At 42.2% G+C, this 57,671-nt stretch carries 51 protein-coding genes and 3 pseudogenes (2 of these 54 cut by a window edge); 30 read left to right on the forward strand and 24 right to left on the reverse strand.

The features are described 5' to 3' along the window. Positions 1-362 carry the 5' end (the start) of a hypothetical protein gene (locus F6K57_RS01760; RefSeq protein WP_293064273.1) on the reverse strand. The gene continues 1,036 nt to the left of window position 1, outside the view, so the window shows 362 of its 1,398 coding nt (coding positions 1-362); it begins with the start codon at positions 360-362; its stop codon lies beyond the left edge, outside the window. A gap of 588 nt (positions 363-950) precedes the next feature. Between F6K57_RS01760 and F6K57_RS01765 the strand changes: the two genes are divergently transcribed. The 11 genes from F6K57_RS01765 to F6K57_RS01810 all read left to right on the forward strand — a co-directional run bounded on the left by F6K57_RS01765 (position 951) and on the right by F6K57_RS01810 (position 17,540). Further along, positions 951-2,261: an ATP-grasp domain-containing protein gene (locus tag F6K57_RS01765; protein WP_293024611.1), complete on the forward strand. Its 1,311-nt coding sequence runs from the start codon at positions 951-953 to the stop codon at positions 2,259-2,261. A 127-nt stretch (positions 2,262-2,388) separates the two neighbouring features. Further along, on the forward strand, positions 2,389-2,727 hold the full coding sequence (locus tag F6K57_RS41820; RefSeq protein ID WP_364300791.1) for a hypothetical protein: 339 nt from the start codon (positions 2,389-2,391) through the stop codon (positions 2,725-2,727). Continuing rightward, entirely contained in the window at positions 2,728-3,312 is a 585-nt protein-coding gene (locus F6K57_RS41825; protein WP_364300794.1) for a hypothetical protein, read from the forward strand. A 1,079-nt stretch (positions 3,313-4,391) separates the two neighbouring features. Continuing rightward, a complete protein-coding gene (locus F6K57_RS01775; RefSeq protein WP_293024613.1) occupies positions 4,392-8,654 on the forward strand; it encodes a PAS domain S-box protein in 4,263 nt (1,420 codons plus the stop codon). Between the two features lie 248 nt (positions 8,655-8,902). Further along, a complete protein-coding gene (locus tag F6K57_RS01780) occupies positions 8,903-10,453 on the forward strand; it encodes an adenylate/guanylate cyclase domain-containing protein (protein ID WP_293024615.1) in 1,551 nt (516 codons plus the stop codon). A 176-nt stretch (positions 10,454-10,629) separates the two neighbouring features. Continuing rightward, positions 10,630-11,127, forward strand: coding sequence for an HNH endonuclease (locus tag F6K57_RS01785; RefSeq protein ID WP_293024617.1), 498 nt, complete (start codon positions 10,630-10,632; stop codon positions 11,125-11,127). Positions 11,128-11,251: 124 nt separating this feature from the next. Further along, positions 11,252-12,499, forward strand: a complete 1,248-nt coding sequence (locus tag F6K57_RS01790) for a bifunctional oligoribonuclease/PAP phosphatase NrnA (RefSeq protein ID WP_293037342.1) — start codon at positions 11,252-11,254, stop codon at positions 12,497-12,499. A gap of 219 nt (positions 12,500-12,718) precedes the next feature. Further along, positions 12,719-13,216: a phosphohistidine phosphatase SixA gene (gene sixA / locus F6K57_RS01795; protein ID WP_293037345.1), complete on the forward strand. Its 498-nt coding sequence runs from the start codon at positions 12,719-12,721 to the stop codon at positions 13,214-13,216. A gap of 173 nt (positions 13,217-13,389) precedes the next feature. Next, positions 13,390-14,526, forward strand: coding sequence for a citrate synthase (locus tag F6K57_RS01800; RefSeq protein WP_293064490.1), 1,137 nt, complete (start codon positions 13,390-13,392; stop codon positions 14,524-14,526). 270 nt (positions 14,527-14,796) lie between these two features. Continuing rightward, the gene (locus tag F6K57_RS01805) at positions 14,797-15,882 is read left to right on the forward strand and encodes a family 10 glycosylhydrolase (RefSeq protein WP_293064279.1); all 1,086 of its coding nucleotides are present in this window, start codon (positions 14,797-14,799) and stop codon (positions 15,880-15,882) included. A gap of 284 nt (positions 15,883-16,166) precedes the next feature. Beyond that, the gene (locus F6K57_RS01810) at positions 16,167-17,540 is read left to right on the forward strand and encodes an MATE family efflux transporter (RefSeq protein WP_293064282.1); all 1,374 of its coding nucleotides are present in this window, start codon (positions 16,167-16,169) and stop codon (positions 17,538-17,540) included. Between the two features lie 1,127 nt (positions 17,541-18,667). On the opposite strand, the gene F6K57_RS01815 is transcribed toward F6K57_RS01810, so the two are convergent. Continuing rightward, positions 18,668-19,780 carry an AraC family transcriptional regulator gene (locus F6K57_RS01815; protein WP_364300802.1) on the reverse strand — a complete coding sequence of 371 codons (1,113 nt, stop codon included), beginning with the start codon at positions 19,778-19,780 and terminating at the stop codon, positions 18,668-18,670. Between F6K57_RS01815 and F6K57_RS01820 the strand changes: the two genes are divergently transcribed. Beyond that, a complete protein-coding gene (locus F6K57_RS01820; RefSeq protein WP_293064285.1) occupies positions 19,779-20,720 on the forward strand; it encodes an alpha/beta hydrolase in 942 nt (313 codons plus the stop codon). The two genes, F6K57_RS01815 and F6K57_RS01820, sit on opposite strands and share 2 nt — an antisense overlap. A 952-nt stretch (positions 20,721-21,672) precedes the next feature. On the opposite strand, the gene F6K57_RS01825 is transcribed toward F6K57_RS01820, so the two are convergent. Together F6K57_RS01825 and F6K57_RS01830 are read right to left on the reverse strand one after the other, a co-directional pair. Then, entirely contained in the window at positions 21,673-22,335 is a 663-nt protein-coding gene (locus F6K57_RS01825) for a PEP-CTERM sorting domain-containing protein (RefSeq protein ID WP_293064287.1), read from the reverse strand. Between the two features lie 88 nt (positions 22,336-22,423). Then, complete coding sequence (locus tag F6K57_RS01830; protein ID WP_293064289.1) at positions 22,424-22,879, reverse strand: NUDIX hydrolase; 456 nt, start codon at positions 22,877-22,879, stop codon at positions 22,424-22,426. 364 nt (positions 22,880-23,243) lie between these two features. Between F6K57_RS01830 and F6K57_RS01835 the strand changes: the two genes are divergently transcribed. Next, positions 23,244-24,704 (forward strand): sodium/glutamate symporter, encoded by a 1,461-nt coding sequence (locus F6K57_RS01835; protein WP_293064291.1) that lies wholly within the window; start codon positions 23,244-23,246, stop codon positions 24,702-24,704. Positions 24,705-24,740: 36 nt separating this feature from the next. Here F6K57_RS01835 and F6K57_RS01840 read toward each other — a convergent pair whose 3' ends face one another. Beyond that, the gene (locus tag F6K57_RS01840) at positions 24,741-24,932 is read right to left on the reverse strand and encodes a hypothetical protein (protein ID WP_293064294.1); all 192 of its coding nucleotides are present in this window, start codon (positions 24,930-24,932) and stop codon (positions 24,741-24,743) included. A gap of 127 nt (positions 24,933-25,059) precedes the next feature. Between F6K57_RS01840 and F6K57_RS01845 the strand changes: the two genes are divergently transcribed. Then, complete coding sequence (locus F6K57_RS01845) at positions 25,060-25,512, forward strand: GIY-YIG nuclease family protein (RefSeq protein WP_293037388.1); 453 nt, start codon at positions 25,060-25,062, stop codon at positions 25,510-25,512. A gap of 4 nt (positions 25,513-25,516) precedes the next feature. Next, a complete protein-coding gene (locus F6K57_RS01850) occupies positions 25,517-25,723 on the forward strand; it encodes a hypothetical protein (protein ID WP_071106566.1) in 207 nt (68 codons plus the stop codon). A gap of 13 nt (positions 25,724-25,736) precedes the next feature. Here the strand turns inward: F6K57_RS01850 and F6K57_RS41830 are convergent, their stop codons facing one another. Then, positions 25,737-25,997, reverse strand: a complete 261-nt coding sequence (locus F6K57_RS41830; protein ID WP_364300811.1) for an AMP-binding protein — start codon at positions 25,995-25,997, stop codon at positions 25,737-25,739. 34 nt (positions 25,998-26,031) lie between these two features. Between F6K57_RS41830 and F6K57_RS01855 the strand changes: the two genes are divergently transcribed. After that, the gene (locus F6K57_RS01855) at positions 26,032-26,325 is read left to right on the forward strand and encodes a Uma2 family endonuclease (RefSeq protein ID WP_075903592.1); all 294 of its coding nucleotides are present in this window, start codon (positions 26,032-26,034) and stop codon (positions 26,323-26,325) included. A 321-nt stretch (positions 26,326-26,646) separates the two neighbouring features. Here the strand turns inward: F6K57_RS01855 and F6K57_RS01860 are convergent, their stop codons facing one another. Then, positions 26,647-27,462 carry a 2OG-Fe(II) oxygenase family protein gene (locus F6K57_RS01860; RefSeq protein WP_293064298.1) on the reverse strand — a complete coding sequence of 272 codons (816 nt, stop codon included), beginning with the start codon at positions 27,460-27,462 and terminating at the stop codon, positions 26,647-26,649. 125 nt (positions 27,463-27,587) lie between these two features. Between F6K57_RS01860 and F6K57_RS01865 the strand changes: the two genes are divergently transcribed. Beyond that, positions 27,588-27,809 (forward strand): hypothetical protein, encoded by a 222-nt coding sequence (locus F6K57_RS01865; protein ID WP_293019026.1) that lies wholly within the window; start codon positions 27,588-27,590, stop codon positions 27,807-27,809. A gap of 169 nt (positions 27,810-27,978) precedes the next feature. On the opposite strand, the pseudogene F6K57_RS01870 reads toward F6K57_RS01865, so the two are convergent. From F6K57_RS01870 to tnpA, 3 genes and pseudogenes are all read right to left on the reverse strand, one after another. Continuing rightward, a pseudogene (locus F6K57_RS01870) lies at positions 27,979-28,086 on the reverse strand (IS1 family transposase); the annotation flags it as partial. A gap of 118 nt (positions 28,087-28,204) precedes the next feature. Continuing rightward, positions 28,205-28,468 carry a hypothetical protein gene (locus tag F6K57_RS01875; RefSeq protein ID WP_293064301.1) on the reverse strand — a complete coding sequence of 88 codons (264 nt, stop codon included), beginning with the start codon at positions 28,466-28,468 and terminating at the stop codon, positions 28,205-28,207. Positions 28,469-28,630: 162 nt separating this feature from the next. Continuing rightward, positions 28,631-29,039 (reverse strand): annotated as a pseudogene (tnpA, locus tag F6K57_RS01880) (IS200/IS605 family transposase). 58 nt (positions 29,040-29,097) lie between these two features. Between tnpA and F6K57_RS01885 the strand changes: the two are divergent. Further along, the gene (locus tag F6K57_RS01885; RefSeq protein WP_293064304.1) at positions 29,098-30,429 is read left to right on the forward strand and encodes a transposase; all 1,332 of its coding nucleotides are present in this window, start codon (positions 29,098-29,100) and stop codon (positions 30,427-30,429) included. Positions 30,430-30,589: 160 nt separating this feature from the next. On the opposite strand, the gene F6K57_RS01890 is transcribed toward F6K57_RS01885, so the two are convergent. Continuing rightward, the gene (locus tag F6K57_RS01890; protein ID WP_293019029.1) at positions 30,590-30,736 is read right to left on the reverse strand and encodes a hypothetical protein; all 147 of its coding nucleotides are present in this window, start codon (positions 30,734-30,736) and stop codon (positions 30,590-30,592) included. A 35-nt stretch (positions 30,737-30,771) separates the two neighbouring features. Then, entirely contained in the window at positions 30,772-31,317 is a 546-nt protein-coding gene (locus tag F6K57_RS01895) for a hypothetical protein (protein WP_293037397.1), read from the reverse strand. A 212-nt stretch (positions 31,318-31,529) separates the two neighbouring features. On the opposite strand from F6K57_RS01895, the gene F6K57_RS01900 reads away from it, so the two are divergent. Continuing rightward, a complete protein-coding gene (locus tag F6K57_RS01900) occupies positions 31,530-31,901 on the forward strand; it encodes a zinc ribbon domain-containing protein (protein WP_293019031.1) in 372 nt (123 codons plus the stop codon). A 69-nt stretch (positions 31,902-31,970) separates the two neighbouring features. Here the strand turns inward: F6K57_RS01900 and nblS are convergent, their stop codons facing one another. Then, positions 31,971-33,980 (reverse strand): two-component system sensor histidine kinase NblS, encoded by a 2,010-nt coding sequence (gene nblS, locus F6K57_RS01905; protein WP_293064496.1) that lies wholly within the window; start codon positions 33,978-33,980, stop codon positions 31,971-31,973. Positions 33,981-34,586: 606 nt separating this feature from the next. Beyond that, positions 34,587-34,733 carry a hypothetical protein gene (locus tag F6K57_RS01910; protein WP_293064505.1) on the reverse strand — a complete coding sequence of 49 codons (147 nt, stop codon included), beginning with the start codon at positions 34,731-34,733 and terminating at the stop codon, positions 34,587-34,589. Between F6K57_RS01910 and F6K57_RS01915 the strand changes: the two are divergent. The 4 genes and pseudogenes from F6K57_RS01915 to F6K57_RS01930 all read left to right on the forward strand — a co-directional run. Continuing rightward, positions 34,685-35,092: pseudogene (locus tag F6K57_RS01915) on the forward strand (transposase); the annotation flags it as partial. The gene F6K57_RS01910 and the pseudogene F6K57_RS01915 sit on opposite strands and share 49 nt — an antisense overlap. 166 nt (positions 35,093-35,258) lie before the next feature. After that, positions 35,259-35,768, forward strand: a complete 510-nt coding sequence (locus F6K57_RS01920) for a methyltransferase domain-containing protein (protein ID WP_293019032.1) — start codon at positions 35,259-35,261, stop codon at positions 35,766-35,768. A 20-nt stretch (positions 35,769-35,788) separates the two neighbouring features. Then, the gene (gene gntT, locus F6K57_RS01925) at positions 35,789-37,147 is read left to right on the forward strand and encodes a guanitoxin biosynthesis MATE family efflux transporter GntT (RefSeq protein WP_293019033.1); all 1,359 of its coding nucleotides are present in this window, start codon (positions 35,789-35,791) and stop codon (positions 37,145-37,147) included. Then, the gene (locus tag F6K57_RS01930; RefSeq protein WP_293064309.1) at positions 37,119-38,948 is read left to right on the forward strand and encodes an ABC transporter substrate-binding protein; all 1,830 of its coding nucleotides are present in this window, start codon (positions 37,119-37,121) and stop codon (positions 38,946-38,948) included. Before gntT ends, F6K57_RS01930 begins: the two co-directional genes overlap by 29 nt. Positions 38,949-38,981: 33 nt before the next feature. Here the strand turns inward: F6K57_RS01930 and F6K57_RS01935 are convergent, their stop codons facing one another. Continuing rightward, positions 38,982-39,737 (reverse strand): sulfotransferase domain-containing protein, encoded by a 756-nt coding sequence (locus tag F6K57_RS01935; protein ID WP_293064312.1) that lies wholly within the window; start codon positions 39,735-39,737, stop codon positions 38,982-38,984. A 32-nt stretch (positions 39,738-39,769) separates the two neighbouring features. Here F6K57_RS01935 and F6K57_RS01940 point away from each other — a divergent pair, with 32 nt between their 5' ends. The 3 genes from F6K57_RS01940 to F6K57_RS01950 all read left to right on the forward strand — a co-directional run bounded on the left by F6K57_RS01940 (position 39,770) and on the right by F6K57_RS01950 (position 43,131). Then, positions 39,770-39,964 (forward strand): hypothetical protein, encoded by a 195-nt coding sequence (locus F6K57_RS01940; protein ID WP_293064315.1) that lies wholly within the window; start codon positions 39,770-39,772, stop codon positions 39,962-39,964. Between the two features lie 1,172 nt (positions 39,965-41,136). Further along, positions 41,137-42,348 (forward strand): VCBS repeat-containing protein, encoded by a 1,212-nt coding sequence (locus F6K57_RS01945; RefSeq protein ID WP_293064318.1) that lies wholly within the window; start codon positions 41,137-41,139, stop codon positions 42,346-42,348. A 93-nt stretch (positions 42,349-42,441) separates the two neighbouring features. Continuing rightward, complete coding sequence (locus F6K57_RS01950) at positions 42,442-43,131, forward strand: class I SAM-dependent methyltransferase (protein ID WP_293064321.1); 690 nt, start codon at positions 42,442-42,444, stop codon at positions 43,129-43,131. 273 nt (positions 43,132-43,404) lie between these two features. Here the strand turns inward: F6K57_RS01950 and F6K57_RS01955 are convergent, their stop codons facing one another. The 5 genes from F6K57_RS01955 to F6K57_RS01975 form a co-directional block, all read right to left on the reverse strand. Further along, on the reverse strand, positions 43,405-44,205 hold the full coding sequence (locus F6K57_RS01955; RefSeq protein ID WP_293019041.1) for a phytanoyl-CoA dioxygenase family protein: 801 nt from the start codon (positions 44,203-44,205) through the stop codon (positions 43,405-43,407). Next, the gene (locus F6K57_RS01960) at positions 44,202-45,401 is read right to left on the reverse strand and encodes a macrolide family glycosyltransferase (RefSeq protein WP_293019043.1); all 1,200 of its coding nucleotides are present in this window, start codon (positions 45,399-45,401) and stop codon (positions 44,202-44,204) included. Before F6K57_RS01960 ends, F6K57_RS01955 begins: the two co-directional genes overlap by 4 nt. A gap of 79 nt (positions 45,402-45,480) precedes the next feature. After that, positions 45,481-46,404 (reverse strand): hypothetical protein, encoded by a 924-nt coding sequence (locus tag F6K57_RS01965; RefSeq protein ID WP_293019045.1) that lies wholly within the window; start codon positions 46,402-46,404, stop codon positions 45,481-45,483. 32 nt (positions 46,405-46,436) lie between these two features. Beyond that, positions 46,437-47,357, reverse strand: coding sequence for a hypothetical protein (locus F6K57_RS01970; RefSeq protein WP_293064325.1), 921 nt, complete (start codon positions 47,355-47,357; stop codon positions 46,437-46,439). Positions 47,358-48,282: 925 nt separating this feature from the next. Then, complete coding sequence (locus F6K57_RS01975) at positions 48,283-48,726, reverse strand: MFS transporter (protein WP_364300894.1); 444 nt, start codon at positions 48,724-48,726, stop codon at positions 48,283-48,285. A 14-nt stretch (positions 48,727-48,740) separates the two neighbouring features. Here F6K57_RS01975 and F6K57_RS01980 point away from each other — a divergent pair, with 14 nt between their 5' ends. The 3 genes from F6K57_RS01980 to F6K57_RS01990 all read left to right on the forward strand — a co-directional run bounded on the left by F6K57_RS01980 (position 48,741) and on the right by F6K57_RS01990 (position 51,836). Beyond that, positions 48,741-49,034, forward strand: a complete 294-nt coding sequence (locus F6K57_RS01980; protein WP_293064328.1) for a hypothetical protein — start codon at positions 48,741-48,743, stop codon at positions 49,032-49,034. Positions 49,035-49,312: 278 nt separating this feature from the next. Then, complete coding sequence (locus F6K57_RS01985; RefSeq protein WP_293064331.1) at positions 49,313-50,677, forward strand: NAD(P)/FAD-dependent oxidoreductase; 1,365 nt, start codon at positions 49,313-49,315, stop codon at positions 50,675-50,677. Positions 50,678-50,708: 31 nt separating this feature from the next. Further along, positions 50,709-51,836 (forward strand): NAD(P)/FAD-dependent oxidoreductase, encoded by a 1,128-nt coding sequence (locus tag F6K57_RS01990; RefSeq protein WP_293064333.1) that lies wholly within the window; start codon positions 50,709-50,711, stop codon positions 51,834-51,836. 91 nt (positions 51,837-51,927) lie between these two features. Here F6K57_RS01990 and F6K57_RS01995 read toward each other — a convergent pair whose 3' ends face one another. The 4 genes from F6K57_RS01995 to F6K57_RS02010 are packed head-to-tail and all read right to left on the reverse strand — an operon-like array spanning position 51,928 to position 57,179. Further along, positions 51,928-52,908, reverse strand: coding sequence for a class I SAM-dependent methyltransferase (locus F6K57_RS01995; RefSeq protein ID WP_293064336.1), 981 nt, complete (start codon positions 52,906-52,908; stop codon positions 51,928-51,930). A gap of 57 nt (positions 52,909-52,965) precedes the next feature. Beyond that, complete coding sequence (locus F6K57_RS02000; RefSeq protein WP_293064340.1) at positions 52,966-54,102, reverse strand: ABC transporter permease; 1,137 nt, start codon at positions 54,100-54,102, stop codon at positions 52,966-52,968. A gap of 16 nt (positions 54,103-54,118) precedes the next feature. Continuing rightward, positions 54,119-55,210 (reverse strand): ABC transporter permease, encoded by a 1,092-nt coding sequence (locus F6K57_RS02005; protein WP_293017519.1) that lies wholly within the window; start codon positions 55,208-55,210, stop codon positions 54,119-54,121. Positions 55,211-55,214: 4 nt separating this feature from the next. Continuing rightward, positions 55,215-57,179 carry an ATP-binding cassette domain-containing protein gene (locus F6K57_RS02010; protein WP_293017520.1) on the reverse strand — a complete coding sequence of 655 codons (1,965 nt, stop codon included), beginning with the start codon at positions 57,177-57,179 and terminating at the stop codon, positions 55,215-55,217. A gap of 263 nt (positions 57,180-57,442) precedes the next feature. Between F6K57_RS02010 and F6K57_RS02015 the strand changes: the two genes are divergently transcribed. Beyond that, a protein-coding gene (locus tag F6K57_RS02015) for a hypothetical protein (RefSeq protein WP_293017521.1) crosses the window boundary here: on the forward strand, positions 57,443-57,671 show its 5' portion. The gene runs 74 nt beyond the window's last position; 229 of the gene's 303 nt are visible here — the first part of the coding sequence; the start codon lies at positions 57,443-57,445; its stop codon lies off the right edge, out of view.

Consider the following 57,671-nt stretch of genomic DNA (forward strand, 5'->3'; position numbering starts at 1 on the left):
TGCTTCATTGACCAAAACGGAATTGCTTTGAGTGCTTCAATCGCTGTCTTTAATTGCTTCTGAGCTTCGAGAATCTCCTTTCCCGATTTGGGTTTTTTCAGGGTGTCTGCTGACTTTTTACTCAATAGCTGAGCTTCATTCAGTGAACTACAAGACCCAAATACGCAGGGACGGGTAAAAACATAAAAGCCGCCGGTTAAAAATACTAAACCCAATCCCATGCCCACCACCACCAACAAAAGAAACGTACTTTTAGAATTTCCTTCATGGGGTTGTAGTGTTTCAGGGAATGGCTCATCGGTTTGAGCCTCGGGATCAGAAATTGGTTCGTCCCAAGGATGGGCTGCAACGTCAGAATCCATTGATTGATCGTTGCTTTGGTTAGACTCAGGGGTTAACTGGTTAGAATCCATTGCCTGTAGCAGGAGGAAAGCCAGGGATACCAAAAAAGGTACTTAATCTTAACCCAAAATATCCTCCTATGCTGCCAGTGGTTAGGCAGGAATTGGTGAGATATTAAGGCAACAGTGAGGAATTATAGGGGTTAGGGGGAAATTATGAAGAATCAAAGAAGCAAGCAGTGACATCCTCCGACACCGTCATCTTTGATTGGGTCTAGACTTCCAACCTTACGATTAGACATGCCAAGATCCGCACTTATCTAGAACCATCAACAAACAGCTACCGTGATCTGGCTGCGGCGGTGATCTGGAGTTATCAACTCCTAACTCCTATCATGGATTAATAACTCAGTGATGGCGTTTAAAGCGATCGACACCTGCTTCCCTTCTACCTATTCTACCTAGGGGCTACTGGGGGAATAATTTTCCTGTTTTTAATAACCAATTTCAGGCCGCTTCAGCTGGCAGACACTTTCACGGAAGTGTTTCTACAGCATGGACCAAGTGGCAAAAGATTTGAAATGTCGTGCTTAGGATTGTTCGCGAATCATGCATCTACTAGAATACCAGGCTAAAGAATTATTCCGTGAGATTGGCATTCCGGTTTTGCCTGCTCAACGCATTGACCATCCTACCGACATCAAGGGATTACAGATTCCCTATCCGGTGGTGCTCAAATCTCAAGTATCTACTTATGGAGACAACCCAGCTCGTCGCATCCGGTGTGTAGAGAATACCATCGATGCGATCGCAGCAGCTAGGGCAATTTTCAAACTCCCGATTCTGGGTAAGCATCCTCAAGTGCTGCTAGCAGAATCCCGTTACAATGCTGAACAAGAATTTTATCTAGCCGTGTTCCTAGACTACAACTTGGCCCGTCCTGTGCTATTTGGTTCTTCCCAAGGGCGTATGGACACCAAAGCCTTGATCACCGATATGCAAAAGGTTGTGGTCGAGCAAAACTTTTCACCCTTCTATGGGCGGCGTCTTGCCATCAAAATGGGACTTCATGGTAACCTGATTGAGTCAGTGAGTGGGATTATTAATAAAATGTACCAACTTTTTGTCCAAAAAGATTTGGACATAGTGGAAATTAATCCCCTCGGTGTTAGCCCGACTGGTGAACTCATGGCTCTTGATGGCAGGATTGCTATCAACGACAAGGCTCTGAGACGTCATCAGGATTTGATCAACTTGACATCGACCATGGCTGACAGTGGATTTTACCAAGAGATGCCCACTAACTCAAGCCATAATTTCAATGGTTGTGATCTCAAAGGTCGTGATCTCAAAGGCAACATCGGGATTATATGCAACAGCATGTGTCTAGCTGCAACAACAGTTGATCTGGTATACCAAGCAAAGGGTAAACCAAGACAGTGTCATCTCGTTCCAACTATCAACTCTAACCAATACTGGCCAATAACCCCTGCTGCCATAGAGGAACTGCAAGAGGCTTTGCGAGAACTAACCACATCCGAAGGGATTAAAGTGGTCTTAGTGAATATCTTGAGCAATAGGGCTACCAGCAATGCCGCAGCTGAGATGATTGCCAACTATCTACTGTCTCAAAGTTGGGAAACAGCTGTACTCAATTCAGAGAACCAGGAGCAAAATTCCACCAGTCATCCCCTTAGCTCCCTTCACCAAGACCTGTTATCTAAGGGCAAATCTCCTGGATCAGCCTCTGGGATTGAGAGACCTCACCTTGTGATCCGTTTAGTTGGGACAAATTTTCACTCGATTCAACAGCGTTTGGCTCAGCTCCCGGTACACTTTACAGACAATTTAGATGAGGCAGTCAAGCAAGCTGTATCTCTTGCCAAGAAGGGGTCACGACGTCCTAACCTAGTCAGCTAGCTGAGTGCGTCAGTGCTCAGTTACGATTCTTTTGTTCCTTATCCTTTTTGATTAGCCAGAGTCTTCTGGCAACTCAAAATGATCAATGATCATTGATCATTGATCATTGACCAATGACAAACAACAAATGACTAAGGATCAATCACCAATTAACTTGAGCAGCGATAGCAAAGTCCTAGTACAAGGTATTACACAACCCTTAGGTTTGTACTACGCTGCCCGGATGAAAGCCTATGGCACCAATGTCGTAGCCGGAGTTAGTACTGGTCAGGGAGGGCAAACCTTACATGGCATTCCTGTATTTGATTTAGTAGAGCAGGCTTGCCATCATGTCGAAGCTGTAGACACAACCATTATTTTTGAAGAATCTTACCAGGTCAAAGATGCTGCCTTGGAAGCGATAGATGCTGGGATAGGGCAAATTATTCTAGTGACTGGTGGTATTCCTCCCTTGGATATGGTATAATTGATAGCTATTGCCCAAGCTACTAAGACAATTATTCTTGGTCCGAGCAGTTCTGGAATTATTGTTCCAGGAAAAGTTTTGCTAGGGACTCACGAAAGTGAATTTTACACCCCTGGCTCAGTGGGATTAATTACCCGTGGTAGTTATCTGATCTACGAAGTGGCTTTTGGCTTAACTCAAGCCAACCTAGGACAGTCAATCGCGATTAACCTTGGCAGTGAAGCAATTGTTGGTTCTTCGTTTAGCTATTGGCTGGAGGTTTTGGAAAAAGATAAAGCTACAAACGTTATTGTCCTAGTTGATCAGACTGGTGGCGGCTACGAAGACGTGGCCGCCGCTGCCTATATAGCCCAGGAAATCCATAAACCAGTGATTTCCTACATTGCAGGACGTTATACACCAGAGACACAACTAATTAGTAACCCTAGTGCTATGCTATCGACTCACCTACCAGAGGCTATGAGTAATATGACTAAAGTGTCTACGGCACAGGGAAAAGTGGCAGTATTTAAGCAAGGGAGAATCCCAGTAGCCGAACGCCCTTCCCAAATTCCCATCTTGGTTCAAAAGGCTCTCGAGCATTGACAGGCATTGATTCGCCACCCCATTACCCATTGGTCGGATTTACATCATACTTTGCATACTACAAACTGACATGGGTAATGTGGGTTATAACCGGTAACCTACAACCTACAACCTACAACCTTTAACCTACAACTTTTAACCTTGTTAAGCCTAGTTTTTTGCAAAGTATCGTTAAGCGGGCTGGAATTTGGTTGAGATTGTTTACTAGAAAACAATCCTTTGGAAATAAATCGATAAAATAGAGGATGTAGGGTTTATGATAAGACCCAACTAATCGTCGTTTTCAACTGACCTAGTTTAAATTTAAATTAATTTATGGAACTTAGTGGCTCATCTGCCAACTCTTCTGACCCTCACCCATATAGATGGGCAGAAGTCTTGGGTACGGTAATTGCGCTGTTGACCTTAACATTACCTTTGTTGATCATCGCTTACTACTCTTCTTCAAATAACTACGTTAATGTTTTGCCACAACCCACCTACTCGCCTACGAGATTAGAAAATTGACATACAAGTTTTTTAGATAACCAAAGAAGGATATGTGGGTGCGCTGATTTAAAAACCTTCAATAGCTCAGGTGTAATAGAAAATGCCAGCGTCATGTCTCCTAGGCAATGGCGTAAGGGGGATTCTGTGAAATCTCAGCTTTATAGAAAGTTTGAGTTGAATGGTATACCACTTGCCTTGGCTCCTTGATGATAGTTAACAGCGGACTTGGAAAAGGAGAAAGGGGAATCAGAGGAGATTGGTGTCGTCTCTTTCACCCAGGCTACCTCTGATCAAGCAAAGGGAAGGGAGACAAGGGAAAACCATCAACAATGAACAACAATGAACAATTACCAGTCTCCGTCGCTATATGCCAGCTTAAGTTGGTAGCCTTCACCCATAACCTTTCACTTTTCACTTTAACTAAATCTCTAAGGCAAAAAAACCTTTAATTTAAAGAGAATGAAAAAAATATAACTAGAAAATAAAAGAGTTTGTAAAGTTGCGGAATTTCCCGGTTTAGGGATTGAAAATTATGTCAATGTGCGTAAAGATTAATTTCGCCTAACTCCATCTTTGGGCGTATTCCCAAAATGATTTTCATCGCAAAAGGATTCTGGCAACACTTAACTAATGTAGGTTTACTGACTTTGGTTTACCTTGGGCTGGCAAACTTAGTCCATGGATTGATTGGAGGGAATACATTAGTACCACCAGTTTGGTCTCCCACAGGAATTACCCAAGCAACCGTATTACTACTAAGGGAGCATCTTTGGTGGTTAACCGAACACCAAGGAGTTTTGCCATCGGTTTCTTGGGGACAATTTTTCTGGACTGTGTCGCCTCAGAGGTTCTGGCCAGTTTCTGGGATCACTGCTTTAGGCTATATCTTGTCAGTATTGCTCTCGATAGGATTGGCACTGTGGTGGCAGCTTCGTCCTTCCCTAGAACGGCGACGAGATGTATTGGGTTTCCTAGGGGTGTCGATGTTTGCCACACTCATCGCTCCGACTGTCAGTCTAACTCACTTACACCTGAGTGGTGAATTTGATGGTAGGAATTTCGGCTGGATGTGGTGGCAATGGTGGTTAGGGGACTTAATGGTGGTTTTAGTCGTAGTACCAGTGTTTTTAGTTTGGTGCTACCTAGTGAAGGAGTTGAAGGTTGGCAGGTTCAAGGTTGAGAAAGTTGAAGAGTCAACCCAAACTAACCTCCAACTGTCTAACCAACAACCGTTAACCCCTCAAGCAAGCATAAAGATAAAGCAAATTATTTTGGTAGCTATCTGGCTGATTTCACTCTTGACAGTGAGTTGGGGAGTGTTTGGGTCGGACATTGCGCCAGAAATGGCAACCTATCCCCTCGCCTGCTTGATATTTCCCTGGCTGATTTGGGCTGCCCTCCAATTTGGTCAACGCCTGACCACCCTAGGCTGCTTGATGGTATCGAGCATTGCCATTGTAGGAACCAGTTTGGGTACCGGACCGTTTCTTGCCAGCACCGGGAACTTGAGCGAAGCAGTTCCCCTACTACAGGTTTTTATGATACTGATGGCGACAATCCCTTTATTCTTGGCAGCGACTACATCAGAACGAAACTCAGCAGCAGAGTTGTTGCGCTTAAGCGTTGCCAAATACCGCAGCATCTTCGAAAATGCTGTCGAGGGCATTTGTCAGACCACACCTGACGGACGCTATATCAGTGCTAACCCCGCACTAGCGAGAATATATGGCTATCAATCACCGGAAGAACTCATAGCAAGTGTCACCGATATTGCCCACCAACTTTACGTTGATCCTCAACGACGGGCAGATTTGCTTCTACAGCTACAGGAAGATGGTGTTGTTTCAGGGTTTGAAGCACAGATTTATCAAAAAGATGGTACTATAATTTGGATTTCCAAAAACGTGCGGGCTATCCGCGATAGTAGTAACTTTCTACTCTACTACGAAGCTACTGTTGAGGAGATCACAGAGCGCAAGCACGCTCAAGAGGCACTCCGTAACCAGAATGAACGGCTGGAACATCAATTTCAAGAGCGAACAGCTACCTTGAGGCAGCTCAATCGACAATTAATCGCGGAGGTTCTTGAACACAAGCGCATTGAGGATGCACTTAGGGAGAGTGAGGAACGGTTTGCTCTGGCTATTCAAGCTAACACCAACGGACTCTTTGAAATCAACCTGAAAACCTATGATCATTACTACTCGCCCCAATTTCTCAGCCTGATTGGCTACCCATTGGATCAAGAGGGACCGACCATTAATGAATTACTGGCGCTGATTCATCTTGAGGATCAAGATCAGGTCAAAGCCATCCTAGATAACCTATGTGCTGGACGAAGTTCTCAGCGATGCAGCGCGGTCTTGGGGGTTTCCCCCATGAGCGACTGCATCAAGAAGTGGAAACAAAGGTTTCGTCTGCTGCGCAAAGATGGCTCAATTTCCTGGATTCTCTCGACTGGTCTAGTGATCTCAGATGATCAAGGTAAAGTGGTTCGTCTAGTCGGTACCTTTACTGACATTACTGATAGCCAGAGAGTTAAAGCCTTATTAGCTGGACAAAATCGTATCCTGGAAATGATTACCCAGTGGGAGAAGCTGCCAGATGTACTAGACCAACTGGCTCGATTGATTGAGCAGCAATTTCCCAAAATTAGGTGTGCCTTCTTCCTGGTGGACAAAAATGGGGTTAATTTGCGTTATACTGCCGCTCCCAGCCTTCCAGAATCCTACATTCAGGGGATTGATGGTATGGTTATTGGTCCATATATGGGTTGCTGTGGCACTGCCGCCTATTGGCGAGAACCGGTCATGGTTAAGGATATTGCCACTCATCCCTTGTGTCGAAGTATAAGGGATTTGGCACTTTGCCACAATCTCAGAGGGTGTTGGTCTATCCCGATTTTGTCCACTCAAGGGACGGTGCTAGGCACCTTCTCAACCTATTACACTGAACCTCATACCCCAAACCGCGAAGAGCAAGAACTGGCGGATAAGGCCACCCAACTCGCTAGAATTGCCATTGAGCGCTCTGTGGCACAGGAGGATGTGCTCCGTACAAATGCCATGCTCAAAGCGCAACAAGAAGCTGCCATTGATGGAATTTTAGTGGTTGATGAAAATTTTCGGGTGGTTTCCTACAACCACCGTTTCTGTGACTTGTGGCAGACTCCAGAACAGTTGTTTCAAGCCAATCATATTAAAGAATTGCTCAAGCAGGTGAGTTCTCAACTGAACCATCCCGAAGAATTTCTGGCTCAGGTGGACTATCTTCAGGCTCATCCCAAAACAACGAACTACGATGAACTTTTAATCAAGGATGGGCGTATTTTTGACTTTTATTCAGCACCAGTGCTTACCAGTGGTGGGGATTACTATGGTAGAATCTTCTGTAACCGAGATATCACTGAACGCAAGCTATCAGAGGCAAAACTACGGCAGGCGGAACAGAAGTATCGCAAATTAGTTGAGTCAGCTGGTGATGCCATTCTGATGGCAGATGCGGAAACCGGAATCATCCTGGAAGCCAATCAGATGGCGGAACAGATGCTGGGCCGTGGGAGATCTGAAATTATTGGGTTACATCAGAGTAAGATTATTCCACGAGAACGATTCAAAGCCTACTCCCAAATTTTCCAGCAACATGTGGAGGCAGGGGGTGTATTTCAAGTAGAACTGGAATTACTGCATCAAGTTGGTACAACCGTGCCTGTAGAAGTTAGTGGGACTACTTTAGAGCTGCAAGGGAAGACAGTTGTGCAGGGAATTTTTCGAGACATTAGCGATCGCAAACAGGCAGAACAGGCGTTGAAGCAGGCTAAAGTTGAGGCGGAAGTAGCCAATCGGGCTAAGAGTCAATTTTTAGCCAACATGAGCCATGAATTACGTACCCCCCTTAACGGAATTTTAGGTTATGCCCAAATCCTCCAAGAGGAACCTAATCTGAGCGCTACGCAAAAAGAGCAGCTGAGTATTATTCAGCAAAGTGGTCAGCATCTGTTAACCCTACTCAATGACATCCTGGATCTATCAAAAATCGAAGCCAGAAAAATGGAACTGGATGTCAGAGATTTTCAGTTTCCCAAGTTTCTGGAAGGTATTGTGGAAATTGTGGTGATCAGTGCTAAACAAAAAAACATTTCATTCCGTTACGAATTCCTTTCGCCCCTCCCTGAATTTGTCAAGGGTGATGAAATAAGACTGCGACAAGTTCTGATGAACCTTTTGGGAAATGCTGTCAAATTTACAGATACTGGCGAGGTAACGTTTAAAGTTGGTTATTTGGGGTGTTCAGAGTTGAACGTTGATCGGTCTTTAACCGAAAAGCAAGGTACTCAAAAAATGCGCTTTGTCATAGCAGACACTGGCATTGGTATCCCACCAAAACAACTAGCAGAAATATTTTTGCCATTCCATCAAGTGGGTAACACTGACCGTCAGGTTAATGGTACAGGCTTAGGACTATCGATTAGTAAACGTTTAGCGGAATTAATGGGTAGTGAATTAAAGGTTAAAAGCACTGTAGGTCAAGGTAGTATTTTTTGGCTAGATTTAGATTTACCAGATGTTTCCCAGGAACAACAAGGAGGACAAGGAATTGTAGAATCCACTAAGGAAGAGAAAGCTGAAGAGGTTATGCCTGTAGCGCCATCGCCAGAGAAAATCTCCGTTCTGTATGAACTCGCCATCATCGGTGATATTAGAGGGATCCAAGAGGAAGCTAATTTGATTGAACAGTTGGATGATAAATTCATCCCCTTTGCTCAAAATTTGCGTCAATTATCAAAAGGCTTTCAAGAAAGACAAATACTGGAATTTGTGGGCCAGTACATGGATAAAAAATACCGCGAATAACCTCGTCAACCAAATAATTTAAAAAATAGATAAACTGAGTTGAAATAAAATACAAAAATTTTGTAAAATCAAGCCATTAAAATGATTGTTTAATCCAGAAATAATTTATTATATTTTTAGGGGTGTATTTTGAAGGTTTATTTTAAAATGTCAATAACTATTTTTTTTGGGAGATGATATCCGATTAGTTTGACTTTTAGAATTAGCCATTGATTAGCGACAAACCCCAATAACGAGTTCATGTGATTATGAATATTTCCTCAGTAACTCAAACTAATAATTATTCCTCTTCCAGGAAAATTACCCTAACTGAGAGCTATAACAAAATTGGCTATAAAGGTGTAATTGTGATTGTTGATGATAGTCCGACTAATTTAGGGGTGATGTTTGAGTTGTTGAGCAATTCTGGCTTCAAAGTCTTAGTCGCTCAAGATGGCTATAGTGCCCTCCAGAAAGTCAACTATACTCAACCGGATCTAATCTTACTGGATATTATGATGCCCGGAATTGATGGGTTTGAAACTTGCCGTCGCTTGAAAGCTCAAGAGTCAACTAGAGACATCCCAGTTATTTTTCTGACGGCTCGTACTGATACTCTCGAAAAAGTTAAAGGTTTCAAACTCGGTGCAGTAGATTATCTCACCAAACCAGTGCAGCAGGAAGAAGTAAGAGCGAGAGTCAACACTCACTTGAAACTCGGGCGTTTACAAAAGCAACTACAAGAACAAAATTTTCAACTTCAACAGGAAATCAAGCAGAAACAAGAAGCTGAGCATAAATATCGCAGTATATTTGAAAATGCCACTGAAGGCATTTTTCAAGTTACACCAGAAGGACAATTTATCACCGCTAATCCAGCACTCGCAAGTATTTTGGGCTATCAGTCGCCAAAAGAACTGATTAATCAAGTCACCGATATTGGGACACAACTCTACCTCGAACCGATGCGTCGTGACGATATATTAGCCCTAATCCACAAAGAAGAAACCTTATCAGACGTTGAGTCCGAGGTCTATCGGAAAGATGGTATGGTAATTTGGATTTCGGAAAATATACGAGCAGTCAGAGACAATTTTGGTGATTTACTCTACTACGAAGGGACAGTTAGCGACATTACAGAGCGAAAAAAATATGAAGATGAACTTCGTCGTGCCCGAACCCAAGCTGAGCTTTTGCTGCTTAATATCTTGCCCCAACCGGTTGCAGAACAGTTAAAAAAAGGAGAACGTACCCTGGCAGAAAGTTTTGAAGATGTAACTGTTTTGTTTGCTGATTTAGTTGACTTTACCAAACTATCAACCCAAACCTCTCCCACCGAACTGGTCGAAATTCTGAATGTAATTTTTTCAGAGTTTGACCAACTAGCTGAGGAGCATGGTGTGGAAAAAATTAAGACGATTGGTGATGCTTATATGGCTGTTGCCGGTCTGCCAAAACCCTGCAAGTATCATGCGGACGCGATCGCTAAAATGGCATTGGATATGCAAAAATTAATTGCCCAGTACAATGCTCAAACGAATCAAAATTTCCGTCTCAGGATTGGCATCAACAGTGGACCAGTGGTGGCTGGGGTAATTGGAATCAAAAAATTCAGCTATGATTTGTGGGGTGATACGGTAAATATGGCTAGCCGTATGGAATCTCAGGGTATACCAGGTGGCATTCAGGTTACAGGTACAACATATGAAAAATTAAAAGATAAGTACCTGTTTGATAAACGGGAACCGTTTGAAGTCAAAGGCAAAGGGAAAATGACTACTTATCTGCTCACAGGTCCATTAGCAATGGGTAATGGGTAATGGGTAATGGGTAATTGACCTAACTATACATGAGTTGACCCTTGACGGATTTCTTTAGTTCAGCCTTTAGATCAGCAGTTTAGCAACACCCTAAATTAAACTAACCCATGGAAAAATAACCCAGATTGAGCAACCTGTGCTACTATCTGGGAAAATCCTCCTAGCTGAGATCACCAATGGGTAAGGTTCTGGTGTTAAACGCCTCCTATGAGCCGCTCAACATCACCAACTGGCGACGGGCGGTTGTGTTGTTGATCAAGGGTAAGGCAGAGCGTATCGAACATAACGGCAAATACGTTTACGCAGATTTTCCACTGCCTACAGTGATTAGACTGCGCCATTACGTCCGGGTACCCTACAAAGAGATTCCCCTTACCCGTCGTAACATCCTGCACCGTGATGGTCACTCTTGTCAATACTGCGGTTACAGTGGTGATGACTTAACGTTAGATCATGTAATTCCTCGTTCTCGCCATGGAGGTGACTCCTGGGAAAATCTTGTTACAGCTTGCGTGCGCTGCAACGTCAAAAAAGGGAATCGCACCCCTAAAGAAGCCAACATGATGTTGCGAACCCAACCCCGGAGACCTTATAGTAGTCTCCACTTTGAAATTGCTAAAGACTTAAAAACTGGACGGCATCAGGAGTGGCGGAAGTATGTGATTGGTGCTTAGTCCGCTAATTCATCCCACGATTAATGAAGCCAAAAGGGGGTTGAGCAATGGCTAATGAGTAATGGCTAATGAGTAATGACCAATGGCTAATCACCAATGGCTAATGACTAATGACTCATAACTAATGACTAACAATTTACTTAACAGTGGTGCATCTAGCTTAGATTCAGAACAGGTTGATGCTAAAGCGCAACCGTCATCTACTCAAGATGTAAATCCTTCCGTGGGAAATTCCCAAACAACAAGGCGGCAGTCTACATCAGGTTCAAAAGTACATTCAAAAGTACAACAGTTCCAAGAGACTCTAGAGCGTCATCAAAATGAGCGGCAACTGATCATCCTACAAGATTTCCCTGACCCAGATGCTCTCTCTAGCGCTTGGGCTTACCAGCTGATTGCCCAGGAGTATAATATCCAATGCGATATTGTCTATGCTGGGACCCTCTCTCACCAGGAAAACATTGCCCTGGTTAAGCTGACTGGTTTACCAGCCAAACGCTCCAGTGTCGAGACCACAAAAAATCAAGATTTATCGGTGTATCAGGGCTATGTGCTGATTGATAACCAGGGTACAACCACCCAGCTATTACCGATTGTTACCAAGGCGAATATTCCTCTAATTGCCATCTTTGATCATCACAGTAGTCAAGGGGAGTGGAAAGCAGAATTTATTGACCTTCGTCCTCAAGCAAGAGCCACCGCGACGCTATTAACCCATTACCTTCAGGCTGGGTTACTACAGCTCGATAGTAGCATTAGTGAACATATCAAATGTGCGACAGCTTTGATGCATGGTCTGCGCTCTGATACTAATATGCTGATGCAGGCTCAGGAAGAGGATTTCTTGGCAGCTGGATATCTGAGCCGCTTCTATGACACTCAACTCCTTAACGCTATACTCAAGACATCTCGATCTCGTCGAGTGATGGATGTTATTGAGCGATCGCTTAAATATCGCATTCTCCAAGATAACTTCTCTATGGCTGGTGTGGGCTATCTTCGCTATGAAGACCGGGATGCTATTCCCCAAGCTGCTGACTTTTTAGTTACTGAAGAAAATGTTCACACTGCTGTGGTTTATGGGATTGTTTACGATGAAGACCAAGAATTAGAAGTGGTGATTGGTTCCTTGAGAACCAATAAGTTAACCCTCGACCCTGATGAATTTATCAAAGAAGCTTTCGGTCAAGACAGTCATGGGCGTTTCTTTGGTGGTGGACGCATGATGGCTGGTGGCTTTGAAATTCCGACGGGATTCTTGAGTAGTTTTAATGACAAATCGGAGTATGCCAAGCTCAAGTGGGAGGTGTTTGATACCCAAGTCAAGCAAAAACTACTGCGATTAGTTAATCCCCAGGATACTGTTATCTAAACTCACATCTTGCACCATTCTCAATAAGCTTGGTTCATGTAGGGTGGGCAGTGCACCAGACAGATAATGAACCTTGCAAAGCGCGTTGGTAGGCACTGCCCACCCGAAGATTAATGACAATGGTGCAAGTACTCAGTAAACTAACTAATACCAACTGATGAACTCAGGAGTATTTTAAGTGTAGCGATCGCATTTTAAGCTACTGTTAACAATCAGCCCATGGAACTCTACTTAATTCGCCACGGTATTGCTGCTGAGCGAGGCACCTACAACAACGATCGAGAGCGGCCACTGACCAAAATTGGCCATGAAAAAACTAGTAAAGTAGCAAAGGAGCTCCATAAACGAGGGCTAAACTTTGACCTAATCTTGACTAGTCCATTGGTCAGAGCTAAGGAAACCGCTGCTATCCTCCAAGATGTTGGTTTAGGCTCATTGGTTGAAGAGTCGGATAGTCTCGCTCCTGAGGGTGACATTCACCAATGGCTCAGCTGGCTACAGCAGAGGTGGAGAAAGACTGATGTTCAAAGACGTTTGGCTCTAGTTGGTCATCAACCGGATTTAGCTAATTGGGCGGAAATGTTGGTGTGGGGAGTATCCGATCAAAAACTAGTGCTAAAAAAAGCTGGAGTAATTGGGTTAAAGCTTCCTAATACTGGGAAGCCCTTCGGTCGCAGTGAGCTATTCTTGCTGACCTCACCCAAGTGGTTAGTATAGCAATCTTTCAGGGTTGATGGTGTTCGGAATCTCCCCCCATTCATGGGTCAGAGAAGTCAAAGAGTGCTATAATATAGTCATCACAGTAAAAATAATCTTTGTAGCACGGAAGACTTAAGCACTAATCTCTGGTAAGTTGGCCTGAGATGAATGAAGATTCTGTAGGTAATAACATGATAGCTTGCGAGTACCAGCCAGGTTTAGAAGGCATTCCAGCAGCTCAATCCAGTATCAGCTACGTTGATGGGCAGAAGGGAATACTAGAGTATCGTGGCATTAGGATCGAAGAACTCGCATCAAAAAGTACTTTCCTAGAAGCCGCGTATCTACTGATTTGGGGTGAGCTCCCTACTAAGAACGAACTTTATGAATTCCAGGAGGACGTTCGCCTCCACCGACGGATCAAGTACAGCATCCGGGACATGATGAAATGTTTTCCAGAAACTGGTCATCCGATGGATGCTCTACAAGCCTCTGCTGCTGCTTTGGGTCTGTTTTACTCCAAGCGGGCTTTAGACAATCCACAATACATTCGGGGAGCCGTGGTTCGCCTGTTGGCTAAGATCCCTACCATGGTAGCAGCATTTAAGCAGATGCGCAAAGGGGACGATCCAGTACGCCCTCGGGATGATCTTGACTATGCAGCTAACTTTCTGTATATGCTCAATGAGGAAGAGCCCACTCCCCTAGAGGCTCATGTCTTTGATGTTTGCCTGACACTCCATGCCGAACATACTATCAATGCCTCTACTTTTTCGGCTCTGGTGACTGCTTCTACTCTTACTGACCCCTATGCAGTAGTGGCATCAGCGGTGGGAACTCTAGCTGGTCCGTTACACGGAGGGGCGAATGAAGAAGTGATTACCATGTTGGAAACCATAGGCTCAGTGGGCAATGTCCACCCATACTTGGAGGAGCGCTTGCAGCGCAAAGAACGAATTATGGGTTGTGGTCACCGAGTCTATAAGGTAAAAGACCCGCGAGCAACTATACTTCAGAACTTAGCGGAACAACTGTTTAAGGAATCTGGCACAGACAAATACTACGACATTGCTTTGGAGTTGGAGAAAGCAGTGGAGGAAAAACTGGGTCACAAGGGGATTTATCCCAATGTGGATTTCTATTCCGGCTTAGTTTACCGGAAGCTGGGTATTCCGAGTGACTTGTTTACACCAGTGTTTGCGATCGCACGGGTTGCAGGTTGGCTAGCTCACTGGAAGGAACAGCTAGCCGTCAATCGAATTTTTAGACCTACTCAAGTCTACACTGGCACTCACGATGCTCCCTATATTCCTATGGAAGCTCGTTAGTCGTTAGTCATTAGTCGTTAGTCATTGGTCATTGGTCATTGGTCATTTGGGCGTTGGTGATTCTTGAGGGAAGTCCCACGAATAATCATGTACTCGGCTCCCTCGGCCAAATGCCTAAGTTTTTATACCTAGTTTTCCTCCTTTTAAAAGCTGACAGCTGAGTGCTGATAGCTGTTCGCGTAGCGTGCGTGGCACAGGCTTCTAGCCTGTGATAAGTGCGCATATGCCTAGGAAAATAATAATTACCAATTACCAATTACCAAGTAACTAATGAAATTTCCATTAACCAAAAAATTCAATAAATTTATAATTTGGACATTAATAGGAGTGGTAGTCCTGGTAGGAGTTAACACTATCATTCCTGCCCCTCGCCATACCCCAAAAACCACCAATAAAATTCAAGGAATTTGGCTAACTCATGTCGGTAACAACTTTCTATCCTATACAGGACAAACTGACAATGTATTTCACCAGTTATCTGGTCTGAATTTTAATCGAATTTACGTTGATGTTTATAATGGTGGAACTACCTATCCTAGTAACTATTCCCTCAAAAATAACTGGATTACCTTACCCTTCACCGACCCCCTAAAAGCCGCTATCAAAGAAGGTGAACGTCAAGGCTTAAAAATCTATGCTTGGTATGAGCATGGCATGATGCTTCATCTTAATTCAAAATTTGCTAAGCAGCATCCCAATTGGCTCCTGAAGACGTCAACAGGAGAAAAAGCTATCGATCAACATCTGTGGCTAAATCCAAACCACCCAGATGTTCAACAGTACTTCATTAATTTATTTACTGAAGTTGCTAAGAACTATCCCAACCTCTATGGTATTCAACTAGACGATCATTGGGGCATTCCAACTCAATTTGGAAATCACGCCAGAGTGATGACGGAATTAACCCGTAAAATTTACCAAGCGGTTAAAAAAATTAACCCTAATTTAATTATATCTCTTTCTCCCAATTCCCCAAGCTTTTCCTACAGAAAATATTCTCAAAATTGGTTGTATTGGATCCGCCAAGGCTTGATTGATGAAGTGATTGTCCAAATTTATCGCAAGACCAGCCAAGAAGTAATCAATACTCTAAGATCGTCTGGTTTACGAGAAGCTAGTTATTACGTTCCGGTAGCCGTAGGTATCTACAGTGGAGAATTCTATCGCCCTAAGCCCATAAATGAACTCAACAAGCAGATAGAAATTGCCCAAAACAATGGTTATGGTTATTCTCTTTTCTGCTGGGAATCTACCTATAGTCCTTTTCGTCGTCTAAAACCAGAGCACAAAGAAGCATTTGTTAAAACTTACTTGAGCATAAAGAAGCTTTTTTTTAACCTTATAAATTTTTTGTAACTATTAGTTTAAGCAGTCAGCTATAGCAAAGGTAAAAGGGAACAGGGAACAGGGAACAGGGAACAGGGAATAGGGAATAGGGAATAGGGAATAGGTAATAAGGAAAAAAAATTTCTGTACCTCATAGCTATCAGAAACACTATAGATGAGGCGAAACGATTTACTTAACTGACCTGTTTTAACCCATTAATCCTCTTTATCCTCTTGCCTTGTCTATAGATAAATCCTCAAAACCAATTAAATTTAGTAAAATTTTATTAAGTTTAATTAAGCTATGCCCTACCATGAAGCAAAACCTGATTGAAGGGAAGGTGAGCTCCCAGCTAACCCGACTAACGATACCGATGATTTGGGGAGTGTTTGCAGTTATTGCTTTCAACCTGATTGACACCTATTTTGTCGGACAACTGGGAACCAAACCCCTAGCAGCTATGAGTTTCACCTTTCCCGTGGTGATGACTTTAGGTAGTCTAGCGATGGGGTTAGGGGTGGGAGCATCCTCTGTGATTGCCCGTGCCATTGGAGAAGGGGATCTCCAGAAAGTGCGGCGACTGACAACAGATAGTCTAACCCTGTCTCTGCTAGTAGTAGCACTGTTCACGTTCCTGGGATTAGCAACTATCGATCCCCTATTCACGGCCTTAGGAGCTGATGCCGATTTGCTACCACTGATTCGTAGTTACATGCAGATTTGGTATTGGGGAATGATTTGTCTGGTTATCCCGATGGTGGGTAACAATGCTATCCGCGCTTCCGGCAATACTGCTATTCCCAGCGTGATAATGACGGTTGCTGCATTCGTCAATATTGCCCTCGATCCAGTATTAATCATCGGACTGGGAGGATTTCCTCGATTAGAACTGGCAGGGGCAGCGATCGCAACAGTAATTTCCCGCGCCACCACCCTAGTTGTAGCCTTGTGGTTTCTCAACAATCGGCTGCAGATGCTTTGCTTCAACCTGCCCAAGCTGAGAGTAATTTTAGAATCCTGGAAAAAAATTCTCTATGTGGGTTTGCCTGCTGCTGGAACCAGCATGGTATTTCCCATATCTATTGGTGTGATCACTGGGTTGCTAGCTGGTTACGGAACTATCGCAGTCGCAGGTTTTGGCATTGCCTCACGAGTAGAATCCTTTAGCCAGATTGTCCTAATTGCAATCTCTGCCAGCATTGGACCGTTTGTAGGGCAAAACTGGGGGGCGAAAAAATACCTCCGTGTCCATCAAGCCTTGCGTCTAAGTTTCCTATTTTGCTTATTTTGGGGAGTGCTAGTAACAGTGATTCTTGCTGCCACAGCTCCTTGGTTAGCCTCCCTGTTTAACAGCAACCCAGAAGTAATCACAATTACCGCCACTTACCTAGTTATTGTCCCGATTAGCTATGCCGGAGCAGGCGTGATTCTAGTTGCCAGTTCCACCTTTAATGCCTTAGGTAAACCCTTACCATCAGTGGTGATGATGGTGACTCGGATGGTAGTGCTTTACATACCATTGGCCTATCTAGGCAGTCAGCTATTTGGGGTGAATGGTATCTTTGCCGCTGCCTGTATTTCTAATGTAGCTGTTGGCTTAGGGGCATATATCTGGAATCAGAAAACCTGTAATATCAAAACTGTCTTAGAATTGGATAAAAATTCAGTTTCTGCTGGTATGGGTTAGCTTTGAGGTAAGCTATCAGCGATCAGCTATCAGCTATGAGCTATCAGTTATCAGCTATCAGCGATCAGCGATCAGCGATCAGCGATCAGCTTTCAGCTTTCAGCTTTCAGCTTTCAGCCAAAGGCTGACTACTGACCACTGACGGCTGACAGCTGTTCCCGTAGCGTGGGTGGAACAGGCTTCTAGCCTGTGATAAGTGCCCATAGGCTTACCTTCTGATTTCACTGCTTCCAGCTCCAAAGCTCCCTAAAAACATGTACCTCACCTAATTTAAAAGCGCTATATAAAACAATAGTGTTCCGCAGGCTGCAAAACCTTATGCCTGTCAATACAAATGATTAATTTCTAATCCTTTTCCCCGATATCAACTATGATAATTACTCAACCATAGTAGCTATAAAAACGTTAACTACTAGTAACTTAAGTCGCTATAACTATTATTTGTAAATAAATGTAATTTTTTTTAATTAGCCCTTGCATTTTTTCGAGAATTTATCTATACTAAAGAAGGTAAAGACTGATACTAATAACCGCGCTGAGCATGGCCGTTAATCATCACCAGCGCGGCTTTCCTCCCAACCAAGTAGGAGTTACTTCTATAATGCAAAAAAAAATCACGATCATCAATCCCGGCTTTTCAGCAAGTCACCGGCTCTCCCTTGGCAATACTGAATTCTGACCTCGAAGACTGTAAGCATTCAGCTTATGGGCTATGGGCACGCTACTTGAGCGGCCATGCGGCCATTGGGTGCATCTCCTCAAAGCTGATAGGAAAGCGCACCGGACTGTTTACTCGATTGATTAAACACAACTTGGAGTTCTTCGTAATCTAAATTAATCATGACTCTTCTGATTGCTGAATAAGAAGGAACACGAGCATGCATGAATTTGAAGTCTACTAATTAATTCGGGCTCGGTGGCGTTCCACAAATCTACCCAATTGTCGATAACCTCAATAACCACTGATCATCCCCATAATGATAATTAGAAGCACTAGCCATAGAGGATGACGAAGACCATGAGGATCAAGGGTGATCAAGTATTTGCAAGAGAAACGTCGATTAAGCTTTTCTCCAGGATTTGGGTATATTATGGTAATTATGCCATTTTTTCGGGCTATTGCTTCACTATAAACCTTTTTCCTCTATAATGGAACAGCCCTGCCACTGGCGAGGGGATTTGCCAAAATACCGCCGGAAATCTCGACTAAACTGAGATGGGCTAGAGTAACCCACTTGATATGCGGCCTCAGCAACTGTAGAGCCACTCACAATAAGCCTGGATGCATCATTGAGGCGATGAAGCTTAATAAACTGAATAGGGGAATAAGTCGTGATTTCCTTGAACTTGCGGTGAAACGCTGCGCGGCTCATGCCTGCTTCCTTGGCCAATTCGTCAATCGAGATAGCTTCATGAAGATTGGCTCTCAGGAAGGTCAAGGCCCGCGATATTTTCTGCATTCCTCCACCAAATGCTTGGTAAACCGAGCACCCAGCCTCGCCTCGAAGAACGGCAAACATCAGTTCTTTAAGCCTACCGTTGCCGAGTATATTGAGGGCAACAGGATCATCTAGCAATTCCAGGATGCCCTGAAGTGCCTTCGTAAATTCGTTATCCCATTTGGCCACAGTTAGCCCAGGTACTATTTCGGTACTGGAGGTGCTGGAACTGTCTATAGCTGCCATGTCAATAACAGTTTCAAACATTGTGGGAGTCTCAATGCCCAACCAAAGACCAAGTAGGGGTTTTTCCGGTGATGCCTCGATCACCTCTGCCTCTACAGGAAGAGGCAGCGTACAGCACAAGTATTGGTTCTTATCATAGATTTGCGTTGTGCCGTTCAAATATGCTCGTTTCCTACCCTGGACAATGGCGCAAATGCCAGGTTCGTATACCCCTGGCAATCGTTCCACAAGGTGACTCGTTCGAAACAGTTGTAATCCCTCAATAGGGGTATCGTTTACGCCCTCGGAACTTGCGTGACGATTAATAAGATGGACAATCTTACACATATTCATGAATCTAGGATGACTTATTTTGACTATATTGATCCTTTTCTGAGATAAATAGGCAAAAAAATGAGAGGAATAGGCTTGTTTTAGAAGATTCCAAGGGATTAATCTGCAAGTAGACGCAGAGCGCTTGGGGCACATTCTAAGGTCATAAATGCTCTGTGGAGAAGTCCTGAAAATCGTGCTGAATACTCTGCTAATCAAACTATGTAGATAGGAATAAAACATGTTTAATATGATCCTTAATCCCGGAAAAAACGAGATTTCCTTTAAAAGCCAGGGATATACTCTAGCTGCTAATCTATATGTTCCTAGAGACTTTGATCCCTCTAACAGCTATCCAGCTGTTATCTATTCGCCTCCCTTCAATCAGGTCAAGGAACAAAGTGGTGCGATCTATTGCCACAAGCTGGCCGAGAGGGGCTATGTTGCTTTAGCCTTCGACCACGTTGGCTATGGTGACAGTGAAGGTGAAATTCGCAACTATGAGAACGCCAACATTAAGATGGAAAGCATCCGCGATGGGATTAGTTTTCTGGGCACCTTACCCTTTGTTAATCGAGATCGCCTTTTTGGCCTTGGCATGTGCGCCAGTGGTGGCTATATGGCCCTGGTGGCAACTACGGATAAAAGGCTCAAAGCTATCGCAACCGTCTCTGGGATGATGAGTAATCAAACAAGTTATTTCAAAACGATGGACCGTGAAACTGTTTGCGCTACCATCGCAACAGCAAATGCGGGACGGCAAAAGTTTTATGAAACGGGTAAAGTCGAATACATCGATGGCCTTGGTATGGAAAGTTTGGATCTCGACTCCCTCGACAAAAAATCAGCTCAGTATGAAGGCTATCAGTACTACATGACCAAACGGGCTGGAGCTGAAACCTATCCTAACTACTCTCACAAGTCGCCAACTTTTATGCTGGAAACACCAATGCTAGCTGATGCTCAGTCCTATGCACCTTATCTTTACACACCCTACATCGGTATCTACGGTGAGAAGGCATTACAGGATACTGGCTCATTGACAGTAAAATTTTATGAGGCTGCAAGCGAACCGAAAGAGCTGGTTGAGATTTCAGGTGCAAGTCATGTATCGCTCTATGACATCAATGCAGATGTAGATCGTGCTATCACAGCAATAGATACATTCTTCCAAAAACATTAAAAGCTAATTTTGCCTTGAAATTAATACTGATACCAAATCCTGTTGAGATAGGTCCCTTATTATCAATTAATATTTATGTATATCAGTCTTTTATCAATAAGAAAGGGTTCTCTGTAAGCCGGATTTGGTATGACATTGCTGAGGGGGTGACATGAGCAATGAAAAGCTTGCTGTATAAGGCTTTGAGGCCAATTAACTCAGGCAAGATACAGTCCCAAATTAACTCTCAATTCATTGTCTTGATGCAGCGCGCTGCATCAAGAAGCGCTGTAGTCTTTTTCTTTTACTTTCAAACTTTATTCCAAGAGGTAAAGCATTGGCTAACTTTTCAATGGCTAACTCTTTTGATTGATTGTAGCATAATAACTACAATATTTACTAAAATATAATTACGATCCTTTAGTTTAAATTTTAGATGCTTTTGATATAATAAGGGTAACTAACATTTTCAACAAAAATCCGTATGGGGGCTAGTGACGAATGGTTTACGCTATCAATTTGTTTATCTGCACCAGGAAACTTCACCAACTTATCAGCTGATGCCATTACTAAACTTGATGTAATCTGAGAGTTATCTTCAATTGTTAAAATTTTTGGAAGCTATCTGTAAACTCTAAGATATTAGATCCTAAGGTGATATTATCAGCAGGTATTATTTTTTTTATTCTACTTTTTCAGTCCCAAAGAAAAGTAGATACACCCTGCGCTTAGTTAATCTCTCGAATTCTTCGATTACAGAAACTGAAGCATCAAATTCCTGAGTATCCTTTATCAAGAACAATCATTGTTTGTGACGACGATAGAATCACAATCCAATTTTATTATTTCCCCATTGGTATAAGGATATGCGCGTAGCGCATATCCTTACCGATTGATAACAAACGAATTTTCTACTCTACTATTAGTAATATCCAAGACAAAAGCCGCTTTATTGATATCAACTTTTTAGGTTTTAGACAATGCGGCGTGTCCCAGCTAGACCTACAGCGAATAAGCCTAATCCCAGTAGAGTGGAGGGTTCCGGTACACTAACTGGTTTGGGGTCAGAGGGGCGGATAACTTTTATAGGGGATATTGCTGTTAGTTTACTACTGCCTTCACGATTAGACCCTACACTTTGCAGACGCACTCCAAACTTTTGCTCCTCAAACATATCGATCGTTAAGGCTTCTGTAGCGTGAGATAGGATAAAGCTAGTGGATTTAATATCATCAGTTCCGATACCATTGGTGCCAATCTTTAAACCAAAATCGAATGAGCCAGGGTTGCTAGGACCACCACCGTTCAGATTGACACCATTGCCAAGATTGCTAGTATTGGTTACCAAACTCCCGGTTACATCATTGCCACTAACACTCAAATCATTTGAGTTCAAATTGAAAGTGTCGTTAATATCGAAGAATACCCCAGTGATGTCGGCCAAGGTATCAGTCACTTCAAAGTTAAACTTAACATCATTGCCAACTTCCTCTAAAGTAATGTTGACTGTAGCTGGATCACCGGTAAACGGAGAAATATCGAAGTCAAGAACAGCCGCTTCGGCAGAGATGGCGTTCAATGTAGAAGCAGCGATTGTTACAGTAGCAGCTGCCATTAAAGAGGGCTTGATGTTCATGAGTGGTAATCCTTAACTGTTCTTAATTATCAGGATTACAGGCTGATGTTTGCATTCAGGTTAGTTCAATGTATCCGTAGTTGATGAGTTACTGTATCACTTCCGCAGATAGCCTAGGTCTAATCCCATAATGACGATAATTCCAATAATCCCGCAAAATTTTGTTGTGGTCAAAGCAGAGATTAGATGGCACTTCCCAAGGGTGAAAAATGCCCAGATTTTTAGCATCATCAGCGGCTTTGGGAACACCCGTTGCTGTAGCTAAAAAGACAATACTAATGGTATGCTTACGGGCATCACGATTAGGGTCGGAATACACCTGGAATTGCTCAATTAGTTCAACGTGTAAGCTGACTTCTTCCTTAGCTTCTCGCACCGCTGCTGTTTCTACCGACTCGCCGTAATCTACAAAGCCACCGGGAATTGCCCAGCCTAGGGGGGGATTCTGCCGTTCTATCAAAATAATCGGTCGATGGGGTCGGTCGATTAGTTCAATAATGATATCAACAGTGGGAGCAGGATTACGGTATTGAGTAGAAGTCATGGGTTAGATCAAATCTGGTTGAGTATTTATGATATAGCAAAGGGAGTAGGGAGTAGGGAGTAGGGAGTAGGGAGTAGGGAGTAGGGAGTAGGGAAATTCCGATCAAAAATTATCACAATTAATATTGTGAGAAATGCGATGTGTCCGATTAGCCTGACCCAAAAACTAGAGACTAGACGGAATTTTCTCTCTCGCCTGAGTTACAATAATCCTTTATTCAGCTTCACCACTACAGACTCAACTCGCCGACGATGCTTTACTGTTAAAGCTTTACCCTCAAAGCTTTACCGTCAAATTTTAAATTTTTAGTTACCAGAGGCAGTTGACATCGGTGGTGTAACTATCCCACTGAGGGGAAGGTGCTATGTTTACGCTCATCAATGCTTTATTTGCTTTGATCATGATCGGGATTCTACTCCTGATCGGCAGGTTTCTTAAACAAAAAGTTCGGCTATTTCAATCCCTTTATCTACCAGAATCTGTTATTGCTGGGGGAGTAGCATTGTTACTCGGACCAGCAGTATTGGGTGCGATCGCATCTACCCTATCAGGTACAGATTCATTACTGGCTGGGGGTCTGTTTCCGAAAACCATGGGAATAGTTTGGTCTCAGTCTCCTGGTGTCTTTATCAATGTTGTCTTCGCCGCCTTATTTTTAGGTGAAGCGATCCCCAGTCCCATAAAAATTTGGCGCAAAGCGGCACCTCAGGTCGCATTCGGTCAAACCCTGGCCTGGGGACAATATGTGATTGGACTGCTGCTAGTTCTGTTAGTCTTGAGTCCGATATTCGGTGTCGATCCCATCGCAGGTGCATTAATCGAAATTGCCTTTGAAGGCGGTCACGGCACCGCTGCTGGCATGACCGATACCTTTAGAAAATTGGGTTTTAACGACGGTGGTGACTTGGCTCTAGGCTTGGCTACACTCGGTATTCTCTCAGGGGTGATCGCAGGTACCTGGCTAGCAAGCTGGGGCAGGCGCAAGGGCTACATCCAGGCCAGCCCTGCGACCAGCGACCTACAACAGTTTCGGGATAAAATTCAAAATACAATTCAACAGACAATTCAAGGAGAACCTACTGAAGTTAGGTTAGCCAGAGCGAGATTAATGGATGGTTTACTGATCGATCCCCTGTCATTGAACCTTGCTTTTGTAGGAGTTGCGATCGCAATCGGCTGGCTAATCCTGGCAGTGCTCAAGTTCATTGAGTCAGTGACTTGGGGAGCCGGTGGCTTTCAAGTAATTCAGTATGTGCCTCTGTTTCCCATGGCACTAATTGGTGGTTTGATTGTCCAAGTCGTAACCGTGCGTCTAGGACTAGGGTCACTAATTATTCGACCCTTGCAGGAGCGCATCTCTGGGGTAGCGTTAGATGTGGTAATTGTGACCGCATTAGCGTCGATTTCCCTAAAAGTGCTGGGAAATAACCTCCTGCCATTTTTAATTCTTGCGATCGCTGGCATCGTCTGGAACATCTGGGCATTTGTTTTCCTCGCACCCCGTATACTCCCCAGATACTGGTTTGAGCGTGGCATCGGGGACATGGGACAATCCATGGGAGTGACAGCAACCGGTATTTTGTTGATCCAGATGGTAGACCCAGATAACCATACCGGTGCTTTTGAGAGTTTCGCCTACAAACAGTTGTTCTTTGAACCGATAGTAGGTGGTGGCTTGTTTACTGCTGCTGCACCAGCACTGATTGTGCAATTTGGCCCATCGGTAGTGTTACTGCTAACAACAGGATTACTAGCCTTCTGGTTAATCTTTGGTCTGTGGAACTTTAAGCGGATGAGAAAGACATTCAGGCAAGCTAATCTATAAAGGGTTAGTCCGTTATATTAGATCGTTGCCTATTGCTTAATTTTCTGCTATTTTTGACCAGCGATCACAGAATAAAATATAGGTTGGGTTGAGGTTGGTTAAATCCAATAAATCAAGGTAAAAGAAGCCAGAGATGATGTTGGGTTTCGTTGCCTCAACCCAACTACAAGATAATGCGTTCGCGTAGCGTGACCAAAGGTCAATCGCGTAGCGGCTCCAAAGGAGCATCGCTTAGTGATCGGATTATCTTGTCGATTGGGCAAAACAAATATCTTTAACAATTGAACTGATAGATTGCCGATTTTTGCCCACCTCAAGTTACGGCTAGTAGCGAGGGATTGCCTAAGGCACCAGTGTGATCGCAAAAAGCTGGCAACCATCACATAATCTGTGGGAGCATGGCATCTGTGCAAATAGCTCCGATGTTTCCATGCCAAAGAATAACTCTGAAGTAAAAGACCAAGCACGAAGAATCTTGGACGCAATAGCCTTCACTCCCTTTGACCAATGCCAACTCTTGAACCGTGATTTTAGCCACATCCCTGCTCGTCCTGGCATCTATGCCATCAGGCATAAAACTGATGGACTGCTTTACATTGGTAAGACCAAGAGCTTGCGAGGTCGCTTCAGTGGTGGACACAAAGCTTTTTTGTGGGCATGGCTCGACAAATATAGCGACGAAGATGTTCGTATTGCTATGCAGACAATTTCCTACTGGCAAAACCCTGCGCTACTATTGGAGCTAGAAGCTATCATCTTGAGGGCTACCGAACCTCCCTATAATGTCAAAATCCCAATGGAGCAGTAAACTTATGCAGGTAGAACTTTTGGGGCGAATCTCCTCCACTGATGCAAAGGTCATCTTGGAACGCCTGCCCGAACATATTCAGGCTGCTCTCGTTGAGCGTGCTGCTGAAATTGAGTATCCAATTGAAGCAGTTATTGAGATGGCAATTGCCAGCTTTCTCGATACCGAAGCATTAAGTTTTGTAGACTGTAAACCGGGGCGTGGACAATAAGTCCAGCCAGTTATCATCGGTTGCAGCTAGGCAAGGCTAGGGCTGAGGTCTTATACCAAATCCGGTTACTATAGGACACATATCTTATTGATACAATTTTGATATATATGGATTCTAATTGACTTGTTTGTGGTCTGGCTAAACCAGATTTGGTATTACTCGTCAAAACCACCGACACTTGAGAATCAGACAACATATAGGCTAAACGTTCTTGAGGATAGCCCAGATCAAAGGGAATGTAAGCTCCCCCAGCCTTTGTAGACTTTTTCAGCAAACGCTAGCTAGACAAAATTTAAGTTTTTCAGCTAATACCTGAACGTGAGGTTCACCATCAGGACGGATCCCTTGATGGATCACCCGATTGGCTGATTGAAATTCGTTCCCCTGACCAAAGTACTTTAAACTTGCAAAATAAGATTCTGCATTGCCTCAGTAATGGAACACAATTAGCCTGGTTAATCGATTTCGCTCGTCAGCAGATTTGGGTCTGGCAGGGAGATGACTTACCCATAATCTGTTCAGGAGCAGAGATTCTGCCAAGTTTAGGCATTCTACCCGAACTTACGGTCAACGGGGTAATGGCTATGACTCGCCGATCATAGCTCGTTGCCCCTTGCTTGATTTTATGCTATTTGTTGCCAGATATCAGGGAATAAAATATAGGTTGGGTTGAGCTTGGTGAAATCCAATCAATCAAGATAATGCGTTCGCGTAGCGGCTCCAAAGGAACATCGCACTTTTAAGATGATTTTGGTAAATTGTGGGTAGCATTTTTAGTTATATCATGTCGGCATAATTACCCTTAATAAAAATCTCCCCATCTAGCCATCTCCCCATCTCCCCATCTCCCCACACTTCAACCCCTCCCCACCCTCCCCTTAATTATGGGTATTCAACCAGACTTGATATTAGAGGCCTTTTTGTCACTCCCCCCGGAATAACTGGCGATGATGTTCTAAACACTGCTCATGTGAATCAAACAGGATTTGATCATTAATGTAATCTCGAATAGGAATATTAGTATTTGGTCCTTTAAAAACACCTATAGAAATACGTTCCTCATCTGGTATGCGAACTCGATGTATAATTGAGTTTATCCTTCCGCCTAGCATTTTTTCTAAGGTTTCAGACAGAAATAGCACCCCATACCCTGGTTGGGGATTAACGTCATGCCATTGATCATCCCAAAACACTTCTAATCCTGGCTTGTCCATCAAAATTACAGTCATCAAATCATAGTCTTTATGAGCTTTCATTCCACTATTGCTTTTCTTCTTTGTATTTACCTTAGCCGGATAATAGGCAATTGAGAATGATGAAGAGAGATCACTATCAATCACGACTTCCTCGAAATAGTCTTCAACACCAAAGTAACTAAATATCTCTTTTAACAGAACTATAATAATACGCTCTTCACAATAGTTTGAAATTTTAAAAACTGAATTGCGACACTCTTTAAAGGGGCCACTGGGATTCTTCAACCTAAATAAAAACTGTTGAACCGAATGTATGTCATCAATTGAACGGTCGATATAACCTTCAACTTTACCATGGGCAAACCATTTTTGTTTTTTGATTTCGTCCTGCCTGAAAAAAGCTAAAGCCTCTCTTTTTATAATTTTAAAATGTTGAAAAATTTCTGGTTCTGGTATTCTGACATAGCAGCAACCCAGATTAACAAGGGTGTTTATTTCTTCTCGCGTCACCCTATCTACAGCATTGAGAGTTGGTAGTTCCATGATTCAGAAAACAAAAAAAATAACTCAACTCAGGTAATTATACCAGGATTCTGGGAAGTTTATCTAAGTCGCGATCGCCCAATACAGTATAATAGGATTTGAGCCGCAGAAAAGACCAGTATATAGTGAACTTACAAGAGCGAATAGAATCTCTAGAAGCGAGAATATATAGTCCTTCCGACTTTCCTCTTGCCCAGTTGAGTCAAACCGAACTCGACAGTTTACTCACATTAATTAACTATAGGAATCTAGAATCAATCTACCCCTTGTCGCCGAGGCAAGAAGGGATGCTGTTTGAGAGTCTCTATGCTCCTGAATCGGCGTTGCTGAATATGAAAATGGTTTAACCAGAAAGGGGGATTTTATGATCTCTTAAATAAGAGCTGATTCGTCAAGTAAATCTTAAGAAGTCTGAAAGCTTTGCTATGATTGTCTTTTGCTTATTAAATAGTTCAAATGTTCTATTTGAGCGCAAGCCTTATCCTACAAGGATTACAGCGAGTTTACGAATCAGCTCTAATAAATAATAAGCCTAATTGATAACTCCAACATTTCTTCAGATTTAGAGTAACAAAGAGTTCGTCGATGTAGTCTGGCTAAATAATGTCTCAATCTTGTATTTTTATTCGGCGTTGCTGAATCAAAGAATGCTATAATGAAAATAAAAACATGACATGCGCGGGCATTCCATAGTTTTCTTTTTAGAATACCATTTTTTTATTCAGCAACGCCCTATTTACCACTAATATTGCACTCGATTAAGGGCCACAATTACTAACCAAGATTGCTGCTCACAGGGTAAACCAGGTGGGCGGTAGTAATAATCAAAAATATCAAATCCTGCTTGTTCAACACAGGGAGCCAAGCTTTTATATTCCCAACCTACAACATAGCGATAGCCGGTTGGACGAACACTATAACCCTCATGATCACCACGAATCATTGACATAACTATGGCACCATTGGTAACAAGCGATCGCTTTAAATCCTTAAGTACCCTAACCATCGAAGCACGAGGAATATGAATCAGGGATGCATTGGCAAAGATCCCATCAAAGCTCTTTGGTGGCAGCTTGAGGCTCAGAAACAGAGAAATAACGAGCGAGAGTTAGCCACCTAATTTATTGGGTGGCCGGGGAGCGCACCGGGATTTATCCCGGCTCTCGTGTTATTTGCCTCTTTGATTCTCTATATACCTTTTAACTGTCTCTGTGTTAGCGTTTCCAGTGGTTGAGCAGAAATAGCTAGGAGACCAAAGAGTTGGGAGTTTTAACAATTCAGGAAATTCTCTCCTAAGATGGTGAGAAGCTCGACCTTTTACTATGCATGATTATTACCGATGGGGCAAAAGTAGGATCGACCTCCAAGAACATGTGAACATGATCTGGCATTATCTCTAAGGCAATCAATCGCCAGTTGTTATCCTTGCATAACTCAAAAATAATTTCTTGCAGCCTCATTTTTACTCCTCCTGTTAGTACAGGTTTTATTCTTTTTGGGCACCACACAAAGTGATAGTTGAGTAGTGTTACCGAATGAGGATTTGTCCTAAAAATATTTTGGTTTTTGATGGCCATAAGTGTTGAAAGTTGCTGTATTTTAAAGATACTATATATACAAGGAAGTGACAATAATATGTACGGTTGCCAGCAACATTTAATAGCTACGACACCTGAGAATCAAGCAGTTATAGAGTTCATCTGTTCAGAAGCTAACAAGCTAACTAATTGTGGACTATATTATTGCCGTCAAATGTTGTTCAAAGCTGGTAAATACCTCAACAACGCAGAGCTGGACAAAATAATGAAGACTAATGTCCACTTTAAGGCAATGAGGTCTGCCTGTGCTCAACAGACATTACACGGAGTTATTGAGTCTTTCAAGTCTTACAAGGCTCTCAAGAAGCTGTACGACAAAGGGCAATTGACTGACAAGCCTAGAGTCCCAAAGTATCGCAAAAAGGGAGGTCTAGCTGTAGTTAGTTATCCCGCTCGGTGGGTAAAACTAGTAAAAGGTCAACTTAAATTCACTTTAGGGAAGCAGATTAAAGCTTGGTTTGGGATTGACCACTTCTTACTACCGATGCCATCCAATATCGATTTAAAATCAATCAAAGAATATCGTTTTGTTCCTAGGAATGGCTGCTTTTACCTGGAGTTTGTGTATGAAAGGCAAAGCCCTGAGCCAGTACTACAGACGAATAATGTTCTAGGCATCGATCCAGGTCTCAACAATTGGTTAACCTGCGTCTCTACTGTGGGAAAATCATTCATTATAGATGGCAGAAAAGTTAAGTCGCAGAACCAATGGTACAACAAGCGTGTAGCTGCGATTAAAAGAGGAAAATCCCAAGACTACTGGGATGACCAGCTAGCCTCTTTGACCGAGAAGCGCAACCGACAAATGCGTGACAACGTAAATAATGTCGCTAGATTCATAATCAATTGGTGCCAAAGGAATCAAATCAGCACAGTAGTTTTTGGATGGAACAAGCGGAACAAAGACAGTATCAATATTGGCAAAAATAATAACCAGCAGTTTGTGCAAATCCCTACTGCTAAATTGAAGAATCGAATTGAGCAACTGTGCATTGAATACGGCATTAAATTTGTCGAAACCGAAGAGAGTTATACCAGTAAAGCTAGCTTTTTAGATCGTGACTTTATACCTGTGCTCGGCGCGAAACCTGTTCGCGTAGCGTGCGCCAAAGCGCAGGGGTGGAAAGCAAGCGGAAAGAGAGTAAAGCGTGGATTTTATCGGTCAGGCAAAGGCGAATTAATAAATGCCGATTGCAACGGAGCTGGCAACATTTTAAGAAAAGTAGCGACACAGCTAGGGTTTCCCCTAGTCGAGGTCGGTAGAGCAGTTTTGAACCTGCCACAACGATATAGATTAGACTCACTATCTAGATCCTATCGTGAAGCGTCACGTAGCGCGGTTTCAACCCGCGAAGTGACAACAGCTTAGAATCCACGCGGTTTCAACCCGTGGAGAGTTCAAGATTGCTGCCAAACCTCGCATCCTGAAATCTGTTGCGCCATATTCACAAATGCTGGTGTAGCATCGAGACCAATTACTTGATGACCCTGGTCTTTAAAAGCAACCAAGTCTCTACCAGGACCACCTCCTAATCCAGAATCTTGCCTGGATTACGGGGCATAGCATCCACCAAGGCGTTGCGATTTTGAGACACATCGTGATTCCAGGTGCCTTCCCGGAAAGATTCTGCTGTTGCTTGATACTCAGCAATTGTCACTATTTCGTGATCTTCCACAATAGTTCAACCTGGTAATACTCAAGCAAATTTTACTATTTAACTAATAACTCGATAATAAACTCAGCCGCAGTGATATAAATTCGTTCTGGGGGTTGCTCACCTCTAGGCACCTGAACCCACCAGCCTTGGCATCTGGGCGATCGCCACAAATCCAAATGGGCAATTGGTGGTGAAGCATAGAAACTGTCTTCCCCTGCCCCCAATAGCCCTGAACTCCAGTGGGTAAAGTAATCGTGACTAATCCGGTGGATGGGAAAATTGCCATACAGAGGGACACCCCAGCCATCAATAGCGATCAATGCTTGGATGTTTCCTCCCAGTAGCTGCCAACCCCAAGCTGCTGCGATCGCACCCACTACCCCAGCACTGAAGCTGATCAAGACTATGGGAGTCTTCACCAAACCAATGTGACGTTGCAAGAACTCTAAAATATGAATAGCTGAGTAAGCTGGGTAGTCCTGAGCTGGAAAAATTAAGACTTTTTCAGTCCAGGGACTTGATAGCTCCAAGCTTGCTAAAAAATCCTGGGTCAGTTGGGGCTCATGGATACCGGGGCAAATAATTAAGTAGGGGGACATGATTAAACGCTAAAGAGGCAAAGAAGGGAAATCAGCTGGATGTGTAAGACAGTTAAGATGAAGAAATGACTATCAGGACTTACGCGGTTAAGTTGATTTCGCCCCCCTAGCCCCCCAATTCTGGGGGGTAATGATGTCAAAGTCCCCCAGAATTGGGGGACCAACGGGGGCAAATGGGTAAGTCCTGACTATTGAGAAATGACTAATGACTAATGACCAATTGTCCCAAATGCCATCAACCTATCAATAGCAAGGTGATTACCTGTCCCCATTGTGGAGCAATCCTTAAAGCCTATGGTCATCCGGGGATTACCTTACACCAAACCACAGGAGATACACCCTTGTGTGAAACCTGTACCTATCATGCTGATGATACCTGTAACTTTCCCCAACGTCCCTATGCTAAGCAGTGTACCCTTTACGACGATAGTTCTGAAAGTACCTTAGAGCCTGAGCAGATTTATAATCCCCAGCGTGGCTTACTCGAATCGGTCAGGCTCTGGTGTCAAAGAAACCCAGCCTTACTAGGTCTATTGGTATTAATCGCTGCTAGCTTTTTGCTAGCCCTGATGGCAAATAGTTAAATTAAACTAAGTTTAATTTAACTAGTACTCCGTCAACATTGAATCGACTAGACATGATAGTACTAAGCACTACGAAATTGACAGATTGCTAGCAGTCGCTGAGTCGGTTGGTGTTGTCTGTGAGGTGTCTACTTGCAAATGTTCTTTAACCGTAATTTTTTTTTCTTCACACACCTCTAAATCAAACCAGAATGTTGTCCCAACTCCCACTTCACTGACTAAGTGGACTCGGCTATGATGTCTTTCGATAATGTTTCTGACAATTGAAAGCCCCAATCCCGTCCCTTCCAGGGTATGAACTCGGTTTTCTACCCGGAAAAATCGGTCAAAAATCGCCTGTTGGTCTTCTGGAGCAATGCCAATTCCCGTATCAGAGATTTCAATTCGCACCCTCCCTTTTCCTTCTTGGGGCTTGAGTTCGGCTTCTAATTGATAAGCACGAATTACCACTCGTCCACCAGACTGAGTGAATTTCAAGGAGTTGCCCACTAAATTAGCCAAGACTTGGAGCAACAAATCGTAGTGACCCATAACTGGTGGTAAATCTGGTTCAATCTCCTGAGCCAGTTCAATAGTTTGGTCACGAGCGTTGAGCTGATAAGTGCGCAGGGTTTGCTCTATAGGTCGAACAATGTCAAAGGGTTCAAGTTGATAAATTCGACAAGATTCCAACCGTGATAAATCTAGGACATCGTTAACTAGACGGGTTAGTCGGTCAGTTTCCCGATTAGCCGTGTCAAGAAATTCCTTGCGTTCAGCTTCACTAAGTTCTTCCCCGTAGTCGTGGAGGGTTTCGATAAATGATTTAATGTTAAATAGAGGTGTTCTGAGTTCGTGGGAAACATTGCTGATGAAATTGCTTTTTGCTTGATTAAGCTCCACCTCACGGGTAATATCCTGAACAGTGATAGCAATTCCATTAATATTTTCCCGGTATTGGTTGAGTACCTTACTTAAAAGAATGCGAACTGTACGAGAGACCGGTTTGGTCAGAGTAATACGAAACTCTTCACCTTCGCGGGATTCCCGTTCTGTTTCTGTCTGTTTCTCCGCTGTAGCCATTTGATACAGCGGTCGTGTTAGTTCCATTGTGACCACATCAGGAAGATGGTATAAGACATTTTTACCGACAATGTCTTCCTCCTCCCAACCAAAAATCCGCCGTGCTGTCGGGTTGACTAACATTACCTGAAAATTGGTATCAATCAGTACAGCACCATCAGCAATTGTGGAAACTAGAGTCTCTAACTTAGCTTTTTCTGCGGTAAGTTCTTCAATATTTTGCTCCTCATAGCGTTCTAAACGCTCTGCCATGTCATTGAAGCTAGACACCAATTCCTTCAGTTCTACTCCCAAAGGCATCTCAATCCGCTGCTTGAAATTACCAGCAGCAATATTTCTCACCCCTACTAGTAGTTCTTTAATGGGCTTAGTGATAGTCAAGGCGTTCCCCACTGCACCTAAAATCACCATCACCCAGATCGAGATAAACACAGCAATAGTCACATCTCTGGTTAAATTGGAGGAAACCACCACCGTAGGGTTAGGGTTAATCCCGACAGCTAAAACCCCTAAGTATTTGTTTTCGTCAATTAAGGGAACAAACACATCAGTGACTTGACCATCAGGAGTCAGGTGCTGCCGTGCCATGGGCTGATCAGAGTTTTTGGCGTAGCCCTCGGGTAGCTCAATCCGACGCTTAATAGTTAAAGAATTCTTTACTTCTGCTGCGGAGAAAGGAATACCAAAAATTATTTCCCCATCCTCGTCAGCATAGATAATGTAACGCACACTAGAGGTACTACTGTAGAAGCGGCTGGAAAAGCGAGCTAGTTCGTCGAAATTATTTGCCGCAACATGAGGTTCAACGTTGGCAGCCAGCAAGAGACCGAGATCACGACCAAAGCGAGTGTCGTTCATCCTAGCATCCTGCTGAATCGTATTCACCGCCCAGAAGGTCAAGCCACTCATGAGCAATGAGACAACCAGAGTTGCTGCTGCCATTAGCTTGGTCTGGAGGGTAAACTCCGACCACCAACGCCTGATAATGTCGATAAGGGTTTTTAGCAAAGCTAGCAAGGTCGGTTCAACTCTCTCAACAGGGAAGACAACAACACTCTTTCCAAAGGTAGATGCTTTGATTGTGGCAAAGCATCTACTTTTGGCTATCCTCCAATTATAAAGCCAGAAAACCTTACCTCTTGAGTGGAAAATAAAGATGATAGGTGATAAGCGCGTTTGTATCATCGGTTGTGAACATACTCCCAAAGGCCAAGAGGCAAGAGGCAAGAGGCAAGAGGCAAGAGGCAAGAGGGGTTCGAGATCCTCAGTTTTATTGTCCAATAAAAAAAGACCTCCTAGGTTTACATCTCAAATACAAACGCTATAGGTGATAGGTCTTAGGTGTCGGGTTTTAGGATTTAACGCCTAATCATAAAGAAAAACAAGATTATTTATTACTCATAAAGAGAGTTTTATAATTCAAATATATACCCAAAGTTGGCTTTTTTTTGTTTAATTACTCAAATATGATGCATAATAATGCAAAAATCCAAGCTAACACATAACGGGATTTAGAGAAAATAGAAGAATAAAAAAGGGTATAATGATTTGTCGGCAAAGCTTTCACGCCAAAGTGACCCCTAATGAACGAGACAACCCCCGTAGCAATGCCGCATGGCTGAATCAAGGCATGAATATAAGTGGGGTGGGCATCCTCCCCGCCCGAGGCAGGAAACGGGCAAGATGCCCATTCCACAACAAGATGCCCATTCCACAACAAGATGCCCATTCCACAACAAGATGCCCATTCCACAAAACTAATAAAATCATTCCGCATTGATGCAACGCCAGCCATGTTTCCGTGTTTTGGAAAATGGTGGAAACGATTTGATGATCTATTTACTCATAAAGCTCAAAAAAGGGAGTTTGGACATTATTCAGGAGGATTATTGGGGTAATGTGAAAGAAAAAACCTATTTCAAATGGCAGAGAACGCTGTAGGTGTGACCTACCATCGTTTGTCGCATTTTTTAACAAAAGCACCCTGGTCTGGGACAAAGATCAATGAATGTCGCTTGGAGATAATGAATAAGTTTATTCAGACAATAATCAGCAGAGGTTTTAGATTGATAATTGATGATTATGGTCACCAAAAAAGTGACCACTTGACAGAGGGAGTGGGAAGACAGTTATGTCTTTTCGATTTTTTGATTGGTTAACCATGAATTGTAACGTTTTTGCCGTTGATCAAGCAAGTTTGGGCTTCATTCATTTGGGCTTAATTTTTTATAAGTAACGCTATTTCATTTCAATCAGCTTAATCGAGGTATTATGATTACTTGGAGTCGAGTGATAATGAATCAGGAAACGGCAAAGCTTCTAGAAGCTTTGCCGTACCCAGAATGGCGAGCATTGGAAATTTCTGGGCATACTTGGAGAGATTTTGGGTTCCGGGAATATCATACGATCAGTTATCCTGAGTACGATATTTGCTCGAATTCTCTAGCAGAAAGTTTTGATTTAATTATAGCAGAGCAAGTTTTCGAGCATCTATTATATCCCTATCGAGCTTGTCGGAATGTCATTTCTATGCTTTCTCCAGGAGGGTATTTTCTCATCTCCGTTCCCTTTCTAGTCAAGGTTCATAATTACCCCATAGACTGTACCCGGTGGACAGAAACAGGACTCAAATACTTTCTTCACGAATGCGGTTTTCCTCTAGAGACTATTCAAACAGGTTCTTGGGGAAATCGCCAATGTATTATTGCTAACTTCTCTCAATGGATTCCATACAATCCCCAAGTTCACTCGCTAGAAAACGAACCTGACTTTCCCTACCATGTCTGGGCATTAGCTCGTATATAACCTTTTAGCTAGCTGACACAATGAATTTTACTCTACCTTCCCAGTACGACTTTTTACCTCGTTTCTACCGACTCGTATTGACCAATATTCTTTCTAGCATTATTGTGCCTCTGTCTGGGTTAATAGATCTAGCATTCTTAGGACATTTGTCCGATATTCGTTACTTAGCAGGGGTAGCCTTGGCTGGGATCGTCTTTAGCTACTTGTATCGGGTTTTAAAATTCTTACGTTCTTCTACCACTGGTATGACTGCGCAAGCTATGGGAGCAGAGGATGACGAAGCTATGCTACTGATTCTACTGAGGAATGGTCTCATCGCTCTGGGACTCGCTCTCCTAATTCTGACTCTTCAGTACCCGTTACAAAAGCTAGGGTTCACTTTCCTCGTTGGTTCGATGGAGGTGAAAGATGCAGGTCTTGACTACTTTAATGCCCGTATCTGGGGAGCACCGGCTGTTTTATTAAACTTCGTCCTCATCGGTTGGTTGTTTGGGCGAGAAATGAACAGCTTTGTTTTAGTTTTATCTGTAATTGAAAGTGTCGCCAATGTGGTACTGGACTATATATTTATTATTAGGTGGGGGTGGGGCAGTACTGGAGCAGGAGTAACCACAGCCATAAGTCAGTATCTGATGTTGTTAGGGGGATTAACCGTAGTATGCTTCCATATCGATTGGTCAGCCGTGTTAGCAACAATCAAAAAGGTTCTGGACTGGTCGGTTATCAAAGCTACCTCTAAGCTGAACGGGAATCTGTTAGTCCAAAGTTTAACTCAGGTCACAACTTTATCCATTTTCACCAATCTGAGTTCAGCTATGGGGGTTATTGTACTGGTCCAAAATACTGTACTATTGCAAGCAGCAGCTTTATGCCTGTTTGTGGTTCAGGGTGTAGGATTTGCTACCCAAAGTTTGGCAGGCAACTTTAAAGGTCAGGGAGCTTCTTCGCAGTTGGCAAATCTTGCCGTGATCGCTGGAATGACAAGCTTGTTTATTGCCCTTTCTCTAGCTGGTGTATGTATACTCTTTCCAAACTCCGTATTTACGCTTTTAACAAACCATACAGAAGTGACTGAAAATATTTATCGCTATCTTCTGTGGCTATTACCTTTCCAGATTTTTTCCGCCCTGACTTCGAGCCTAGAAGGATACTTTGTAGGACTGACAGAAGGAAAAATTTTGCGCAATTCTAGCTTGGCGGCCTTTAGTATAGGATTTGTGCCGCTCGCAATTGCTGCTTGGTATTGGCATAGCAATAACCTGTTGTGGTTTGCAATGTGTTTATATTCGCTTGTAAGGGCGATCGCCTTGGGGGTAAAGTTGCTAGAGACGTTGCGGGACGATCTTGGGAATGCGACAACCACTTCGACAGCGAGTTGAGAGCGATCCATCTCGCAAATTAATCACGATTAATCTGGGGATAAATACATACAGGTCATTAAAAGCAACAGAGAAAAACATGATAATTTTAATCTATGACCTATATAAAAAACTGCGAACAAGACATCGCGTCTATTTAGTCCACACATTATTAGTCCACACATTAAATAAATGGAGCGATAGCTATTGTTACCTTAGCAAATTTATCGGTCTATTTTTTATTGGTTTTTGCTTAGTCGTTGCCTGTCATGACTCTGGGAACTATCAAAATTCAACTTCACATAAAAGCCAGAGAAGTGATCGCCTTACTATTGGAACGACATTAAAACTTCAAAATATCGACCCTGCTGCTACTTATGGATGGGCTGGAATTAATGTAGTTTATAACCTGAGCAACACTCTCTACGCTAACAAATTGGGCAGAGCCGAGCTAGAACCGCAACTGGCAACAGAAATGCCGGAAATAAGTGAAAATAATTTGCTCTACAAAATTCCTTTGCGGAAAGGAGTAACTTTCCACGACGGTACTCCTTTTAATGCAGAAGCCATGAAGTTTTCCTTGGAACGCTTTATCAAAAATGGCGGCAAACCTTCATTCCTGCTCTCAGAGCTGGTCGAATCTGTAGAAGCCACAGGAGAATATGAACTCAGCATCAAACTGAAACAACCATTCTCTGGGTTTACTGCTATCTTAGCTTTCCCTGGTACTTGTGCAGTTTCTCCCAAAGCTTATGAAATTGGTAAAGAAAAGTTTAATCCTAAAATCTTTGTTGGCACCGGCCCGTATAAGTTGGCTGAGTATAACACCGATTCTATCCGCTTGGATGTTTTTGAGGATTACTGGGGAGAAAAACCAGCTAATAAAGGGGTGGATATGCAGATTTACGCTGATAATCCCGCTAACTTATTTAATAGTTTTCGCACTCATGCCGTCGATATTGCCTATCGAACCCTGGAGCCAGAACAGATAAAAAGTTTGCAAAAAGGCAGCGCTAGAGGAGATTGGCAAGGGATCGAAGCCTCGGGAACTTCCCTAAGCTACATGGTATTGAATTTGAGGCAAGAACCCTTGAATAAACTGGAGGTACGCCAAGCGATCGCGGCTCTGGTCAAGCGTTCTTCGATCGTCCAGCGAGTCTTCCAGAATCAGGTAGAACCAGTTTATAGCCTACTTCCTACTGTCTTTAATGCTTATAAGCCAGTCTTTGAAGAAGCCTATGGGGATGGAGATTACGATCGGGCAAAAGAGTTGTTAAAAAAAGCTGGTTACTCGGCTGAAAATCCTGCAATTGTAGAAATTTGGTATCCTGCTGGTTCTAAAACTTACGAATTAGTAGCTGTTACTTTGAGAGCTTTGGCGGATAAAGAGTTGGATGGAGCGCTAGTTTTTGAGATCGAGAGTGTAGACACTGCCACTGCTGCTAGTAATCTATCTAAAGGAGTCTATCCCAGTTTTCTTTTAGAGTGGTATCCCGACTTTTTAGACCCAGATAACTATATTCAACCCTTTTTAGATTGCGATCGGGGCTCTGAGGTAACAGGTTGTAAGGAAGGTGCTGCTCAAAGTCTAGGTTCATTTTTCTATAGCGATCGCGCCAATAAGTTAATTGACGCGCAGCGCCAAGAGCGAGACCCAGAAGCTCGCCACAAAATCTTGGCAGAACTTCAAGACATCCTAGCTCGGGAGATTCCTTACATTCCCCTTTGGCAAAACAAGGATTTTGTTTTTGCTCATAATGGGCTTGAAGGCATCACAACCAATCCCAGTCAGTATTTGCCTTTCTGGACGATTAGGAAGTAACTCAACTTTTTCAGTTTCGCAAGCAAGCCCTAATTATGCCTTATATCCATAAAAATCGGACAGAGTGTCATTAATCAAATGATTAATATAGGCAATTTCTTTTTCATTTAAGTATTCTGCGAACCCGCCAACTTTACCCTTTCTAGTTTTGTAGGATTCTTCATCTTCTAGATTAGCAGGTTTTAGCTTAAGATCGAATTTTTGCGTTTTTTCCATATTTCGCATCTTCTCAAAAGAAGAGTAATTCACCGCTTCGTTAATTACCTCATCTCGGTATTGCACTCCCAAAAAATCTAGAACTATTCTTAATTCTTGGTGGGGATTTTCGTGGATATCTTCATAACGTACTAGCAAAAAATATTTAGGTATATGTCGATTTTTTTCCCAGATATTGTAATATCTCAATAGAGTCTTTAAGCTACCTACATCTTCATAAAGAAACTCTGACAAATTACCTTCATAAGGTTTAATCCTATCTAGGTATTTTTTTAAGCTTTTATCTTGTTTGAAACCATCTGCCCATAAATAAACCCGTTTTTTTTGCTCGAAATAAGCAGAAACAACCACATCTCTTGGATCTCGAACCAAAAAGATAACTTTGACATTTTTGTACCGATCTTTCGATGTTTGAAGTTCCTCTGGTTTGTTCCATTGGGGGTTATCATCGTGATCTATCAGAATTGTCGGAATGTTCGGGTGCAACTCCGCTAGGGGTGTCAATGATAACATTTTCTGTTTAATATCGGGATGAGATAAATCAAATTGTTGTTGTAGGGCTGTACCTATCATTAATCTCAACCATGTACGTCCGCATTTAGGGAATGAAATTAGATAAGCATCAACGTAATTATGCATGTGTCAATTGTCGCTGGGGTAGTGGATCGCAAGTAGTGTTTGAGCATCTCAAACCCCTTGGCCGATTGCGCTCAAGTTACTACATCTTTACTATTACCACAAAAAGTGGCATGGGACGTTTACATTTTTATTATTCCCAGTGGGACTTAAACGAAGTTTAAGCCCAAATAGACCCCAAACCCTCTTTGTGAGCAGCAAATACATCCCTATTTTTGGTCAGCCAATCGAATAAACTATCAATACATAGCTTTACGAAAAGCTTTATTAGCTTCAGTAAATGTCTTCAAATGTTGATTATAACATATTCTTTATACTCCTCCATTTAACTCATTAAAAATAATAAAAACATAGGCACAAAACACCAATAACTTCAAAAATCCTAATAAGGCTTCGTATTCCCTCATTTATATTTTTTATAATCATATTTTTCTTGGGTAGTTTCGATAACAAAAATTCCTCAGTTTATTTTAAATTAGGTTGATAATAGCCATTATGTTGTTACTTTTTCTGACTCAACATTTGTGTGTGATAAAATAGTCAATATCTGTCGCTTCTTCAAAAGAACTAGCATTCATTACGATAGCAAAAGTTCTTTATCCTGGTTCTTCAGTACCTGGTATGCTAAATTTCCAGTTAAAAAACTTATAAAGCTTACTGTATAAGGATTCTTAGGCTATTCAACTAACAAAATTTTCCTTTATACGGCCTCTGACCACTGTTCCCTGTTCCCTGTTCCCTGTTCCCTCTTACATACTGTTTATTTAGCATAACAAGTACGGAAGAGCCTTTATCCTTCTAGACTAGACAATCTCCCACTGAATGTTGCTAGCCAAACCGTCTTTAGTTTATCTAAACTTAAATTTATTTATTAAAATTACTATTATGGCAAGATTTTTTATAATTTACCTAGACTAAGTTTTATTTTAATTACTGATTTTTTGATTATTATTTTTTAGTTTTTAGCAACTACTACTATATATTTTAGCTTTCTTTTTTATACTTATTTCAAAAAGCTTTTATTGTTACCATACCCAGCATCAATTAACAATATTTTTGGTTGGTAACCTCTTGACAAGCTTCTCTCATTCCAGTTTTCAAGTAACTGGGGTGGCTTTGTCAACCCCAGTTACTTGAATGCTTACATTATAATTGCTTTTTTTGAACCCTAAAATCCTTGCTTAGCAAAGATTTTAGGGTTTATTTTATGCTAAATTAGCATAACTACCCCAGAAGAACCGGAATCATTAATCCAATGTCCCCAAGTTTTTTACCCTTGAAGAGAGCCAAATTCAAAATAGTGGCGGTAATTTTGATGAAATTATTGATTTGGGCCATGCTGTGGGCGAGCGCTCCAGCCAATGTCAAGGCTGAAGAAGCCGCCTCACCCTGGCAGAGACATACCATCGAGCAAGGTACTGATGAGGTGCGCGGTGCTGACGGAGTGCGCCTGGCAGATGTTAACGGCGATGGATTATTGGATATTGCCACCCCCTGGGAAGAAGCGGGTCTAATTAAAATTTATCTCAACCCTGGCCATAGTAAGTCCAAGGCCCCTTGGCCTCAAGTCACTGTAGGTAAAGTTGCTTCCCCAGAAGATGCTGTATTTGCAGACTTGGACGGAGATGGAGTGATCGATGTAATTAGTTCCAGCGAGGGGGAAACTAAAACCTTATCCGTACATTGGGCACCGAAGGAAAAAACAGATTATCTCTCAGAGTCATTCTGGGAAACCAAGGCCATTCCTGCAAGCTTGAATAAGCAGCAGTGGATGTTTGCCTTGCCCTTACAGCTCGATGGCAAACATGGCCTCGATTTAGTAGCTGGAGGCAAAAATAGGAAAGCTCAAATTGGTTGGTTCGAGGCTCCAGAGAATCCCCGAGACTTATCGGCTTGGCAGTGGCATTCTCTATACGACGCTGGCTGGATCATGTCTTTAGTAGCGGCAGATTTAGACAGAGATGGGGATTTAGATCTTGTAGCCTCCGATCGTCTGAGCCAAAATCGCGGTTGTCTGTGGTTCGAGAATCCCAGTTTGCCAGGAGCGATGGCCGAAAAATGGCCCCTCCATCGGATCGGTGATGTAGAAAGTTATGGCGATCGAGAGGTAATGTTTCTGGAGCTTGTCGATTTAGATAAAGATGGATTGCTTGATATTTTAGTCGCCATCAGAGGGCAAGAATTAATTTACTTTCGTCAAATTTCAGCTAAACTCGACCAATGGGAAGAATTTACGATTAACTTACCCGAAAATACTGGAAATGCTAAAAGCCTGAAAGTTGCCGATATTAATTTAGACGGAAAGCTAGATATTGTTTTCAGCAGCGAAAATGCACGGGATAAATCCTCTGTAATGTGGCTATCGGATGCAGCACAATCCATTAACTCCGATTTAGCAGCTTACGACATTAGCGGTTTAGAGGGGATTAAGTTTGATTTAGTGCAATTAATCGATTTAGATGGAGATGGAGATTTAGACGTACTTACCAGCGAAGAAACCACTAACTTAGGAGTGGTTTGGTATGAAAATCCAATTCTACCCAGATAGCGGGGATCGCTAATATTGTTCTGAACGATCGTGTCAAAATCAACTCATGAACTGCTACCATAGTAGGGTGGCTTCGTTAATTTAACAATATCGATGACAGATTTGGGGATAACTGCTGGAGAAAACTATAACGATTATGTGGGTCCCGCAGAAGAGTACGATTTCATGGGAGCATCTCAATTTCGGTTGCTCTGTACACTGGGACTTCGGTCCAAGCATAAATTGCTCGATTTCGGCTGTGGCTCACTTCGTGCAGGTCGGCTTTTCCTGACTTACCTTGATGAAGGTTGCTATTACGGGGTCGATCCTAACAGGTGGTTAATCGAGGATGCGATAAAATTTCAAGTTGGACAGGATCTCCTCCGTATCAAGAAACCGTTCTTTAGTTACAATGATCAATTCTCTTTGGCCGAATTTGAAACCCATTTTGATTTTATCCTCGCACAGTCCATATTGACTCATACTGGGATTGACCTAGTGAGGCTTTGTCTCCAGAACTTTGCTAGATATTTGAAACCTGATGGTCTCATCCTTGCTACCTTTTTGGAGGGAGATTCTGACACTGAAGGAGATAGTTGGGAATACCCGATGTGTGTAACATTTCGACCATCGACAATTAGGCAATTAGCACAGGATGTGGGGCTTGTAGGAATTTCAATCCCCTGGTTTCGTCCAAGACAAACTTGGTATGTTTTTGCGAAAAATCCAGACCGTCTTCCCACTGAGGCTATGTTTCCTTATCTTCATGGTGCTGTCTTGTTTGATTCGATGTTGGGGAGTTGAAAAAAATAAAAGGCTCTATCCCTGGGGTCTCCTGGGTTTGTGCTTGAAAAGGTTCGCCATCATACAAAAAACTACTTGCTTTACACGAAAAAAAGTCTCCATTCAACGGCTTCAGAATTGATAAGCTTGCCTTACGATTAAAAACTCAGGAGACCCTATTCCTGTTTAAGGAAGGCTGAGGTTGAAAACCCATCAAATCTTTGCCAGAAAAAGGTTTCAGGATGGAAGTCGGCCTTAATTGAGACATCTGCTCCTGGGATTTGCCATAATTAGCTACCCTTTGGAAGTCAAATAGCGATTAGCCTCATCTTCACTAAGCAGAACTAGCGGCGATCGCTCTGGATCTGAAAAGAAGGCTGGACTTTCCTTTTTGGGAAGGGCGCTCTGTTCAAGTGAGCTGTATGTAATTACAAAATTTCGACGCTCAAAGGGAGAAATGTTGGCAACTGAACCATGCAATGTATCGTAATGTACGAACAAAACTGAGCCAGCAGGACCTTTCGGCGCTGAAATCCCTGACTTCTCTACAAATTTCACAAACGTTCCTCGATCTACGGTCAATGGTACACTGGCTGTGGGACTCTGTACAACGCTGTGATCCCAATCCAGTAAACCTTGTGTGTGAGACCCAGGTATATAATAAATTGGCCCATTGAACTCATTAACCTCGTCTAAAAAAAGGATGACATTTCCCCCTTTCGGCGCGGAAATTTTTTCGTAATGCTGTGCGAAGGCTGAGTCTTGATGCCATCCCCACATTCCTCCTGTAAATGCTGACTTCATCACTATTTTGCTACGGAAGACGTATAACTCACGACCGAAAAGCTGTTGTGCGGGTTCAAGTAAGCGCGGGTGACGGACTAAACTGCGAAAAATCCGGTTGGTGAGATGAATTCCGTAAAGGGTGCGTAAGGTTTCCTCATCTTCTTCCCAAGCTCGCCCCAATGTCTCATCAGCTACAACGATTGGTACTTGAGCGCGGATTGCCGAAACTTCCTCGGAGGAAAAACACTCTGAAATGAATAAAAAACCTTGTTCTTCATATTGTTCTATCTGATCTTTTGTTAGTTTCATTTCTTGTACTCCAAAATGATATCGACAGCTTTTTGGATTCCTCCTGCTTCTCGAAATGATTTGCTTAGCCGTTTGATGCTATCACGAATTTCATTATCTTCTATTACCTGTTCAACAATTTTTTTGAATTCTCTAGGCTGAATACTTTTCTGCTTCACCCATCGTCCTAACCTTAATTCTTCCACTCGATTAGCAACTAGATATTGATCTCCTCCTTGAGGAAAAACAATCATTGGAACTTGGTTAAGAATTGCCTCCCAAGTGCTGTTTGTTCCTCCATGGGTAATAAAAACACTAGCGTGCTGGAGAATACTTAGCTGCGGTACATAATTTCTTACTATAAAGTTAGATGGAATCTGTCCGAGCGATTCAACATCAACCATCTCACCTACGGCCATCACTATCGTGCGATCGCTGTCTTTGAATGCTTGTAAACACTTTTCATAAAAAGGATATTTTGTATTATAAAATTTAACTGATCCTAAGGATATATAAATGATTGAGTTGTTCTGAATTGTTTTTAATGGTAGCTCGGGTTCTAAAGGTCTATCGATATAGCAGGGTCCAGTAAAATGATAGTTTTTATTGAATTTCGAACGCTGGATCTGAAACATTTCGGATGCATAGACAATATTTAAATCCCCTCGTAAGTTCATACAATTCGGTTGCAGCTTAAAAACATCACGCTCTTCGATCCGCTTGAGTGGGTACTTTTGTATCAATTGTCGCCAAAGCTGCCTATCTCGATTAAAGAGGCGTAGATGTCGAGGAGTTTCAGCAATCGGATAGGCTTCTAGTAAAAGCTGTATTGGGGGAAAAAAACTAGGCGGTAGTAGGAAATTCGTGTGAATGCAAACTGTTGAGAGATTGAGTAAGTCACCCAGCACAGCTCCCCATAAGCATTTTGATGTAAAAATGAGTAACTTGGGTCGATCACGTTCGAGTTGTGCTAACAAAATCGGTACAGCATCTAAAGTGTACTCTATAACGCGGGATTGAAGCGTCACATCCTCGGGTGCTTCCTTCATCTTGGGAAGATTACAGAATCTTGCTCCATGAGACTCGATCAGATCTCGCAATTCCTCAAAGCAGTAACAAGCTATTTCTTCTCCACGCTGAGCTAGTTCATTCGTTATTCCAACCGTTGTCGCCATTCGCGAGTAAATTGGAAGGTCAAAGAAAACAATATTGGACATTGGATAATGAGAGGGCCGGATTCAAAAATCACGAATTGCTTCAAGCTGTCTCTGAGGGTTTATCAAAACCAATTAAATTTTAAACCAGTTTCAACGTTTTAGAGATAAAGTCAATATGAGGACTTTTATTGGGAATTCCCGTTCCTAAATGCATCCCATAAATTCCTTCATTCATAACCGAATTGACTTCCCAATCCACACAAGTTACTATACCAGTATTACAACCAAAAGCCATCTCCGTGAGACTTAGTTGTCTTTCTGGATGAAGTTCTACATCAAGTAATGCAGAGGTTTCATCGCGACCATCTAATACCAAGCGAGTTACAGAGTTATCTTCCAGCTCTATATATTTTTCTTGACTAGATGCGATGCGCTCGGATAGGGCTTTTAAAGCCATCTGGTTGCGCTCTTTTATCACTCGCTTATTTGCAGAATAAAGAATACCGTCGAAATAAAAAATCCCTTCCACTGAAAAACTGGATTTATTTCCTTTGATATTTACGACCGAACTTTCCCATAACTCAGCAATGGAGTAAAACCAACCTGCTTGTAATTCATCTTCAGCATTAGCAACCTCCAAGCTTTCCGCCAACTGACACTTTAGTTGACTACCTCTGTCATCGGACAAATATAGTCCCCCTTGAACCTCAGCAATTTTATTATAAGTCTTACTTCTCAGCACTAGCCCTTGTTCGAGATTGAGGCTATTAGCCTCTAGCAGCCGCTCCAACGAATAAACAATTCCCTCAAAACTGCCATCAAACTTGACTGCTGGCAAATGGACAACCGTACTTTCGGATACATTCCATAGTTCTTTCAGACGGTCATGATAGTCGTAGTCGGAAAAGACAACAAATGCGGCCTCTCTATTTCTAAAATCATAATCATCAAACAGAATGGTTTGATATCCTTCCCGATCAAGGTAGGAACGCAATTGATGATTATCAACAATGATCATCATCTTCTTGCCGATTAGGGACTCGTAAAAATCTAAAATACGCATTAATTTATTTAAACTTTGCTAATTTATCGCCTTTAATCCTCAACTATTTTGATAGTCTGGGAGATAAAGTTAACATATGGACATTTGTATGCTGTTCCCATCCCTAAATGCATGCCATGTATAACTCGATTAATTATGGAATTTACTTTCCAATCCACTCTTTTTATTAGCATGGCATTACAACCAAAACCAATTTCGGTAATGCTCATCTTCCTCTCAGCATCCAGATCTAGGTCTAGCAATAAACTCGTTTTATCCTGACCATCTATCACTAGTCGAGCGATTGAATTATCTTCAATATCAATATATTTTTTCCGGCTGGATGTTACAGCCCTAAATAAGCAGCTTAATGCTTCTTTGTTGCGCTCTTTCGTCTCTGGTAGGGTAGAACCGTGTATCATTCCATCGAAAAAAAGCCTTCCTTCTACCGAGAAACTGGATTTATTACCTTGAATATTTACTATCGAAGTTTCCCAAAACTCAGAAATAGAGTAAAAATATCCTGCTCTAAGACTATTTTCGCTATTGACAACTTCTAAAGTTTCTGCAAACCAAAACTTCAACTCACTGCCTCTTTCATCAGCTAAATATAACTCCTCTGAGCTGTTGGCGATTCTGTCATATATCTGACTCCTTCGCTCTAAATTTTCTTCAATTTTGCAACCTAGAACCCGATCGAATGCATAAACAATTGCCTCCAAGCTTTCATCATGCCTAACTGCTGCGAGTTGTACGATTGTACTTATCGAGCTATTGGATAGAGCTAGCAATCGCCTGTAGCAGTCATAATCTGAAACTATGGTGAAGACAACTTGATTTTTTGTAAAGTCATAGTTTTCAAACAATATCGTTTCATATCCTCGATCTCCGAGGTAAGTAAGCAGCTGAGAGTTATCTACAATAATTGGAACTTGTTTTTGAATTAACGATCTATAAAAATCTCGAATATCCACCTTAATGTCTTACTTATACTCACCTAGATTTGCTGGCTTACAATAAAGCCTTAAACTCAGATATAACAGTATTTTTTTTTTGGGTGGAAAAATGAAAATCAAGTCGCAAGCAAATTGCTTTAGGAGATCTTTACAAACTCACTACTATAAGTAAGAAACTTCCCGATATCAACGATTCCCAAGCAAGATTTATTAGAGTTCGCGACCGCACGGAAAGAAAAGTTGGCAAAGATCTCTTTGTTCCCTAAGCAAGGCAAACGCATCTAAATTATAGAAGCCTTACTCAGCAAAGATTTCAAAATTAATAAGCCAAAATACTTATCCTATGAATCTCATATCTAGTAGGCATTTCAAAATAAGATGCGTTTACGCTGGTTTGCTAGGTTCTAAGCCAGTTCTGACTTACCAGTAAACATTACCCAGTTTACTGCGGGTATTCTTGTCAACTTGTTCGAGTTTACGCTTTTTGCTTGCGGTTTCTTTGTGCTGTGTTTCTTTTTTGATTTCTTTTTTCATTGGATTTACTCCCGTTCGTTGGGAATTAGTGTACTGCATCCGAAATTTCAGATGACACTGTTTATTTTGGATGGAAACTAATGAACACCTTTTATTCTTTATGATTTCTTTATATTATCTTTAATTTTGTTTACATTAAAACTATTTGCCTTGCCCTGCTTGACTGACAAAAGTAAGAGCTGGAGGTCTTCCCCAGGGCAAGCGCATCTAATTTTGTAGTCAAAAATACAGAGTATTTTTAACAATTGTGATTAATCGAGAGATTTGAGTATTAAAGATGTTAAGTATTAGGCTAAGAGAGTAAAGCATCTATCCTGATTGACTGACAAAACTGGCAGTGGTAAAGTTGTAGTGCTTTGAGTAGGGTTTGGTCAAGGTAACGGGAGCGAAAATCACTACTTGTGTACCACTACCCACCTATAACCTCATCACTCTTCTTGCCCAGATAGGACAAAATCCCAAGACCTAAGCCCACACTGCTAGCAGTCACTAACCAAAAACCACTGGTAAATTCTGGAGATTGGTCCAATGCCCAACCTCCTAAAGACGGTCCAATCAAGTAACCTACTGCCCAACACTGAGATTCAAGAGAAAAGTAAACTCCTCGCAAAGATTGTGGAGCTAAATCCCCCACCAAAGAAGAGGCAGAAGGGATATAAATCACCTTAGCTAAGGCTAAGAGTAACAAAGCACAAAATGCTGGAATAACTGCAAGATTATCAACAATTCCTGTGAGCCACACTAACACAAATCCTCCAGACCACAGCAGTAAAGAAACCATCAAGATATTGGTGCGTTTAAACTGGTTTAGAAAGCGGGCAACAGGTAGTTGGAAAATGGGAAAGGGACTGATTCCATCTGTTTGTAGTGTCCTTCATTCCAGAAGAGTTGTCTAGTCCTATCACTGACTATGTTAAATACCTATTTTGTCAAGTACAATTTATACAAAATAGCTGCAATTACCCTGCTACTATTGATAGTCAAGCATCCTTTACTCCGGAGAATATCTATTTTCGGGAAGATCGGGTGAGACAAGTCTTTGGGATTAAAATCACTATTGATAATCCTGGGGGGTTTGCTAAACCAGGGATGCCAGCCGATGCCGAAATTATTACTGAATCGAATACAGTAAAAATACAGATGATAGATTTGAGGGAATGACAAATATATAAGATAATAGTCAATAGTTTAACTGACGGATATCAATGTTTAACTCAGATATTTTAGGTAATCTAGCGTTTATCAATTTAATAAGGTACACTCTCTAACCATCTACCAAGCTTTTTATAGGGGTTTTGGTATTGAAAGCTGTACCTCATGAATCCAAAAAAGCTAGATAGTGATGTATCTAACGAATTGCAGACGACAGCAATGCAATCTTTAGATCCCTTTAAATCCTAGATACTAATGGGTTTAGATGAATTTATAAAATGGACTTTATGAAAACTGTAATCATTGTTGGTGCTGGACCCTGCGGACTATTAATGGCTCACTATTTGTTGCAACGTGATAGTAAATATTGTGTCGAGCTATATGACAAACGCCCTGATCCAAGACTTAATCCTCTGTCAACTGCTCGCTCCCACATTATTTCCCTAGGGTTTCGAGGACGAGCCGCCCTTCGTGAAGTTGGTTTAGATTCGTTGGCAATAGAACGGGGAACAATGGCTTTGGGACAAGAAATCCATAATTCCCGTGGAGTCGTTCAATCTATTTCACGAAAAAAACCTCGACTCCTGATCGAGCGGAATGTCCTCACCAATCTTCTTTTAGAAACCTTGACCAAACGCTATGATGCTAATTGCTTAAGATTAAAGTTCGAGCAGAAATGTCTGGATATTGATCTAGAAGCAAAATCGGCTGTTTTTCAGTCAGCTTCAGGCTATCAACCATGCAAAGCCTACGATCTTTTGATTGGAGCTGATGGGCTACGGTCTAAAGTCAGAAATATACTACAGCATACAACCGGTCTTGAGGTCAAGCTCGGCAAAAGTCAGATTGAGCTTAAAACTTTAACGCTGCGCTGTCCTGAAAATCACCCTGAGTTGACATTAAATAGGGATAGTGTTCATTTGTATTCTTTGGGATCGTCTGGAAGTCTTCTGTTTTGGCCTACACCTAATGGAAATTACAACGGTATAGTTTGCTTTGCTCGATGGTATAATCGTTTAGCTAATATTTCATCGGGTTCAGAGGTTTTAACCTTCTTCAGAAAGTATATGGGGGATTTCAGGCAGTTGATATCACCCGAAGAAGCCGAGGCTTTTGCCCAGAAGCCTTTCTTCGAAACAACAACGGTGAGGTGTAGTCGCTACCACTTTGGCAATAGTGTATTGCTACTGGGAGATGCCACTCACGCCGTTTCACCCATGATAGCCCAGGGATGCAGTGCGGCTCTCGAAGATAGTCTAGTCTTTAACCAACTGCTAGACGAATATGATGATAACTTAACCCAAGCTATCCCTCAATATACCCAATGCCGTCGCCCCGATATGATCGCCCTAGAGCAAATAAGCCATAGCCTGTTTCCTTTAAATATTTATCTAGTAGGTCTAATGTTGCTGAAGCACGTGTTTGATCGCACACTCCATCGCTGGTTTCCCAAGTTTTGGACTTCCTCTTCAGTGGATATGATATCAGAAACCACTATCCCCTACCGTCATATTTTGCACAGCCATTCCCGTTGGTTTAAAATAATAGATGTCTTAAATCAGCTAATTCTGTGGAAAGGAAAACATTCATTTAATTATAAACTATTTTTAATAAATCTATTCACTGATAAATTTAAAGGTAAATATGATTGACCAGAACTTTTTAGTTAAACCGATGTGAGAGTTGTTCAAGTTAAAATTTAAATCGCGCTCAGTCCATAAAATAGTAAAAGGAAATTTTAAAATGGCAAAAATTGCGGTAGTAGGAGCAGGTCCATCGGGTTCTTCAACAGGATACCATCTAGCTAAAAATGGTCATCATGTAACCTTAATTGATAAAGAATCTTTTCCCAGAGATAAAGCTTGTGGAGATGGTATCACTGCTAAAGCAGTTAGGGCATTGACAAAAATGGGGATTGATTATGAGTATTTAAAAAAATTAGCTTCAGAGTATTATTTATGGAATTCTTCAATAATTAGTTATTATAGCCAAGAATATCACCAAGAATATAGTGATTGGAGTATTTGTATTCCTAGATATATTTTTGACAATATTATCTACGAAAAAGCTATTGAGGCTGGATGTATTCATCACCAACAATCTGTTAATAATATTTCTCAATTTAGATCTAATTTTAACCACGAATTTGATTATATAGTTGATGCTCGTGGAATTTTTGCTGGTGAATGTAATGTTATTGGTATTCGTGAATATTGGACTTTACCTATAGAGTTATTCCCTCATTATTATCATTCTAATATACAAGTTTATCTTGAACAAGAGTTAGGATCTCAAGAGTTAGGATCTAACGGATATCTTTGGATTTTTCCAGTGGGTTTAAATGATAAATTATTGAAGATTAATGTAGGACTTGGTTTGTCTCTCAAGGATTATGAGAGAAGAGGAACTAATTTGATTCGTTTCTTTGACGAATTTGTGGTCAGGCATCATGTTGCAGGTAAGTTTCTAGATAATGTAGTTACTAGAACTAGAAAAAAAGTATATCCATTAGCTACAACTAAGTGGAACAATAAAATTTATGAAAATAATATTTTTAAGGTTGGTGATGCTGCAAATTTAACAGATCCTGTTACGGGGGAAGGTATTCATAATGCTATTGCTAGCGGTTTTTATTTAGCCCAAGCAATTAATATGAGTGAAGATATTGAAAGTGTTAAAATTAATTATCAAAAATTCTACCAAAAATATTTTCAAAAGAAACTAAGAACAAGACTATTGCAAGAAAAAATGTTGTCACTTCCTGTACTCAGAAATTTCTTGCTATACAAGATAGGTAAATTAAGTAAATAATATGTTCTTGTGAGAGCCTGTCAAGCACTTTTATTTTTGATATTCTTTTAGTACCCTAGCTGTTTATCTGCCTTTTAGCTGTTTTACCTTCCTATGTGCGGTTTAAGATGAATTTATAATATCCCAAAGCACCTTGGTTGATATTAAAAGTAAAAGGCATTAATAGACCTGGTACAGCATTTCTAACCAGGTATTTTGGCAGTAAAAAAGTTAAAACTTTTGACCGCCAATAAGATTTAAAAAAAAGTAGTGACAGCGATTGCAAGCGCAAAAGAGTTGGTTGTATGGCAAAGGTTAAGTCTTCTCTTGTTTCCACAGAAAAACCCACATTTTTGGCAACCTCAGTCCAATCTTCAAGTTCACAGAAACCATGTTGCACTGCCATGCCAATTTCAATAAGTTGAGTTACGGTTTGTAATTCTTGAGAAAAACTTTCCAGTTTAGCTTGACGATAACCATCAAAAATAACGAGTTTTCCCCCCGGACGGAGGATGCGGAAAATTTCAGCTAGGGTGATGCGGGGTTGATGTGCGTGACACAGACACTCGCAAGCAAACACCAGATCGAATGATTGTGACGGGAAATTTAAGCAATTAAAGTCCCCGATTTGATAAGTTAAGTTGGTAAAATCCCTTACCTTGCGATTAGCTATGGCGATATGCGACGGTGTTAAATCGATGCCAACAAATTGAACGCTGGGAAATTGCTGAGCTAAAAATAGACTATTAAATCCTTTGCCGCAACCCACTTCTAGAACGTTCGTTGCACCCAGCTTATCGATTTGTTCAGCGACAATTCGAGGTTGAGCTTGGTAGCCATCAACGTTAAAAACACCATCAAAATTTAATGCCATGTGAATGGCATCTTCAGCGGAATGATAGAGACGATAACCTAACTCGCTCTGGGTGTAGTAAGGAACCGTAATATCGGCATCAAATTCTTTTAACATGCTATCGCGACCAAAAAAGTGATCAATTTGAGCAATGGCATTTTCTAAGGATAGTTCTTCAGTTGGTTGATAAGAATTATTTTTTATACCTGCTGTCAGAAGTTTAATAATTAATTTTTTCATGCTATTTCACTAAAAATAAGTGGCTAATCTATCTATCTTGCCAATCCCGATTTCAGGTTAATTATGATACTTTTGCAATTTAAAAAGATACAAGCATAAGATAAACAATCCTACGGCTATTATCACCAGTAAAAGTAAGGGTTGCCACAACATCTCAAACCCAATTCCTTTTACTATAACACTACGCAGGATAAAGATGTAATAGCGCAGTGGATCTAGAAGGGTCAATCCTTGAAACAAAGGAGGCATGGCTTCAATAGGGGTGTAAGCTCCAGATAACTGCACTAGAGGCACATTAATAAAAAGCGTGGTCAGGAATGCTTGTAGCATATTCTGGTTTAGCAGACCTAAGATTAGTCCTAGTTCAGATGTCAGCACAATATAAACAATTGTGCTAGTCATAAACATTAGCCAACTACCACGAAAGGGTAGGTTAAAGACCACTTGGCTAAACCCGTTTGTGATCAGCACCATGACTAGGATAATCCCCAAAAGGGGAAGCAGTTTCCCTAGAAGCACTTCCCAAGGAAGTAGGGGAGTAAGCAAAAGTTGTTCAAAAGTGCCATAGTCTTTTTCTGCTGTCATGGTGGAGGAAGCTGCAAAAGTGCTAATTGCCGTCAAAATTACCCCCAATACCCCCGGCACAAAATACCAACTGCTCACCAGTCCGGGGTTATATAAAATAGTTGTCTGTAGATTAATCAGGGAAGATTCAGGGGAATTGTGATTACGATAGCGATACTGACGGACGATCTGGCTGAGATAACCCCGAAGAATACCGACTCGATTAGCATCAACACCGTCAATCAGGACTTGCACCTCAGCTAAGTTACCTTGAGAGAGTTGGCGATCAAACTCTGGCGGAATTACAAGGGCAACCTTGACTTTTCCTGCCAGTAGCGATCGCACTAAATTCTTTTCTGCCAAAGTCTGCACCCTAGTAACAACTACATCACTCGTCGTTAGGGTTGCAATCAGCTCTCGACTGGCTGAGGACTGGGCATAGTCCACTATCCCTAAGCTAACCTGTTCAACACTGGGGTTAAGGGCAAAGCCGTAAAACATTACGAAAAACACTGGTACCAAGACAATTGTGGTAATAAGCTGGCGATCGCGGAAGATATTGGTCATTTCCTTGAGAACAACTGCCCAAACACCTCGACCTGGGAAAAATCCGAGCTTACTCTTCGCCATGTTTGATTACGGTTTTCTATCTCTGCCGAATTCGCCACCACGATAACATGAACATTCCAATTGTCAGCAGGAATAGAATAGGAATAACATGGCCAATACGAAGCCAGCCCACACCTACTACAAATGCATCTCGGGTGAGTTCAATATAGTAACGAGCTGCCACGACATTGGCAACCAGTGACAGTGGCCAAGGAATATTTTCCACAGGGTAAATAAAACCTGACAGCCAGGTAGACATTAAAAGTCCAGTATTCATAACACTCTGCACAGCAACCAAGGCTTGCTTGGAATAAACGCCAACTACCAGTCCATAAACCACACTGACCATCAAAAACAGCCCAGTGCCCACTAGCAGCGGCCAAGGATTTGCTACTGGCCAAAGGTCAAACAGCAACCCCCCCAACCCCATCAACAGCACCGCTTCGCCGATGGCAATCAGTACATAGGCCAAAGCCTTCCCCAGAAGAAACTCCCAAGCACTAATCCCTGATGCTTTGACCTGAACTAACGTCCCTTGTTCTTTCTCCCGTACCACCGCCATTGCTACTATCAAACCAGGATAACTAAATAAAATGACGGCATAAACACCCGGCACAATAAAAAGAGATTCTTTTCGCCCCGGATTAAACCAGATACGGGTATGAGCGAAAACATCGGGACGCTGAGTCTGGAAACCCTGTTTTTCCAAGAAAAATTGAGTGGTAGCACGAAGGCTGTTCTGGATGACCCGAGCATTGTTCACATCTGTGCCATCGATTATGACCTGGAGGGCATTGATTTTTCCCCCTTTCAATTGCCGTGAAAAGTTGGGAGGAATAACCACTATTGCTTGAGCGATGCCCCGATCAAGCAAGTCCATGCCATCGGTTGTGGTAGCTGCTACAGGCTTAAACTGATTAGTGGCAAAAACCTGCTCAATATAGGCTCGACTGAGGGGGCTATTGTCAAAATCTCTAACGGCTAATGGTACATCCTTAATTTCAAGGCGAATGGCAAAGCCAAAAATCAGCATGGTCATTAAAGGCAACAAAAAGATCAATGCTGCCCCTAGGCGATCGCGACGAAATTGCGCCAGTTCTTTGATGCACTGAGCCAAAATCCTGTCCATCGCGCTACCTTTTCTTAGGATGTTGTGAAATGTTGAGAAACGCTGCTTCTAAGGAGAAGGGGATGGGAGTGATTTGGTGAGGTTCAACTTCTACCGAAGCTAGATAATCCTGTAGCTGGGAGATATTTGACGGCTGATCCAGAATCATCTGGATGCGATCGCCCATAAATACCATGCGCCAAGGCTCAAATTGTTGTTCTAAGCTATACAGGGTGTTTTTGGGAGAGGCAGACAAAATTTCGACGAGGGTACCGGTTTGCTGGGCTTTGATAGCGGCAGGAGACCCTTGCAGAATTAGCTCTCCCAACCGCATAAACAGCAGATTAGTACAGTATTCCGCCTCTTCCATAGAGTGGGTAGTGACAACAATCGCTGTACCTTGGCGGGCAAACCCCTGAAGAATTTGCCAGAACTGCCGTCCCACCAGAATATCCATGCCACTGGTAGGTTCATCTAGAAACAGGATATCTGGCTCGTGTAGAATAGCAGCTCCGAAAGCCACTCGCTGTTTATTCCCCCCAGATAGATTTCTAACCCGTTGATTAGCGGACTGGGTTAAGCCAAAAGTCTGAAGTATCCAATCGATGCGAGCATTACGTTGCTGACGAGGAACTCCATAAGCTCGACCAAAAAAAGACAAATTTTCTAGGATGGTTAAGTCTGGATACAACGTCAATTTCTGACTCATGTAGCCAATTCTTTGCTTTACTGAGGGTGAATAGGGGAGCAAATGCTCAGATGTGTAGCAAATTTTTCCGCTACTGGGACGCAGTAGACCACATAGGAGCTTCATTAGTGTCGTTTTGCCAGCACCATTGGCCCCCAGCAGTCCCAAAATTTCACCTCGACTAATAGTAAAGCTTAGCGATCGCACGGCCTGAAAATTACCATAAACCTTGCTGACCTGATCAACCTTCACTATCCAATTAACATTAGAAGCTGAGTTATAGGGTGGTGAAGATCTCTGGGACACTGTAGAGAACAACCCTGGAAAACTTGTCTTTACCCCTGAGGATCGCTGCAAATGATTGGCCATGACATGCTCCAGGGTAGGATTGGCAGGGTGTATCCGAGCTGAGGGCAGTTGGTGAAGATGTAATATTTGTTGTATGGCCTCCTCTGCAGAGATAGCCTGTTTGCTCACAAAAACCATCATGCGATCCCCCAGGGGTTTGAGATCTACGACTGGAGTATGGTTACTAGCGATCGCATTTTGCAAAGCCTGTTCAGTTGCGGCAAAAATTGGCCCCGATGCCAACATTGGATCCTCAGGCACCACCTCAAAACAAGATAATTCCATACTGGCACGCAAATCTTCTGGAGGTCCGATTTGTTGAATGGTGCCGTTGTGGATTAAGGCAACGCGATCGCACCGTTCTGCCTCATCTAGATAATGGGTTGCCACCACAATAGTAGTTCCCTGCTGAGCAATTTTTGCTAAAAAGCTCCAAATCTCACGGCGGAAGACAGCATCAATACCAGTAGAGACCTCATCCAACAGTAGAATTTGGGGCTGGGTAATCAATGCACAGCATAGAGCCAGCTTTTGCTTCATTCCCCCTGATAAATGTCCTGCTAATCTATCAGCAAAAGGCTTAAGGGCTAACCATTGGAGATACTGCTTTCGGCGAGATTGAAAGATTTCCTCGGGTAGACGACGCATTTTAGCGTAGTAACGGAGGTTTTCCTCCACACTCAAATCGGAATACAGTGAAAACTGTTGTGTTAAGTATCCTAGGGATGACCTTACCATTGCTGGTGGTTGTCCCATGACCCGAATCATTCCAGACGTTACTTTTTGTACCCCAGCTAAAGCTTTTATTGTGGATGTTTTACCAGCACCGTTGGTACCTATCAAGCCAAAAATCTCGCCGGGATACACTTCAAAGTCAATGCCATTGACAGCAGCAAATTTATCGTAATACTGTCGTAATCCTTTTACTTGAATAATGGCTTGATTTTGTTTCATTCCGGTTTTTTAGTTTGTTGAATCCTGTGCTAATACCACTGGCTTGCCTAGGGGAGGCATTGATGTTTTAACTGACGTTAACTAGGATATTTTGGGCTAATTAGTCACGAAGCAATATAGTTGCTTACTTAAATAATTCACTAGTTGTATTTTTAAAACGACATTTTATTTTTTTTGTCAAAATTATTTTCGATGATAATCACTGAGGCAATATATAGCGCTAGTTTTTTTGGGCTACCAAGCCATGAAAGTTTATTCACTAGATGGAAAACTTAGCAAATAATCAGGCGTTGCTGAATCAATTAATGAATCGGAGTAGAGTGGGCATCCTGCCCGCTCCACAAGATATCGAACGGGCAAGATGCCCATTCTACAAAACTTTTCAAATCATTCCATTATTCAGCAACGCCAATAATCAGGGTTTCACGGGTTGTTTTCCTGTTCCTAATCTGCGTTCGCGTCGCGTGACCTACGGTCAATCCCTTTTGGTAA

Origin of the sequence: Moorena sp. SIO4A5, from assembly GCF_010672005.1 — a bacterium.
Classification (GTDB): Bacteria; Cyanobacteriota; Cyanobacteriia; order Cyanobacteriales; family Coleofasciculaceae; genus Moorena.

Excerpts from the sequence above, each read along its gene's own strand:
- F6K57_RS01950 (WP_293064321.1), top strand. The coding sequence starts at position 42,442 with ATGACAGATTTGGGGATAACTGCTGGAGAAAACTATAACGATTATGTG.
- F6K57_RS01850 (WP_071106566.1), top strand. The coding sequence starts at position 25,517 with ATGCAGGTAGAACTTTTGGGGCGAATCTCCTCCACTGATGCAAAGGTC.
- sixA (WP_293037345.1), top strand. The coding sequence starts at position 12,719 with ATGGAACTCTACTTAATTCGCCACGGTATTGCTGCTGAGCGAGGCACC.
- F6K57_RS01765 (WP_293024611.1), top strand. The coding sequence starts at position 951 with ATGCATCTACTAGAATACCAGGCTAAAGAATTATTCCGTGAGATTGGC.
- F6K57_RS01830 (WP_293064289.1), bottom strand. The coding sequence starts at position 22,879 with ATGACTTCTACTCAATACCGTAATCCTGCTCCCACTGTTGATATCATT.
- F6K57_RS01785 (WP_293024617.1), top strand. The coding sequence starts at position 10,630 with ATGGGTAAGGTTCTGGTGTTAAACGCCTCCTATGAGCCGCTCAACATC.
- F6K57_RS01790 (WP_293037342.1), top strand. The coding sequence starts at position 11,252 with ATGACTAACAATTTACTTAACAGTGGTGCATCTAGCTTAGATTCAGAA.
- F6K57_RS01985 (WP_293064331.1), top strand. The coding sequence starts at position 49,313 with ATGAAAACTGTAATCATTGTTGGTGCTGGACCCTGCGGACTATTAATG.
- F6K57_RS01800 (WP_293064490.1), top strand. The coding sequence starts at position 13,390 with ATGATAGCTTGCGAGTACCAGCCAGGTTTAGAAGGCATTCCAGCAGCT.
- F6K57_RS01775 (WP_293024613.1), top strand. The coding sequence starts at position 4,392 with ATGATTTTCATCGCAAAAGGATTCTGGCAACACTTAACTAATGTAGGT.
- F6K57_RS01810 (WP_293064282.1), top strand. The coding sequence starts at position 16,167 with ATGAAGCAAAACCTGATTGAAGGGAAGGTGAGCTCCCAGCTAACCCGA.
- F6K57_RS01885 (WP_293064304.1), top strand. The coding sequence starts at position 29,098 with ATGTACGGTTGCCAGCAACATTTAATAGCTACGACACCTGAGAATCAA.
- F6K57_RS01945 (WP_293064318.1), top strand. The coding sequence starts at position 41,137 with ATGCTGTGGGCGAGCGCTCCAGCCAATGTCAAGGCTGAAGAAGCCGCC.
- F6K57_RS02010 (WP_293017520.1), bottom strand. The coding sequence starts at position 57,179 with ATGAAACAAAATCAAGCCATTATTCAAGTAAAAGGATTACGACAGTAT.
- F6K57_RS01780 (WP_293024615.1), top strand. The coding sequence starts at position 8,903 with ATGAATATTTCCTCAGTAACTCAAACTAATAATTATTCCTCTTCCAGG.
- F6K57_RS01935 (WP_293064312.1), bottom strand. The coding sequence starts at position 39,737 with ATGATAGGTACAGCCCTACAACAACAATTTGATTTATCTCATCCCGAT.
- gntT (WP_293019033.1), top strand. The coding sequence starts at position 35,789 with ATGAATTTTACTCTACCTTCCCAGTACGACTTTTTACCTCGTTTCTAC.
- F6K57_RS01955 (WP_293019041.1), bottom strand. The coding sequence starts at position 44,205 with ATGAAACTAACAAAAGATCAGATAGAACAATATGAAGAACAAGGTTTT.
- F6K57_RS01860 (WP_293064298.1), bottom strand. The coding sequence starts at position 27,462 with ATGGAACTACCAACTCTCAATGCTGTAGATAGGGTGACGCGAGAAGAA.
- F6K57_RS01835 (WP_293064291.1), top strand. The coding sequence starts at position 23,244 with ATGTTTACGCTCATCAATGCTTTATTTGCTTTGATCATGATCGGGATT.
- F6K57_RS01960 (WP_293019043.1), bottom strand. The coding sequence starts at position 45,401 with ATGTCCAATATTGTTTTCTTTGACCTTCCAATTTACTCGCGAATGGCG.
- F6K57_RS01965 (WP_293019045.1), bottom strand. The coding sequence starts at position 46,404 with ATGCGTATTTTAGATTTTTACGAGTCCCTAATCGGCAAGAAGATGATG.
- F6K57_RS01940 (WP_293064315.1), top strand. The coding sequence starts at position 39,770 with ATGAAATTAGATAAGCATCAACGTAATTATGCATGTGTCAATTGTCGC.
- F6K57_RS02005 (WP_293017519.1), bottom strand. The coding sequence starts at position 55,210 with ATGGACAGGATTTTGGCTCAGTGCATCAAAGAACTGGCGCAATTTCGT.
- F6K57_RS01900 (WP_293019031.1), top strand. The coding sequence starts at position 31,530 with ATGACCAATTGTCCCAAATGCCATCAACCTATCAATAGCAAGGTGATT.
- F6K57_RS01995 (WP_293064336.1), bottom strand. The coding sequence starts at position 52,908 with ATGAAAAAATTAATTATTAAACTTCTGACAGCAGGTATAAAAAATAAT.
- F6K57_RS01895 (WP_293037397.1), bottom strand. The coding sequence starts at position 31,317 with ATGTCCCCCTACTTAATTATTTGCCCCGGTATCCATGAGCCCCAACTG.
- F6K57_RS01825 (WP_293064287.1), bottom strand. The coding sequence starts at position 22,335 with ATGAACATCAAGCCCTCTTTAATGGCAGCTGCTACTGTAACAATCGCT.
- F6K57_RS01815 (WP_364300802.1), bottom strand. The coding sequence starts at position 19,780 with ATGTTTTATTCCTATCTACATAGTTTGATTAGCAGAGTATTCAGCACG.
- F6K57_RS01920 (WP_293019032.1), top strand. The coding sequence starts at position 35,259 with ATGAATCAGGAAACGGCAAAGCTTCTAGAAGCTTTGCCGTACCCAGAA.
- F6K57_RS41820 (WP_364300791.1), top strand. The coding sequence starts at position 2,389 with ATGACTAAGGATCAATCACCAATTAACTTGAGCAGCGATAGCAAAGTC.
- F6K57_RS01820 (WP_293064285.1), top strand. The coding sequence starts at position 19,779 with ATGTTTAATATGATCCTTAATCCCGGAAAAAACGAGATTTCCTTTAAA.
- F6K57_RS01840 (WP_293064294.1), bottom strand. The coding sequence starts at position 24,932 with ATGCTCCTTTGGAGCCGCTACGCGATTGACCTTTGGTCACGCTACGCG.
- F6K57_RS01910 (WP_293064505.1), bottom strand. The coding sequence starts at position 34,733 with ATGATTTTATTAGTTTTGTGGAATGGGCATCTTGTTGTGGAATGGGCA.
- F6K57_RS01875 (WP_293064301.1), bottom strand. The coding sequence starts at position 28,468 with ATGGTTAGGGTACTTAAGGATTTAAAGCGATCGCTTGTTACCAATGGT.
- F6K57_RS02000 (WP_293064340.1), bottom strand. The coding sequence starts at position 54,102 with ATGGCGAAGAGTAAGCTCGGATTTTTCCCAGGTCGAGGTGTTTGGGCA.
- F6K57_RS01930 (WP_293064309.1), top strand. The coding sequence starts at position 37,119 with ATGCGACAACCACTTCGACAGCGAGTTGAGAGCGATCCATCTCGCAAA.
- F6K57_RS01805 (WP_293064279.1), top strand. The coding sequence starts at position 14,797 with ATGAAATTTCCATTAACCAAAAAATTCAATAAATTTATAATTTGGACA.